The sequence below is a fragment of the Burkholderia sp. MSMB1835 genome (assembly GCF_001526365.1).
Classification (GTDB): Bacteria; Pseudomonadota; Gammaproteobacteria; order Burkholderiales; family Burkholderiaceae; genus Burkholderia.
Genome location: NZ_LOYP01000051.1, coordinates 1 through 57671, shown reverse-complemented (window position 1 = coordinate 57671; position 57671 = coordinate 1). Strand labels below are relative to the sequence as shown.

At 67.7% G+C, this 57671-nt stretch carries 53 protein-coding genes and 1 pseudogene (1 of these 54 running past the window's edge); 34 read left to right on the top strand and 20 right to left on the bottom strand.

What is annotated here, in order from left to right; translation table 11 throughout:
* Positions 1-894 carry the 3' portion of a methyl-accepting chemotaxis protein gene (locus WS96_RS23840; protein ID WP_059835857.1) on the top strand. It extends 513 nt beyond the left edge of the window, so only the last 894 of its 1407 coding nucleotides appear in the window; its start codon lies beyond the left edge, outside the window; the stop codon is at positions 892-894.
* A 386-nt stretch (positions 895-1280) separates the two neighbouring features.
* On the top strand, positions 1281-2549 hold the full coding sequence (locus WS96_RS23835; protein ID WP_082720333.1) for a lipoprotein-releasing ABC transporter permease subunit: 1269 nt from the start codon (positions 1281-1283) through the stop codon (positions 2547-2549).
* Between the two features lie 15 nt (positions 2550-2564).
* On the opposite strand, the gene WS96_RS23830 is transcribed toward WS96_RS23835, so the two are convergent.
* Positions 2565-3377 (bottom strand): hypothetical protein, encoded by an 813-nt coding sequence (locus WS96_RS23830; protein WP_059835855.1) that lies wholly within the window; start codon positions 3375-3377, stop codon positions 2565-2567.
* A 561-nt stretch (positions 3378-3938) separates the two neighbouring features.
* Here WS96_RS23830 and WS96_RS23825 point away from each other — a divergent pair.
* The 3 genes from WS96_RS23825 (at position 3939) to WS96_RS23815 (ending at position 8493) form a co-directional block, all read left to right on the top strand.
* Entirely contained in the window at positions 3939-5894 is a 1956-nt protein-coding gene (locus tag WS96_RS23825; RefSeq protein WP_059835853.1) for a Xaa-Pro dipeptidyl-peptidase, read from the top strand.
* 489 nt (positions 5895-6383) lie between these two features.
* Positions 6384-7346 (top strand): SAM-dependent methyltransferase, encoded by a 963-nt coding sequence (locus tag WS96_RS23820; protein WP_059781164.1) that lies wholly within the window; start codon positions 6384-6386, stop codon positions 7344-7346.
* 7 nt (positions 7347-7353) lie between these two features.
* Positions 7354-8493, top strand: coding sequence for a terpene synthase family protein (locus WS96_RS23815; RefSeq protein WP_156443687.1), 1140 nt, complete (start codon positions 7354-7356; stop codon positions 8491-8493).
* A gap of 37 nt (positions 8494-8530) precedes the next feature.
* Here WS96_RS23815 and WS96_RS23810 read toward each other — a convergent pair whose 3' ends face one another.
* Positions 8531-9460, bottom strand: coding sequence for a 2-hydroxyacid dehydrogenase (locus WS96_RS23810; protein WP_059835851.1), 930 nt, complete (start codon positions 9458-9460; stop codon positions 8531-8533).
* Between the two features lie 167 nt (positions 9461-9627).
* On the opposite strand from WS96_RS23810, the gene osmF reads away from it, so the two are divergent.
* The 6 genes from osmF to WS96_RS23780 all read left to right on the top strand — a co-directional run bounded on the left by osmF (position 9628) and on the right by WS96_RS23780 (position 14707).
* Positions 9628-10551, top strand: coding sequence for a glycine betaine ABC transporter substrate-binding protein OsmF (gene osmF, locus WS96_RS23805; RefSeq protein WP_034204206.1), 924 nt, complete (start codon positions 9628-9630; stop codon positions 10549-10551).
* On the top strand, positions 10548-11726 hold the full coding sequence (locus WS96_RS23800) for an ABC transporter permease (protein ID WP_059835849.1): 1179 nt from the start codon (positions 10548-10550) through the stop codon (positions 11724-11726). Before osmF ends, WS96_RS23800 begins: the two co-directional genes overlap by 4 nt.
* Positions 11723-12670 (top strand): ABC transporter ATP-binding protein, encoded by a 948-nt coding sequence (locus tag WS96_RS23795; protein ID WP_059835847.1) that lies wholly within the window; start codon positions 11723-11725, stop codon positions 12668-12670. The genes WS96_RS23800 and WS96_RS23795 overlap by 4 nt, the downstream gene beginning before the upstream one ends.
* Positions 12667-13434 carry an ABC transporter permease gene (locus WS96_RS23790; protein ID WP_059835845.1) on the top strand — a complete coding sequence of 256 codons (768 nt, stop codon included), beginning with the start codon at positions 12667-12669 and terminating at the stop codon, positions 13432-13434. The genes WS96_RS23795 and WS96_RS23790 overlap by 4 nt, the downstream gene beginning before the upstream one ends.
* A gap of 32 nt (positions 13435-13466) precedes the next feature.
* Entirely contained in the window at positions 13467-13862 is a 396-nt protein-coding gene (gene arr, locus WS96_RS23785) for an NAD(+)--rifampin ADP-ribosyltransferase (RefSeq protein WP_059835843.1), read from the top strand.
* 158 nt (positions 13863-14020) lie between these two features.
* The gene (locus tag WS96_RS23780; protein WP_059835841.1) at positions 14021-14707 is read left to right on the top strand and encodes a lytic transglycosylase domain-containing protein; all 687 of its coding nucleotides are present in this window, start codon (positions 14021-14023) and stop codon (positions 14705-14707) included.
* 48 nt (positions 14708-14755) lie between these two features.
* On the opposite strand, the gene WS96_RS23775 is transcribed toward WS96_RS23780, so the two are convergent.
* From WS96_RS23775 to WS96_RS23745, 7 genes are all read right to left on the bottom strand, one after another.
* A complete protein-coding gene (locus tag WS96_RS23775) occupies positions 14756-15082 on the bottom strand; it encodes a helix-turn-helix domain-containing protein (protein ID WP_059835839.1) in 327 nt (108 codons plus the stop codon).
* A gap of 155 nt (positions 15083-15237) precedes the next feature.
* Positions 15238-15678: a dihydroneopterin aldolase gene (locus WS96_RS23770; protein WP_059643814.1), complete on the bottom strand. Its 441-nt coding sequence runs from the start codon at positions 15676-15678 to the stop codon at positions 15238-15240.
* Positions 15675-16307: a sarcosine oxidase subunit gamma gene (locus WS96_RS23765; RefSeq protein ID WP_059835837.1), complete on the bottom strand. Its 633-nt coding sequence runs from the start codon at positions 16305-16307 to the stop codon at positions 15675-15677. Before WS96_RS23765 ends, WS96_RS23770 begins: the two co-directional genes overlap by 4 nt.
* The gene (locus WS96_RS23760; protein ID WP_059835835.1) at positions 16297-19308 is read right to left on the bottom strand and encodes a sarcosine oxidase subunit alpha family protein; all 3012 of its coding nucleotides are present in this window, start codon (positions 19306-19308) and stop codon (positions 16297-16299) included. Before WS96_RS23760 ends, WS96_RS23765 begins: the two co-directional genes overlap by 11 nt.
* Positions 19305-19619: a sarcosine oxidase subunit delta gene (locus WS96_RS23755; RefSeq protein ID WP_059502184.1), complete on the bottom strand. Its 315-nt coding sequence runs from the start codon at positions 19617-19619 to the stop codon at positions 19305-19307. Before WS96_RS23755 ends, WS96_RS23760 begins: the two co-directional genes overlap by 4 nt.
* A gap of 25 nt (positions 19620-19644) precedes the next feature.
* Entirely contained in the window at positions 19645-20889 is a 1245-nt protein-coding gene (locus WS96_RS23750) for a sarcosine oxidase subunit beta family protein (RefSeq protein ID WP_034204196.1), read from the bottom strand.
* A 14-nt stretch (positions 20890-20903) separates the two neighbouring features.
* Entirely contained in the window at positions 20904-22289 is a 1386-nt protein-coding gene (locus WS96_RS23745; RefSeq protein ID WP_059835833.1) for an L-serine ammonia-lyase, read from the bottom strand.
* 287 nt (positions 22290-22576) lie between these two features.
* On the opposite strand from WS96_RS23745, the gene WS96_RS23740 reads away from it, so the two are divergent.
* From WS96_RS23740 to denD, 8 genes are all read left to right on the top strand, one after another.
* On the top strand, positions 22577-23650 hold the full coding sequence (locus tag WS96_RS23740; RefSeq protein WP_059835940.1) for a GlxA family transcriptional regulator: 1074 nt from the start codon (positions 22577-22579) through the stop codon (positions 23648-23650).
* Positions 23651-23837: 187 nt separating this feature from the next.
* Positions 23838-24542: a FadR/GntR family transcriptional regulator gene (locus WS96_RS23735; protein WP_034204194.1), complete on the top strand. Its 705-nt coding sequence runs from the start codon at positions 23838-23840 to the stop codon at positions 24540-24542.
* Between the two features lie 52 nt (positions 24543-24594).
* Entirely contained in the window at positions 24595-25491 is an 897-nt protein-coding gene (gene ltnD, locus WS96_RS23730) for an L-threonate dehydrogenase (protein WP_373557917.1), read from the top strand.
* A 19-nt stretch (positions 25492-25510) separates the two neighbouring features.
* Positions 25511-26812, top strand: coding sequence for a 3-oxo-tetronate kinase (gene otnK, locus WS96_RS23725; RefSeq protein ID WP_059835829.1), 1302 nt, complete (start codon positions 25511-25513; stop codon positions 26810-26812).
* Positions 26809-27447: a 3-oxo-tetronate 4-phosphate decarboxylase gene (gene otnC, locus WS96_RS23720; protein WP_059835827.1), complete on the top strand. Its 639-nt coding sequence runs from the start codon at positions 26809-26811 to the stop codon at positions 27445-27447. The genes otnK and otnC overlap by 4 nt, the downstream gene beginning before the upstream one ends.
* Positions 27448-27568: 121 nt before the next feature.
* The gene (locus WS96_RS23715) at positions 27569-28894 is read left to right on the top strand and encodes an MFS transporter (RefSeq protein WP_059835825.1); all 1326 of its coding nucleotides are present in this window, start codon (positions 27569-27571) and stop codon (positions 28892-28894) included.
* Positions 28895-28969: 75 nt separating this feature from the next.
* Positions 28970-29746: a 2-oxo-tetronate isomerase gene (gene otnI, locus WS96_RS23710; protein ID WP_059835823.1), complete on the top strand. Its 777-nt coding sequence runs from the start codon at positions 28970-28972 to the stop codon at positions 29744-29746.
* A gap of 28 nt (positions 29747-29774) precedes the next feature.
* Positions 29775-30746, top strand: a complete 972-nt coding sequence (gene denD / locus WS96_RS23705) for a D-erythronate dehydrogenase (RefSeq protein ID WP_059835938.1) — start codon at positions 29775-29777, stop codon at positions 30744-30746.
* Positions 30747-30770: 24 nt separating this feature from the next.
* Here denD and WS96_RS23700 read toward each other — a convergent pair whose 3' ends face one another.
* The 3 genes from WS96_RS23700 to WS96_RS23690 form a co-directional block, all read right to left on the bottom strand.
* Positions 30771-31859: a lysylphosphatidylglycerol synthase domain-containing protein gene (locus tag WS96_RS23700; RefSeq protein ID WP_059835821.1), complete on the bottom strand. Its 1089-nt coding sequence runs from the start codon at positions 31857-31859 to the stop codon at positions 30771-30773.
* The gene (gene hpnI / locus WS96_RS23695) at positions 31856-33025 is read right to left on the bottom strand and encodes a bacteriohopanetetrol glucosamine biosynthesis glycosyltransferase HpnI (protein ID WP_059835819.1); all 1170 of its coding nucleotides are present in this window, start codon (positions 33023-33025) and stop codon (positions 31856-31858) included. The genes WS96_RS23700 and hpnI overlap by 4 nt, the downstream gene beginning before the upstream one ends.
* A gap of 62 nt (positions 33026-33087) precedes the next feature.
* Positions 33088-33438: a hypothetical protein gene (locus tag WS96_RS23690; protein WP_059781134.1), complete on the bottom strand. Its 351-nt coding sequence runs from the start codon at positions 33436-33438 to the stop codon at positions 33088-33090.
* Between the two features lie 294 nt (positions 33439-33732).
* Between WS96_RS23690 and WS96_RS23685 the strand changes: the two genes are divergently transcribed.
* The 3 genes from WS96_RS23685 (at position 33733) to WS96_RS23675 (ending at position 36399) form a co-directional block, all read left to right on the top strand.
* Positions 33733-34392, top strand: a complete 660-nt coding sequence (locus WS96_RS23685) for a response regulator (protein ID WP_059835817.1) — start codon at positions 33733-33735, stop codon at positions 34390-34392.
* On the top strand, positions 34389-35804 hold the full coding sequence (locus WS96_RS23680; protein WP_059835815.1) for an ATP-binding protein: 1416 nt from the start codon (positions 34389-34391) through the stop codon (positions 35802-35804). Before WS96_RS23685 ends, WS96_RS23680 begins: the two co-directional genes overlap by 4 nt.
* 67 nt (positions 35805-35871) lie before the next feature.
* Positions 35872-36399, top strand: coding sequence for a cytochrome b (locus WS96_RS23675; protein ID WP_059835813.1), 528 nt, complete (start codon positions 35872-35874; stop codon positions 36397-36399).
* Positions 36400-36576: 177 nt separating this feature from the next.
* Here the strand turns inward: WS96_RS23675 and WS96_RS23670 are convergent, their stop codons facing one another.
* Both WS96_RS23670 and WS96_RS23665 read right to left on the bottom strand, forming a co-directional pair.
* Entirely contained in the window at positions 36577-36852 is a 276-nt protein-coding gene (locus tag WS96_RS23670) for a DUF4148 domain-containing protein (protein ID WP_059835936.1), read from the bottom strand.
* A gap of 71 nt (positions 36853-36923) precedes the next feature.
* The gene (locus WS96_RS23665) at positions 36924-37268 is read right to left on the bottom strand and encodes a DUF4148 domain-containing protein (protein WP_059835811.1); all 345 of its coding nucleotides are present in this window, start codon (positions 37266-37268) and stop codon (positions 36924-36926) included.
* Between the two features lie 211 nt (positions 37269-37479).
* On the opposite strand from WS96_RS23665, the gene WS96_RS23660 reads away from it, so the two are divergent.
* The 3 genes from WS96_RS23660 to WS96_RS23650 all read left to right on the top strand — a co-directional run bounded on the left by WS96_RS23660 (position 37480) and on the right by WS96_RS23650 (position 39761).
* The gene (locus tag WS96_RS23660) at positions 37480-38169 is read left to right on the top strand and encodes an aspartyl/asparaginyl beta-hydroxylase domain-containing protein (protein ID WP_059835810.1); all 690 of its coding nucleotides are present in this window, start codon (positions 37480-37482) and stop codon (positions 38167-38169) included.
* A gap of 100 nt (positions 38170-38269) precedes the next feature.
* Positions 38270-38539, top strand: coding sequence for a MoaD/ThiS family protein (locus WS96_RS23655; protein ID WP_034204180.1), 270 nt, complete (start codon positions 38270-38272; stop codon positions 38537-38539).
* A 73-nt stretch (positions 38540-38612) separates the two neighbouring features.
* On the top strand, positions 38613-39761 hold the full coding sequence (locus tag WS96_RS23650) for a WD40/YVTN/BNR-like repeat-containing protein (protein ID WP_059835808.1): 1149 nt from the start codon (positions 38613-38615) through the stop codon (positions 39759-39761).
* Here the strand turns inward: WS96_RS23650 and WS96_RS23645 are convergent.
* The gene (locus tag WS96_RS23645; RefSeq protein WP_059835806.1) at positions 39748-40692 is read right to left on the bottom strand and encodes a LysR substrate-binding domain-containing protein; all 945 of its coding nucleotides are present in this window, start codon (positions 40690-40692) and stop codon (positions 39748-39750) included. The two genes, WS96_RS23650 and WS96_RS23645, sit on opposite strands and share 14 nt — an antisense overlap.
* A gap of 138 nt (positions 40693-40830) precedes the next feature.
* Between WS96_RS23645 and WS96_RS23640 the strand changes: the two genes are divergently transcribed.
* On the top strand, positions 40831-41256 hold the full coding sequence (locus WS96_RS23640; RefSeq protein WP_059835934.1) for a PACE efflux transporter: 426 nt from the start codon (positions 40831-40833) through the stop codon (positions 41254-41256).
* 47 nt (positions 41257-41303) lie between these two features.
* Here WS96_RS23640 and WS96_RS23635 read toward each other — a convergent pair whose 3' ends face one another.
* The 5 genes and pseudogenes from WS96_RS23635 to WS96_RS23615 form a co-directional block, all read right to left on the bottom strand.
* A complete protein-coding gene (locus tag WS96_RS23635) occupies positions 41304-41930 on the bottom strand; it encodes a trimeric intracellular cation channel family protein (protein WP_059835804.1) in 627 nt (208 codons plus the stop codon).
* Between the two features lie 291 nt (positions 41931-42221).
* Complete coding sequence (locus WS96_RS23630; protein WP_034204176.1) at positions 42222-43169, bottom strand: choline ABC transporter substrate-binding protein; 948 nt, start codon at positions 43167-43169, stop codon at positions 42222-42224.
* Between the two features lie 103 nt (positions 43170-43272).
* Entirely contained in the window at positions 43273-44271 is a 999-nt protein-coding gene (locus WS96_RS23625) for a GlxA family transcriptional regulator (protein WP_034204175.1), read from the bottom strand.
* 106 nt (positions 44272-44377) lie between these two features.
* On the bottom strand, positions 44378-45274 hold the full coding sequence (choW, locus tag WS96_RS23620; RefSeq protein WP_059781119.1) for a choline ABC transporter permease subunit: 897 nt from the start codon (positions 45272-45274) through the stop codon (positions 44378-44380).
* Positions 45267-46924 (bottom strand): annotated as a pseudogene (locus tag WS96_RS23615) (quaternary amine ABC transporter ATP-binding protein). Before WS96_RS23615 ends, choW begins: the two are co-directional and overlap by 8 nt.
* Positions 46925-47042: 118 nt before the next feature.
* Between WS96_RS23615 and WS96_RS23605 the strand changes: the two are divergent.
* The 8 genes from WS96_RS23605 to WS96_RS33840 form a co-directional block, all read left to right on the top strand.
* Complete coding sequence (locus WS96_RS23605; RefSeq protein ID WP_059835800.1) at positions 47043-49991, top strand: DUF2339 domain-containing protein; 2949 nt, start codon at positions 47043-47045, stop codon at positions 49989-49991.
* Complete coding sequence (locus WS96_RS23600) at positions 49988-51346, top strand: DUF3999 domain-containing protein (protein WP_059835798.1); 1359 nt, start codon at positions 49988-49990, stop codon at positions 51344-51346. The genes WS96_RS23605 and WS96_RS23600 overlap by 4 nt, the downstream gene beginning before the upstream one ends.
* A 201-nt stretch (positions 51347-51547) precedes the next feature.
* On the top strand, positions 51548-51853 hold the full coding sequence (locus WS96_RS23590; protein WP_034204170.1) for an NIPSNAP family protein: 306 nt from the start codon (positions 51548-51550) through the stop codon (positions 51851-51853).
* Between the two features lie 311 nt (positions 51854-52164).
* Positions 52165-52815, top strand: a complete 651-nt coding sequence (locus WS96_RS23585) for an NADPH-dependent FMN reductase (protein WP_059502143.1) — start codon at positions 52165-52167, stop codon at positions 52813-52815.
* Positions 52816-53052: 237 nt separating this feature from the next.
* Positions 53053-53271, top strand: a complete 219-nt coding sequence (locus WS96_RS23580; protein WP_006480563.1) for a hypothetical protein — start codon at positions 53053-53055, stop codon at positions 53269-53271.
* Between the two features lie 101 nt (positions 53272-53372).
* Positions 53373-54275, top strand: coding sequence for a hypothetical protein (locus WS96_RS23575; RefSeq protein ID WP_059835795.1), 903 nt, complete (start codon positions 53373-53375; stop codon positions 54273-54275).
* A gap of 321 nt (positions 54276-54596) precedes the next feature.
* On the top strand, positions 54597-54935 hold the full coding sequence (locus WS96_RS33845) for a hypothetical protein (protein WP_156443686.1): 339 nt from the start codon (positions 54597-54599) through the stop codon (positions 54933-54935).
* Positions 54936-55998: 1063 nt separating this feature from the next.
* Positions 55999-57671 (top strand): ESPR-type extended signal peptide-containing protein (locus WS96_RS33840; RefSeq protein ID WP_257128046.1); only part of this gene is annotated, 1673 nt, incomplete at its 3' end.

The window sequence follows — 57671 nt, the reverse complement described above, 5'->3', positions numbered from 1 at the left end:
GCGAAGACCGGGCAGGCGACGGCCCAGATCGAGACGACCCTCGCGCGGCTCGCCGAACAGACCGAACACCTGATCGCGGAAGGCACCGACAACGCCGCCCGCGCGCATCGCGTGCGCGAGGGCACGCGTACGATCGGCGAGGTCGTGCACGCGACCGGCCACGCGATCACCGAGCTCGCCGGCGAAGCCGAACAGATCGCGTCGCTGACGGACGAGATCGAGACGCAGTGCCACCGCCTCGACGAGCAGGTGGGCGAGATGGCGTCCGGCGTCGAGAACTCGGCCGACAACTTCTCGCAGGCCAAGGACCGGCTCGGCAATCTGCTCTCCGTTTCCGAGACGCTGATCGAACTCACGGCCGCGACCGGCATCGAATCGCCCGACACGCGCCTGATCGACACCGCGCGGCGCACGGCCGCCGCGATCGGCAAGCTGTTCGAGGACGCGGTCGCCCGCGGCGATATCGCGCTCGACGCGCTCTTCGATACGCATTACGAACCGATTCCAGGTACCGACCCGCAGCAGTTCATGACGCGCTTCACGGCGTTCACCGATCGCGTGCTGCCCGCCATCCAGGAGCCGGTGCTCGACATGGACGACCGCGTCGTCTATTGCGCGAGCTTCGACCGCCAGTGCTACCTGCCCACCCACAACCGGAAGTTTTCGCTGCCCCAGCGCGCGGACGCCGCCTGGAACGCGGCGAATTGCCGGAACCGCCGGATCTACACGGACCGGACGGCGCGCATGTCGGTATCGCACGACAAGCCGTTCCTGTTGCAGACCTATCGGCGCGACATGGGCAACGGCCAGTTCGCGCTGATGAAGGACGTGTCCGCGCCGATCGTCGTCGGCGGCCGGCCATGGGGTGTCCTGCGGATCGGCTACAGCGTCTGAATCGGCGCCGGGCCGCCTACTGCTTCCAGCCCCACCTCCAAGCGGCCGCGGATCGCTGCGCCCGTGATCGTCGACGATCCGCACCGTATAGCTGCCGGCCGTGCGCGGCTGCCAGAACGTATGGGCCGAACACGCCGGCCGTCCATGCATCGCCGAACGATCACCACGTGCTGGTCTTCCAGTACACGGGCACGCTCGACGGCCGGCCGGATGCTGGCCGCCAGTGTCGACTAGACCCGAAACGATGGAAACATCGGCGTGCCGGCGCGCCACGCCGACGACCGGCCGGTCGGGCGGATTTTCACGGGCTTCCAACCGCCGTCCGACCTCTGCACGCGCTCACGCCGCGTTCGCTAGAATGCGCGGCTCGGCAGGATCGAATCGAAATGAAAGGAAACCGCTTGAAACTCCCGTTCGAATGGCAGATCGGGCTGCGCTACGCGCGCGGCGGCCGGCGCTCGGCCGGCGACGGCTTCGTGTCGTTCATCGCCGGCGCCGCGATGGCCGGCATCGCGCTTGGCGTGGCCGCGCTGATCGTCGTGCTGTCGGTGATGAACGGCTTTCGCACCGAGGTGCGCGACCGGATGCTGGCGGTGCTCGCGCACGTGGAAATCTTCTCGCCGTCCGGCTCGATGCCCGACTGGCGGCTGACCGCGCACGAATCGTTACAGAACGGCGCGGTGCGTGCCGTCGCGCCCTATGTCGACGCGCAGGCGCTGCTGACGAACGCGGGCAACGTGACGGGCGTCGCGCTGCGCGGCATCGATCCCGTGCTCGAGCCGCGCGTGTCCGAGATCGCGCGCAAGCTGAAGACGGGGCGCCTCGACGCGCTCGTGCCGGGCGAGATGGGGATCGTGCTCGGCGCCGCGCTCGCCGACGCGCTCCACGCGAAGATCGGCGACCGCGTCACGTTCTTCGCACCGGGCAACACCGCGCGCCCGGGCGACGCGCTGCCGCGGTTCCGCCAGTTCAACGTGGTCGGCACGTTCGAATCGGGCCACTACCAGTACGACAGCGCGCTCGCGTACATCCACATCCGCGACGCGCAGCAACTGGCCAACGTGAGCGCGCCGACCGGCATCCGGCTGCGCGTCGACGATCTGCAGCGCGCGCCGGAGATCGCGCTCGCGCTGTCGCGCACGCTGTCGGGCAACCTGTACATCCGCGACTGGACGCGGCAGAACCGCACGTGGTTCGAAGCCGAGCGGCTGCAGAAACGGATGCTGTCGCTGATCCTGATGCTGATCGTCGCGGTCGCCGCGTTCAACCTCGTGTCGTCGCTCGTGATGACGGTCACGCAGAAGCAGAGCGACATCGCGATCCTGCGCACGCTGGGCGCGCCGCCCCGCTCGATCATGAAGATCTTCGCGATCCAGGGGATGACGATCGGCCTCGCCGGCACGCTGGCGGGCGTCGCGCTCGGCTGTGCGATCGCGGTGAGCATCCCGGTGGTGCTGCCGGCGATCGAGCAGTGGCTCGGCATCCGCTTCCTGACGCCGTCCGTGTATTTCCTCAGCGCGCTGCCGTCGAAGCTGTCGGCGATCGACGTGATCGAGATCGCGTCGGCCGCGTTCCTGATGTCGTGCGTCGCGACCCTGTACCCGAGCTGGCGCGCCGCGCGGGTGCGGCCGGCCGAGGCGCTGCGCGACGAGTAGGCGCGCGGCGCGGCATTACGCGATCTCGTGGAAGCCGACGCTGTTGCCGCCGTCCGGCGCGTAGTCGGCGAGCACGTCGAAGCCGACGTTGACGAGCTCCGTGCGCATGCCGTAGGACGTGTTGCCGGACGCGTCGACGAAAATCGCCGTGCCCGACGACAGCTGGCGCGCGGTGTTCAGCAGCGCCAGCGTGCCGCGCGCGCTGCCGGCCGAGGGCGCGATCTTCAGCAGCGCGCCGTCCTGCGTGATGAAGTGTCCGCCGGGCGGCACGGGCGGCGGGTTGTCCGCGACCGACCGGTTGAGCAGGCTCATGAAGTGAAAGCGCGCATCGGCGCCCCGGCTCGCCGCCGCGCGATCGGTGTCCGTGAACGTGTCGCCGCGCACGGCCGCGCCTTGCGCGGCGAGGTCGACGGCCTGCTCGTGAAAATCGCGCGTCGCGAGCACGAGGCTGGCGTTCGCGTTCAGCGTCGATTCGACCCACGCGCGGTCGCTGTCCGTCAGCGTCTCCGACACGACCTTGATCCGGCCGTTGTCGGTCATGAAGTCGAACTGCGCATCGGCCAGATCGGGGCGCTTCGTGACGATGTCCTGCAGGCTCGTCGCAAGCGCGTCGGTCACGCCGCGCAGCTTCATCGACAGGTCGCCCACCATCGACAACTGTTTCGTCATCGCCGCCTGCATCGCCTCCGGGTCGATCGCGCGGATGCTCATCGGCTCGTCTTGCGACGCGCCGGACGCGGTCGTGTCCGTTGTCTGGCGCCCATCGAGCGCCGCCTGCGCCATTTGCGCGAGCGTCAGGCCCCCCGCCGCCGTGACCGGAATCGTCATTGCCCTCTCTCTCGTTTTTCAGCAAGTTTTTCACTGTTTACGGAGGGATTTCGCGGAAGTTGAGGCCGCCTTCCGCGCGCGGACCGAAACTTTGTTTGACATGAACTAAAAAAGTTTGACACGGACATTTCACTGCGATAACTTTTGCGCAAGCTTCCGGAAAGCAATCCGGCCAGCGTGCGCGACTCGCGTCGCGCTTTCCTGCCGTTGCAGCACCGTCGTTCGCAACATTCCCGCCTCATCGCATCGTGCCGTTCCGTTTCATCCGAAACCTGAAGGAAGCCCGGGCATGCCCGCATTCGATTCGCACTCCTGTATTCACGGCGTTCGCAGCGAACCGCCGTACTGACGATTTCCGTTCGGGGCGATGCGCTCGCCTCGACGCCGGCCGGCTGCGCGTCGCCTGACGCGCGCCGGCATCGGGCGAGCGTCCCGTACGTCTCGCCCGTCGTTGTTCGATGGTGCAGTTCCGCTTCATCCGACGCAGCACCCGGCCAGGCCGCAGGGGGCGTATCGCGAGCCGGCCGGTTCCAGACAAACACAAGAGACGAGGTCGATTCAATGAACATTCATCGAACCGGAGTGCGGCGCGCATGGCTGCCCGCGCTCGTGGCGGCCGCAACGCTCGCCGCGTGCGGCGGCGACGACGGCAGCGTGGCGGGCGTGTCAGCGCTCGCGCAGGGCCAACGGGAGGGGGCCGCCGCCGCGGCCGATACGGCCGATACGCAATCGCTCGCGTCGCACTTTTCGCCGTCCGGCGTTCCCTACGCGAATCCCGCGAGCAACGGACGCTACAAGCCGGTGATCAGCAACGGCCAGGTGCAGCCGTCGCTGTCGGGCGGCACGATCGAGGAGCACGCGTGGGTCGACACACCGGTCGACTCCGACGGCGACGGCACGCGCGACCGCATCCACGTGCGCATCGTGCGGCCGTCCGAGACCGCGAACGGCGCGCGCACGCCCGTCATCGTGCTCGCGAGCCCGTATTACGCGGGGCTCGCCGACAGCCCCGACCACGACGTCGACGTCGAACTCGACGGCACGCCGCATCCGGCCGCGGCGGCCGGCGCCGCGGCCTCGGCGTCCACCCGCATCCTGGCCGCCGCGCCGCAATCGCGGATGCTGCAGCAGGTCGAGGCGGCCGCCGCCGGCCGCTCGTGGATCGAAAGCTACTTCGTGCCGCGCGGCTTCACGATCGTCTATGCGGATTCGCTCGGCACCGCCGGCTCGGACGGCTGCCCGACGATCCTGACACGCGACGAATCGGTCGCGATGGCGTCGGTGATCCGCTGGCTCGGCCGCGACGCGACCGCGAAGGACGCGAACGGCAAGACGGTCGTCGCGAACTGGTCGACCGGCCACGTCGGCATGTACGGCGTGTCGTACGACGGCACGCTGCCGAAGATGGTCGCGAGCCTGCGCACGCGCGGGCTCGACGCGATCGTGCCGATCGCCGGGCTGTCGAACATGTACGGCTACTACCGCTCGGGCGGGCTCGTGCGCGCGCCGGAAGGCTATCAGGGCGAGGATGTCGACGTGTACATCAAGGCGCTGCTGACGAACGCGCATCCGGAGCGCTGCACGCACCTGATCGACGAAGCGCTGCAGCAGGAAGATCGCAAGACCGGCGACTATTCGCCGTTCTGGGCCGCGCGCGACATTCCGACCGCGTTCGCGGTCGCACCGGCGCTCGTCGCGCAGGGGCTCACCGACGACAACGTGCGCGTCGACCAGTCGACGTCGTGGTATCTGGCGATGCGACGCCAGGGCGTGCCGACCCAGCTGTGGCTGCATCGCCTGAAACACACCGATCCGACCCGTGTGCCGGCGATGGCCGACGCCTGGACCGCGGAGGTGAACCGGTGGTTCACGCGCTACCTGATCGGCTATGACAACGGCGTCGAACGCGATCCGCGCGCGGTGATCGCGCAAGCGGACGGCACGCTGCTGAAGGAAGCCGACTGGGCCGCGCGGCATGCCACGCCGGTCACGTACTTCGCGGGCGGCGACGGCGCAACCACCGGCACGCTGCTGCGGCTGCCGAGCGGCGGCCCGCTCGCACGCTTCACCGACGATGCGCGCATTCCCGCGCTCACGCTGGCGAACACGCCGACGGGCGAAAACCGCAGCCGCTTCGAGACGGCCCCGCTGACGGCCGCGGCGCGCCTCTCCGGCGCCGCGACCGCGCGCGTCAGGCTGACCTTCACGGGTGTCGCGAACGTGACGGCACTGCTGGTCGACCGCGCACCGGACGGCACGGCGACGATCGTCACGCGTGCGTGGACGGACCCGCGCAACCGGTTGTCCGAGTGGGTGTCGCAACCCGTGCTGCCCGGCATGCCGTACGACCTGAAGCTGACGTTCATGCCGCGCGACTACAAGCTGGAAGCCGGCCACCGGCTGGGGCTCGTCGTCCTCTCCAGCGACTACGAGGCGACGCTGCGGCCGACGCCCGGCACGGGCCTGACGCTCGATCCGGCCGGCACGTCGGTGACGGTGCCGCTCGCGGCCTCCTGAGCCGCGGCGGCGGCAGTACCGCGTTGAACTGATCCGGGATGCCGGTACGCCGGCATCCCGGATCATGTCGTTCGTCCGGTCCGATTTTCTGTTTTCCCCAAAAAAGACGCGCCGGAATAATCATTCCGCATTTCATGAACCAAGCGGCGCTTTAAATCAAAAAACGAAACGAATTCCGTCGCTTGACATCGAAATTCGATCGACTAGATTTGAAAATCGATAATCCGGATATTCGTAACCGGTCGCCCCCGGGGATTCCCTTTACCTGCATACCGTCTACCGTTTCCAGCCCGACCGGCGATTGCCGGCGTCGCGGCCCATGGCGATCGTTTGTTTTTTTAATGGGGTGTCACTGATTCGCCGTATCGATCGAAGAAAGGGATGCGCCAGTTTCAATCACGCAATCGCAATTCAACCGCAACCGGACTGGCCGGACACGGTAGTCCGGCCACCACGTGCATGACGTCGCGCCAGCCTCGGAGAATGGCAATGAACACTATCAGCACGGAAACCGCCGTCGGGTCGGGATCGCCATTGAGTGGCCGCGCGGGCAAGCCATTCGCGTCGATACGAGGCCGGGAACGAAACGACTATGAGGCACGGGTCGCACTGGCCTACCAGGACGACCCGGAAAGCTGGAGCAGCGCGATCGGCGAGCGCCTGTGGTTCCAGTTCGGTATCTACGACCCTGCCCGATCGCCGGAACCGATCGACCTCGACGAATCCGGCCTCAGGTATTTCGAGCTGCAATTGAAGCTCGCCGGCCTGGACTCGCCCGGCCGCCCGCGCATCGACCGTGTACTCGATATCGGGTGCGGCTGGGGAACGGTGCTGCGGGATCTGTCCGAACGGTTTCCCGACTGTCGTCGCCTGGACGGCATCAACATCAGCGAACGCCAGCTCGCATACTGCGCCGAAGTCAATGCCGCGCGCGCCTTGTCCGACAGGATCAACCTGTTCCGGTGTAATGCGCTGGATATCGATTTGCTCCCGGATGTCGAGCACCTCTACGATCTTGCGATCATGCGCGGGGTGATTTCCCATTTCCCCTACGATCTTTTCGAAATCGTGATGGCCAAATTGCGGCAACGGCTGTCCGCGAACGGAACGGTCGTCATTTCGGACAACTTGTATAACGTCGACCTCCAGGCATACCGCTCCGATACGCCCGATCTGGTCGACAGGCTGGCATGCAAGTATCGCAAGACGCCGGCGTACCTGCGCCAGGTGTTCGAGCAAAGCGGCTTTCGCGTCCACGACATGAGAATCCTGCCGAACCGGATGGACGCGACACGATGGCTGCTGAGCGTGCAGGAGAACATCGAGCGCCATTTTCCGGGGGGTGCCGTCGGCGCGCTGGAAGAACTGCGCGTGATGTGCGAGAGCCTGGCCGTCGCCATCGTGAAGCGCCAGGTGTCGATCTACAGCTTCGTGCTCAAGCGCGATCGATGAAGGCCCCTTGCCGGCCGCCCGACCTCCAGCCCGAGAACCCGCCATGAAAGAGATTCCCAACTTCGTTCGCGATCTCCCCGGCCTGCCGAAGCCCGGGGAAAAGATCTTCCACCCGGACTTCCATCTGCAGTTGAAGCCCATGTGGCATCCGCTCCACGACGAGGCGGAACGCCGGATCGCGCTCACGGACAGCCCGTACATCCTCGCGTACTACGGCAGCCAGAAGGCCGTCGAACATTATCTGGCGCAAAGCATGCCGTCGTTCGGCGGCCTGTGCTATCCGCACACCCGGAACGACAGGATCTACGATCTGGAGCGGATGATGAGCATCACCACGCTGATCGACGACACCATCACCAACCCCGACATGCTGGACCAGGCGCACCGGCGTTCGACGTTGCGACAGCATTACTTCGACGCGATCGCCGGCGTCCGCCCGCCGGACAGCGCGCCGATCGCGCAGTTGCTGTATGAGGGGCTGCTGCCCATCAAGGAACAACTGGCGTCGAAACCCCGCGTCTGGCAACGGCTGGAGGAATCGCTTCGTACGTTGATCGTCAGGCAGACGGATCCGTTGGCATTGAAGATGGACGAGCTCACGTTCGACGCGTATCTGGAGATGCGGCGCATCGACAATTACGGGGAATGGGCGGCCCTCATGACCGAGTACGCGATCGACGTGGACATGACCGACCACCTGATCGCCGACCGGTCGCTGGCTGAAATGAGAACGGCCGCGATCGATTCGATTACGCTCGTCAACGACCCGTACTCGTTCCGCAAGGAGATTCACATCGCGGATTCGGTCAATTCCGTCTGGTTGCTGATGTACCGCGAAGGCCTGACGCTGCAGGACGCGTTGAACAAGCTCGCCACGCTGGTTGCCGAGAACGAGCGCAACCTGATCGCCGCGCGCGAGCGCGTCCTCGCCGGCCCGCTCGGACAGGACGCGGACGTGCGTGCATACGTGACCGAACTGGAGCATCTGGCGTCCGGCAATGCCGAATTCCACGCGATCAGCACGCGCTACCACGGCCGGGATTTCAAAGGAAAAAGGTTCATTTCGGGCGAGGTGACCATTCGGCCGCTACCGTCCACCGACGAAGTGGCGGCTGCGGACCTGGCAGGCGGCCGCCCCGCGAGCTGATCCGGCCTCGTTTCGCGCCGGCACCGCCGAGAGCCGCCTACACCGGCGTCAACACCGGCTGCCCGGCGAAATGCCGCGTCGCGTTGTCGAGAAACTGCCGCACCGAACGATCGAGCGCCTCGGGCGACCAGCCGCCCATGTGCGGCGTCAGCACGACGCTGTCGAGATCCGTCAGCGCACGCGGCGGCTCCGGTTCGCCTTCGTACACGTCGAGCGCCGCCCCCGCGATGCGTCGTTCGCGCAGCGCGTCCGCCAAAGCAGCGGTATCGACAACGCTGCCGCGCGACACGTTGACGAGAAAGCCGCCGGGGCCGAGCGCATCGAGCACGGTACGATCGATCAGGTGCCGCGTGCCCGCGCCGCCCGGCGTCGCGACGATCAGGAAATCGGCCCACTGCGCGAGTGCGTCGATCCGGTCGAAATAGCGGTATGGCCCCGGCTTCTCCGACCGGTTGTGATAGCCGATCTCGATGTCGAAGCCAGCCGCGCGGCGCGCGCATTTCTCGCCGATCTTGCCGAGCCCGACGATGCCGAGCTTCTTGCCCGACACGTTCGGCGGCATCGACAGCCCGTCGCGCCACACGCCCGCGCGGGTTTTCGCATCGAGCTGCACGACGTTGCGCACCGCCGCGAGCAGCAGCGCGAACGCGTGATCGGCGACGCAGTCGTCGTTGGTGCCGGCGCCCGTGACCACGACGATGCCGCGCGCCTTCGCGTGCGCGACATCGATGTGCTCGTAGCCCGCGCCGAGCGCGCTGACGAACGTGAGCTGCGGCAGCCGGTCGATCTCCGCGGCGGTCAATCCCGTGCTGCCGTTGGTCAGCACCGCGCGAATCGTGCTGCCGTGTGCGGCGATCGCGCGTTCGCGCTCGTCGGGCGTCGGGGCGTAGCGCACGTCGAACGACGCGGCGATCTCGCGATGCGCGTCGCCGCGCAACGCGATGAGGACCAGCAGCTCGGGCTTCATGTCAGCAAATGTCCGCAGGCGGGGAACGAATTTCAGTGTAACAAGCCCGTATGACGGGTGCGGGTTATCCCCACACCGGCTGTGGACACGCCGCCGCATGCGGTTTGCCAAAGCCGGCTCAGTCAAGTAACTTTCGGCGTACGCCCCCGTCCTGGAGATTGGCCCCGATGAAGCTCGCCCTGCCCGCCCGGATCCTGGGCCTCGCGTTCGCCGCCGCCATCGCGGCGCCCGGCGCGCACGCCGACACGCCCGTCGTGGTGTCGTCGAAGATCGACACCGAAGGCAACCTGCTCGGCAACCTCATTTCACAGGTGCTGAAGGCCCACGGCATTCCCGTCACCGAAAAGATCGCGCTCGGCACGACGCCGATCGTGCGCAAGGCGCTCACGAGCGGCGAGATCGACATCTACCCCGAATACACGGGTAACGCCGCGTTCTTCTTCAACAAGGCCGACGACCCGGTGTGGAAGAACGCGAGCCAGGGCTACGACACCGCGAAGCAACTCGACTACGCGGCGAACCATCTCGTGTGGCTCGCCCCGGCGCCCGCGAACAACACGTGGGGCGTCGCGCTGCTCGCGCCCGTCGCACAGTCGCAGCACCTGAAGACCTTCTCCGACTTCGGCAAGTGGGTGGCCGGCGGCGGCAAGGTGAAGCTCGCGGCATCGGCCGAATTCGTAAACAGCGCGTCCGCGCTGCCGTCGTTCGAGAAAGCGTACGGCTTCAAGCTGAAGCCCGAGCAGCTCGTCGTGCTGTCCGGCGGCGACACGGCCGCGACGATCAAGGCCGCCGCGAACCAGACCGACGGCGTGAACGCCGCGATGGTCTACGGCACCGACGGCGGCATCGCGTCGAGCGGCCTCGCGGTGCTCGACGACGACAAGCACGTGCAGCCCGTCTATGCGCCGGCGCCTGTGATCCGCGAAGCCGCACTGAAAGCGCATCCGCAAATCGCCGAGTATTTGAAGCCCGTGTTCGCGAGCCTCGACCTGAAGACGCTGCAATCGCTGAACGCGCGCATCCAGCTCAACGGCGAGCCGGCTGCCGGCGTCGCGAAAAGCTACCTGAAATCGAAGGGTTTCGTGAAATGACGGAGCGCGCGGCGGCGTCCGCGCGGCGCGTCACGCTCGACAAGGTCGGCATCCTGATCGGCGTACTGACGATCGTCGCCGTGTTCGGCCTGTCGTTCGCGGTGCTGCGGCCGAACCGGATCGCGGCCGGCACCGGGCTATCGGTGTTCGCCGCGCTGCCCGCGATGCAGGGCGCCGCGCTCGCCGCGCTATGGACCGCCGGCGCGCTGTGGACGATGACGGCGAGCCGTCCCGCGTGGCGGCTCGCGGCCGGCTGCGCGGGGCTCGCGACGCTCGCGTATGCGGTCGGCGCGGCCGCGACGCACGTCGTCGCGCCCGACGACATGCTGGCCCGCGTGTCGCCCGACGCCGGCGTCTGGCTGCTGCTGTTCGCGTGGGCGGTGCTCATCGCCGACGCGCTCGCCCGCCTCGCGTTCGGCCCGTGGCGGCGCCTCGTCGCGCTCGCCGTCGCGATAGCGGCGGTTTCCGTGCCGCTTGCGAGCGGCTGGTGGGACGGCCTCTCCGTGATGCGCGAATACGCGGTGCGCAGCGACGATTTCTGGCGCGAAGCGATCCGTCACGTGTCGCTCGCGGGCGGCTCCGTCGCCGCCGCGCTCGTCGCGGGCGTGCCGCTCGGCATCGCGTGCGCGCGCATCGCGGCGGTACGCACCGTCGCGATGCCCGTGCTCAATATCGTGCAGACGATTCCCAGCATCGCGATGTACGGGCTGATGATGGCGCCGCTCGGCCTGCTCGCCGCGCACGTGCCGCTCGCGGCCGCACTCGGCATCCGCGGCATCGGCGTCGCGCCGGCCGCGCTCGCGCTGTTCCTCTACTCGCTGCTGCCGATCGCATCGAGCGTCGTGGTCGGGCTCGGACAGGTGCCGCCGCACGTGACCGAAGCGGCGCGCGCGATGGGCATGACACGCGCGCAGCGGCTGCTGCGCGTCGATCTCGTGCTCGCGCTGCCGGTGATCCTGAGCGGCGTGCGCATCGTGCTCGTGCAGAACATCGGCCTGACCGCGGTGACCGCGCTGATCGGCGGCGGCGGATTCGGCACGTTCATCTTCCAGGGGATCGGGCAATCGGCCGCCGATCTCGTGCTGCTCGGCGCGATCCCGACGATCGCGCTCGCACTGGCGGCCGCCGTCGTGTTCGAAGCCGCGACGTCGCTCGCGAAGGGGCGTGCAGGATGATCGAGATCGAACGGATCGGCAAACGCTTCGGCGACGTGGTCGCCGTCGACGACGTATCGCTGACGATGCAGCGCGGCACGATCACCGCGCTCGTGGGCGCGTCGGGCAGCGGCAAGTCGACGCTCTTGCGCATGATCAACCGGCTGATCGCACCGACCAGCGGCACGATCCGCATCGACGGCGTCGATACGGCGACCGTCGCGCCGGAGCAACTGCGCCGCGGCATCGGCTACGCGATCCAGGGGCACGGGTTGTTTCCGCACTGGAGCGTCGCGCGCAACATCGCGACCGTGCCGCGCCTGCTCGGCTGGCCGGCCGCCCGCATCGACGCGCGCGTGAACGAACTGCTCGACCTGTTCCATCTCGCGCCGGCCGAATTCGCGGGCAAGCTGCCGCACGAACTGTCGGGCGGCCAGCAGCAGCGCGTCGGCGTTGCCCGCGCGCTCGCGGCCGAGCCCGCGATGCTGCTGATGGACGAACCGTTCGGCGCGCTCGATCCGATCATCCGCAACAAGGCGCAGGACGACCTGTTCGCGCTGCAGCGCCGCCTCGGCATCACGGTCGTGATCGTCACGCACGATATCGAGGAAGCGCTGAAGCTCGGCGACACGATCGCGGTGATGGACGGCGGCCGGCTGCTGCAGGTCGCGCCGCCCGCCGAAATTCTCGGCAAGCCGGCAGCGGGGGTCGTCGAGCAGCTCGTCGCGGGCGTCGACCGGCCGCTGCGCCTGCTCGCGCTGACGCCGATCGACGCCGTGGCCGAAGCCGGCCGCGCCGACGGCGAGCCGATCGCGGCGACGCGCACGCTGCGCGATGCGGTGTCCGAATTGTTGTGGCGCGGGGTCGACGCGCTGCCCGTCGACGATACGGGCAACGGCAACGCGCACGGCCCCCGCCGCATCACGCTCGACGCGATCCGCTCGCACGCGAGGCAGCCCGCATGACGACGCGCAGCAGCGTGCGGCCCAAGCGGTCTTCGCTTGCCGCGTACGTCGCCCGCGCGGCCGCGCTCGCGCTGCTGCTCGTGCTGCTGTTGCGCCCCGCGTGGCTGCACGGCCTGTTCGCGCCGTTCGCGGACAACGGCGCGCCGGTGATCTACGATCGCGCGAGCCTGCTCGATCTCACGCTCGCGCATCTCGGCACGGTCGCGCTGTCGAGCCTGATCGGCACGATCGTCGCGGTCGCGGCCGGCATCGCGGTCACGCGGCGGTTCGGCGCGGATTTCCTGCCAGTCGCGCGCAGCGTCGTCGACATCGGCCAGACCTTCCCGCCGGTCGCCGTGCTCGCGCTTGCTGTGCCGGCAGTCGGCTTCGGATTGAAGCCCGTGCTGATCGCGCTCGTGCTGTACGGGCTCCTGCCGATTTTCGAAAGCACGATCGCGGGGCTCGAGGACGTGCCGCGCGACGTCGTCGACGCCGCGCGCGGGATGGGCATGAGCGGCTGGCAGCAACTGGTGTCCGTCGAGCTGCCGCTCGCGTTCCCGGTGATCGTTAACGGCGTGCGCCTTGCGGTCGTGATCAATCTCGGCACCGCGACGATCGGCTCGACGGTCGCCGCGCGCGGGCTCGGCGACGTGATCATCGCGGGCCTGCAGACGTCGAACACCGCGTTCGTGCTGCAAGGCGGCGTGATCGTCGGCTTGCTCGCGGTACTCGTCAGCGACGCGATCGGCGCGATCGCGCGGGTGGCGAGCGCGCGGCGCGCTTAACATCGGTCACGCAATTTTTCGAAGGAGCCACCATGTCAGTCCTGGACGCCGGCCCGTTTTTTCATGGCACGAAAGCGAATTTGCGGATCGGCGATTTGCTGACGGCGGGTTTCAGATCGAATTATCGGGACGACGTCGTCATGAATCACGTTTATTTCACGGCCCTGCCCAAAGGCGCGGGCCTGGCTGCGGAAATGGCCAAAGGCGAGGGCCGACCGCGCGTCTACATCGTCGAGCCCACCGGGGAATTCGAAAACGACCCGAACGTCACGGACAAGAAATTCCCGGGCAATCCGACGCGATCGTATCGAAGCACCCTGCCGTTGAAAATCGTCGGCGAACTCGATAGCTGGGAACCCTACGATCCCGAGTTCATCCGGCAACTCAGAAGCCGCATCGAAACCGGCATCGGCGAGATCATCAACTAGCGTTTCGTCCGGACTCCGATGCGTGTCCGCGCAACGATCGGCGCGTCGATCGTTGTGGACGTCACAAGCCTACACATCGCTTTCATTCGAGCGAGCGCTCGACCGTCTTCCGCGATTGGCCGATATACTATGCGCCTCCCATTTCCCCGCACTCGACCATGCGACGACGGTTCTTCTGGCTGATCGTGCTTTCGCTCGGCATTGCGCAACAGGTCGCGGCGCAGCAGGCGCCCGCATTGCCCGCCTCCGCGCCCGACGTACCGGCATCGGCGCCGACTGTCGCGTCCGCGCCGCTCGCGAACGCCAACGATCAGCCGAACGAAGCAAACCGCCGCATCACGTCCTACCTGACGAAGAAATTCGGCGTCGCAAGAGAAAAGGCTGCGAAGCTCGCCGATATCGTGAGCGTGACTGCGACGAAATATTCGCTGCCGCCGGCACTCGTTTACGCAATCATTTCGATCGAATCGCGCTTCCAGGAAAAGGCGCGCGGCCAGCACGGCGCGACCGGGTTGATGCAGGTCGTGCCGTCCGCGCACCGAGGCATGCTGCGCAACGTGAAGGATCTCACCGAGCCTAATGCGAACGTCGATGCCGGCTCGCGCATTCTGTCAGGCTACGTGAAAGCGGCCGGCGGCAACGTGCAGGCCGGGCTGAAGAGCTACAGCGGCGGATCCAGTGCGTACGCGGCGAAGGTGATGCAGCGGGTCGATTCGTTCCGGTTCGTGCTCGAACCCGAGGACGACGCGAAAAGCGCGAATACCGCGAACGACGGGAAGGCGCACATGGTGCCGGTCAGCGATCCGTCCGGCCCGGCGCCTGGCGCGAACCGCAACGCGAAGTAAGTGCGGCAGGCCGATACCGGCAAAATTCAACGTTGATCTCGGGCGCAGTCACGCGCCCTCATGAGACTCCGGGGTAGCGGCGCGCGCCGTCGCGTGATCGCGCACTGCGTTGCGCGCCACCTGAACGTCTCGTTTAGGCACGACGAGCAAATTCAGGCCAAAACCGTCCAGCACCTTGAACAGCTTGTCGAGACTCACCGCGCGCCCGTTCTCGAGGCGCGACAGTACGTCCTTGGAGACGCCGAGCATGTCGGCCGCATCGTCGATCCGCATCTGGGTCTGCGCGCGCCGGTTGCGCACGAGCGCCCCCAATGCAGCGAGATCGAGCGCAAGCGGGTCGGGCTTTGCAATAGGTCGCGGTAGCGTGCGGGCCATAATTCCGGGATTTCAGGAACAAAGCGAGCGGCAGCCAATAACCGCCGATTGTTCGCATATTTCAGGAACTATAAACGAGTTCGGCGGCACATCCGTGCCGCCGCGCTGCCGGGTTCGCCGAATCACCTCCCTCGTGCCTCGATCCGGCCCCCTAATCACAACTGCCCCGCCGCCCCCGTCCACCGCAGGTAATCGCCACGCGTCCAGTCGAGCGACACGCCCACGCGTTTCGTGCCGGGCCGGATCTTCGGCTTGTACACCGACAGCGTCAGCGATTCCAGCGCCGGCCATTCGCGAAACGACAGCACCGCGAGATCGGCGACGAGCGTCTCCAGCAGCCGCGTATGCGGCTTGTGCGACAGGAACGACGCGACGCGCGCGCAATAGCCGTCGTAATCGATCCACTCGCCCTGCTCGCTCGGCTCGCAGCGATACCCGAGCCGCGCATCGATCACGATCGGCTGCGGCGCTTCATGCTCGTGCGCGTGGATGCCGATTCGCGCGGGCACCTTCAGTTCGTCGACGAACACGCTCCAGCCGCGCCCGCGCAGGCGCGGCGCGTCGATCGCCACGAACGGTTCGTCGAACGGCTTCATGATGCGAGCGGCGCCGCGGCGTCGAGCATGATGCGCACGAAATAGTCGGCGAAGCTGCGACGCACGACGATCTCGAACGACGCGTCGCCGGTCGGGATCAGCGTGATCGGCGACTTGAAGTAGTGCGACTGCGCGCACTGGCCCGGCTTGAACACGCGCGGATGCAGATCGAGCGGGCAGCCGCGCGCGATCACGTCGCGCACGCGTTCGCCGCTGACCTCGACGACCGTGTAGCCGCTGCCGACGTCGACGGCCGCCGCATACGCGCCCTGCACGGCCTCCGCCAGCTTCGCTTCGAGCACGCCGGCCTGAACCGGCCCGTTCGACCGCACGAGCCATTCGTCGGGGCCGAGCCACAGCACGTCGTACTCGGCGCCGCGTGCCACCGTGTTCGGCTCCGCAGGCGGCCGGCAGCCGACCACACGCTCGAACGCGGCGACGAATGCCGGGTCGCTCAACTCGCCGCGCATGTTGACGAGATCGAGGAACGGCCGCTCGCGCAGCGCGAACTTCTTCGATGCGCGCGCCTGGTGCGCCTTCAGCACGTCGGCCGCGCCGACGAACGGCGACTCGAGCGTCACGCCGCCCGCACCCGCCACCTGCGTCTGGTTTCTCGTTTCATTCCACATGCTGACGCACCCCTTCGGTATCGTAGAAAACCGGGCTCGAGATCTTCGCGGTGACACGCTTGCCGTTGGCCAGCGGAATCACGACGCTCTCGCCCATCTTGTTCAGGCCGCCCTTCACCACCGCGAGCGCGATCGAGCGCTTCAGGATCGGGCTGTAGTAGCTCGACGTCACGTGGCCGATCATCGGCGTCGGATCGACCGCCGACACCTGCGTGTCCTTCGCGATGATCTGCGCGCCTTCCGGCAGCACGAACTGTTCGTCCTCGGTCAGCAGGCCGACGAACTGCTTGCGGCCTTCCTTCGCGGTATCCGAGCGCGTCAGCGAGCGCTTGCCGAGGAAGTCCTTCGACTTCGCGACGAGCCCGCCCATCCCGAGGTCGTACGGCGTGATCGAGCCGTCGGTATCCTGGCCGACGATGATGTAGCCCTTCTCCGCGCGCAGCACGTGCATCGTCTCGGTGCCGTACGGCGTGATGTCGAACTCGGCGCCGGCCGCCATCAGCGCTTCCCATACCGCGCGGCCCGCATTCGCCGGCACGTTCACTTCGTAGGCCAGCTCGCCCGAGAAGCTGATCCGCATCACGCGCGCCTTCGCGCCGGCGACGGTGCCGTTGCGGTAGCTCATGAACGGGAACGCTTCGTTGCCGAAGTCGATGTCCTGGCACACCTTCTGCACGACCTTGCGGCTCTTCGGGCCGACCACCGCGAACGTCGCCCAGTGATCGGTGACGGACGCGAGCCGCACCTTCATGTCGGGCCATTCGGTCTGCAGCCAGCGCTCGAGCCACGTCAGCACGCGCGCCGCGCCGCCGGTGGTGGTCGTCATCATGAAATGCTGGTCGGCGAGGCGCACGGTCACGCCGTCGTCGAACACCATCCCGTTTTCGTCGAGCATCAACCCGTAGCGGCATTTGCCGATTTCGAGCTTGTTCCACGGGTTCGTGTACATCCAGTTCAGCAGCTTCACCGCGTCCGGACCCTGGATGTCGATCTTGCCGAGCGTCGACGCGTCGAGAATACCGACGCCGTTACGCACCGCGAGGCATTCGCGCTTCACGGCCGCATGCAGGTCCTCGCCGTTCTTCGGGAAATACCACGGCCGCTTCCAGTTGCCGACGTCCTCGAACATCGCGCCGTGCTCGACGTGCCATTCGTGCACGGCCGTCTTGCGGATCGGGTCGAGGAAATCGCCCGTCTCGCGGCCCGCGAACGTGCCGAACGACACGGGCGTGTAGTTCGGGCGGAACGTCGTCGTGCCCGTTTCCGGAATCGTCTTGCCGAGCGCGCCCGCGAGGATCGCCATCCCGTTGATGTTGCCGAGCTTGCCCTGGTCGGTGCCGAAGCCCATCGCCGTATAGCGCTTCACGTGCTCGACCGACTCGAACCCTTCGCGCGCGGCGAGCAGGATGTCGGCGGCCGCCACGTCGTTCTGGAAGTCGACGAACTGCTTCGGGCCGCGCGCGGCCGCCTCGCGGCTGCCGACGAGCCACAACGGCTGCAGCGCGCCCTCGACGGCTTCGGCGACCTGCGGCACGGCCGGGCGCTGCGCGGCCGTGAAGCCGGCGGCCTTCGCCGCTTCCACGCCCGCATCGACCGCGAGCCGCAGCGCACGGGCCAGCCCGAATTCGCCGGCCGCCGCACCGATGCTCGCTTCCGCCTGCACGGGCTTGCCCGGCAGGAAGCACGCCTTCTCGTCGTTCCAGCACGCCTTGCCGCCCGATTGCGCGAACAGGTGCAGCACCGGGCTGAAGCCGCCCGACATCGCGACGAGGTCGCACGGCAGCGTCTGCAGCTTGCCGCCGGTCTGGCCGTTCGAGTAGGACGCGACGTCGACCGACGATACGCGCCACTTGCCCGATGCGGCCGTGACGACCGCGCCGCTCATCACCGTCACGCCCTGCCGCTTGGCCGCGGCCGGCAGCGCGCCGTTCGACGACGCGCGCGAATCGACGACCGTCACCTTCGCCCCGCACGCCTTCAGGTCGAGCGCGCTCTGGTATGCACGGTCGTTGTTCGTGAACACGACCACGTTACGGCCCGGCAGCACGCCGAAGCGATGCACGTAGGTGGACACCGCGCCCGCCAGCATCACGCCCGGCAGGTCGTTGTTGCCGAATACGATCGGCCGCTCGTGCGCGCCGGTCGCGAGGATCACGCGCTTCGCGCGGACCTTCCACAGCAGCTCGCGCGTGCCCTTGCGCATCGACACCGGCAGGTGATCGGTCAGGCGCTGCGTGACCGTCACGAGGTTGTGGTCCTGATAGCCGAACGCGGTGCTGCGGGACAGGATCGTCACGTCGGGCAGCTTGCGCAGCTCGGCCTCGATCTTCTCGACCCATTGGAGCGCGGGTTTCGCGTCGATCTCCGCGCGGCACGACAGCAGGCTGCCGCCGAGTTCGCGCTGGTCGTCGACGAGGATCACGCGCGCGCCGGCCGTGGCGGCCGCATGCGCGGCGGCGAGGCCCGACGGGCCACCGCCGACCACGAGCACGTCGCAGTGCGCGTAGCACTTGTCGTAGCGATCGGCGTCGAGCACCTCGGGCGCCTTGCCGAGGCCGGCCGCTTCGCGGATCTTCTCTTCGTACTTCGGCCACATGTTGCGCGGCCACATGAACGTCTTGTAGTAGAACCCGGCCGGCATGAAGCGCGAGAACTTCTGGTTGATCGCGTACTTGTCGTTCTCGAGCGTCGGCTCGGCGTTCACGCTCGTCGCGACGAGCCCCTGGTACAGCTCGATCTCGGTCGCGCGTGCGTTCGGCACGGTATACGGGCCGGTTTCGAGCTGCACGACGGCATTCGGTTCCGCCACGTCCGCCGTCACGATCCCGCGCGGACGGTGATACTTGAAACTGCGCGCGACGAAATGCACGCCGTTCGCGAGCAGCGCGGACGCGAGCGTGTCGCCCTGGAAGCCCTGGTACGTGCGGCCGTTGAACGTGAACGTCAACGGAATCGCGCGATTGATCCGGCCACCGGTGCCGAGGCGGTCTTTCTGGCTCATTTGCTCGTGCCCTCTTCGTTTGCGTTGCCGGCGGCCGCGCCACTGATGGCAGCCCCGCCGAACTTTTCGTAGCCCTTGATATCGTAGGTCACCGTGTCGCGCGTGACCTTGAACCAGCGGCGGCAACCCTGCGTGTGCAGCCATTGCTCCTTGTGCAGCCCGCGCTTGTTCTCGCGCATGAACACGTATTCGCCCCATTCGCGGTCGGTCATGGTCTCGTTCGCCACCGGGCGCACGATGTCGGCTTCGCCGCCGCACGTGAATTCGGATTCGGCGCGCGGCCCGCACCACGGACATTCGATCAGCAACATGTTTGTTTCTCCTTCAGTGCGGGGGTTAGTGCGCGACGGCGGCGGCGCCGTGCTCGTCGATCAGGTGGCCCGTGTAGAAGCGGTCGAGCGCGAACGGTGCGTTCAGCGGATGCGGTTCGTCGCGGGCGATCGTGTGCGCGAACACCCAGCCCGAACCGGGCGTCGCCTTGAAGCCGCCGGTACCCCAGCCGCAGTTGAAATACAGGCCCTTCACGTCGGTCTTGGTGATGATCGGGCACGCGTCCGGCGACACGTCGACGATGCCGCCCCACTGGCGGTTCATCCGCACGCGCGAGAACACCGGGAACATCTCGATGATCGCCTGCAGCGTGCTTTCGATGATGTGGAAGCTGCCGCGCTGGCCGAAGCCCGTGTACTGGTCGATACCGGCGCCGATCACGAGGTCGCCCTTGTCGGACTGGCTGATGTACGCGTGCACCGCGTTGGACATGATCACCGAGTTCACCACCGGCTTGATCGGCTCGGACACCAGCGCCTGCAGCGGATGGCTTTCGATCGGCAGGCGGATGCCGGCCATGTCGGCGAGCGTCGTCGTGTTGCCGGCAGCCACCACCGCGACCTTCTTCGCCTTGATGAACCCCTTCACCGTGTCGACACCGACCACCGCGCCGCCTTCGCGGCGAATGCCCGTCACCTGGCAGTTCTGGATGATGTCGACGCCGGCGCGGTCCGCGCCGCGCGCGAAGCCCCAGGCCACCGCGTCGTGACGCGCGACGCCCGCGCGGCGCTGGATCGATGCGCCGAGCACCGGGTAGCGGCTGTTCAGGTTGATCGTCGGCTCGATTTCCTTGATCTGCGCGGGCGTCAGGAATTCGGCGTCGACGCCGTTCAGCCGGTTCGCGTTCACGCGGCGCTCGGTGTCGCGCACGTCCTGCAGCGTATGCGCGAGGTTCATCACGCCGCGCTGGCTGAACATCACGTTGTAGTTCAGATCCTGCGACAGCCCTTCCCACAGCTTCATCGCCTTCTCGTACAGCGCGGCCGATTCGTCCCACAGGTAGTTCGAGCGCACGATCGTCGTGTTGCGCGCGGTGTTGCCGCCGCCGATCCAGCCCTTCTCCAGGATCGCGACATTCGTGATCCCGTGCTCCTTCGCGAGGTAGTACGCGGTCGCGAGGCCGTGGCCGCCGCCGCCGACGATCACGACGTCGTATTCCTTCTTCGGCTCCGGGCTCTTCCACTGCTTCTCCCAGTTCTCGTGATACGAGAGGCCGTTGCGGAACAGGCTGAATATCGAGTAGCGGCTCATGTTTGGATCCTTCGTTAGCATTCGATGACGTTCACGGCGAGGCCGCCGCGCGACGTTTCCTTGTATTTCGTCTTCATGTCGGCGCCGGTTTCGCGCATCGTCTTGATCACGGAATCGAGCGACACGTAGTGCTGGCCGTTGCCCTTGAGCGCCATGCGCGACGCGTTCAGCGCCTTGATCGCGCCCATCGCGTTGCGCTCGATGCACGGGATCTGCACGAGCCCGCCCACCGGATCGCAGGTCATCCCGAGGTTGTGCTCCATGCCGATCTCGGCCGCGTTCTCGACCTGGTCGGGCGTGCCGCCCATCACGGCGGCGAGCGCGGCGGCGGCCATCGAGCACGCGACGCCCACTTCGCCCTGGCAACCGACTTCCGCGCCGGAGATCGACGCGGTTTCCTTGTAGATGATCCCGATCGCCGCGGCCGTCAGCAGGAATTCGACGATGCCGGCTTCGTTCGAGCCCGGCACGAACTTCACGTAGTAGTGCAGCACCGCGGGGATCACGCCGGCCGCGCCGTTGGTCGGCGCGGTGACGACCCGGCCGCCGGCCGCGTTCTCTTCGTTCACGGCCATCGCATACAGGTTGACCCAGTCGAGCATCGACAGCGGGTCGCGCAGCGACTCTTCCGAACGCGCGCGCAGGCGGCCGTTCAGTTCGGCCGCGCGGCGCTTCACGCGCATCGGGCCTGGCAGGTCGCCCTCGACCTTGCAGCCGCGCTCGACGCACGCGGCCATCGTGCGCCAGATCGCCATCAGCCCGGCGCGCACCTCGTCGGCCGGACGCAGCGCGGATTCGTTGCGCAGCATCAGCTCGGCGATCGAGAGCCCATGTTCGCGGCACTGGCGCATCAGGTCGTCGCCGGTGCGGAACGGATACGGCACGTCGACCGCCGCGCGCACGCCGTTCACGCGATCGCCGTCGCGATTCACGACGAAGCCGCCGCCGACCGAGTAATACTCTTTCTCGACGAGCAACTGGCCGTGTTCGTCGAATGCCTGGAAGCGCATCCCGTTCGGGTGCACGATGCCGGTGCCGCTCATCAGCTTGCGATAGAAGCCGATGTGTTCCTTCTCGTCGAAACGGACCGTCTGCTTGCCGAGCAGCGTCAGCGACTTCTCCGCGCGGATCGCGGCGAGCCGCGGCTCGATCAGGTCGGGATCGATCGTGTCGGGCAGGTGGCCCTCGAGGCCGAGCAGCACGGCCTTGTCGGTGCCGTGGCCCTTGCCGGTCGCGCCGAGCGAGCCGTACAGCTCGACCCGCACGCGGCGCACGAAGCCGAGCAGGTTCGCGTCCTCGACGTGCGACGCGAAGCGGCACGCGGCGATCATCGGTCCGACCGTATGCGAACTGGACGGGCCGATGCCGATCTTGAACAGGTCGAACACGCTGACGTTCATCTGGCTTCCTTTGGGTTGCATGCGTGAAATGTCGTTGGGCCTCAGTACATCAGGGCGTAAAATCGGCCGATAGAACAAAAACGGCATCGGCGTGGGATAGCGCCGCCAAGCGCCGCGCCGGCCGCCCGGAAAGTGCGTTTTGGCGATGGTTCGCGACGAAAAACCACAAGTCCGGCCGCGGCCGATCGGCGACGCTGGCTGCATCCGTGCCGCCCTCCGGCAGCCGTAGCCCGCAAACAGAGTGAAACGAGTGAGACCGCCTTCCCGGCGTGACGAGATTGGCCGCGATGACCCCCGACGTACCCGCTTCCCCCCTCGCAGAACCCGCGCCGCGGCGCCTCCGCTTCGGCATCGTGCTGCTGCCGAACTTCACGCTGACGGCCTTCTCGGGCTTCGTCGACATGCTGCGGCTGTCGGCCGACGACGGCGACTACAGCAAGCCCGTGCGCTGCGCATGGAGCGTGATCGGCGAGACGCTCGCGCCGGTGCGCGCGAGCTGCGGGATCCAGATCACGCCGTGGGAGACGTTCGACGCGGCCGAGCCGTTCGACTATGTGGTGGTGGTCGGCGGGCTGCTGCATTCGGGGCCGCAGGCCGGCCCTGAAACGCTCGACTTCATCCGCCGCGCGGCGACGGGCGGCGCGACGGTCGTCGGCATCTGCACCGGCGTGTTCACGCTGATGCGCGCCGGCGTGCTCGACGGCTATCGCACCTGCGTGAGCTGGTTCCATTACTGGGATTTCATCGAGCGCTTTCCGTCCGCCGATCCCGACCTGCTGATCGCCGACCGGCTGTTCGTGATCGACCGACGCCGGATCACGTGCTCGGGCGGCCGCGCGTCGATCGACGTCGCCGCCGCGATCCTGCTGCGCCATTTCGATCACGCGACCGTGCAGAAGGCGCTGCGCATCCTGCTCGTCGGCGAGATGCAGAAAGGCAACGCGCCGCAGCCGCATCCGCCGGGCCTCGAACCGGCGACGCATCCGAAGGTCAAGCGCGCGATTCTCCTGATGGAACAGCACGTGGGGCGTGCGCTGCCGCTCGAGGAACTGGCGTGCAAGCTCGACCTGTCGACGCGGCAGCTCGAGCGGCTCTTCAAGGCCGAGACCGGCAAGAGCCCGCAGGCCTTCGCGAAACAGGTGCGGCTGCGCACGGCCGCCTGGCTGCTGACGAGCTCGGACCGCACCGTCGCCGATATCGCGTCGAGTTGCGGATTCGCCGATGCGTCGCACCTCGGGCGCGAATTCCGCAAGCAGTTCGGCGTGCCGCCGGCGACGTATCGCGAGCGCGGCGGCGACGTGGCCGAAGTCGATGCGACACCCGATGCGTCGGTCGACGCCGTCGAGGACCTCGCCGACTGACGGGCCGGCGCATCCGCCCCTTCCCGGTCGACTGCACAACCGCGCACGTTCGCGTCGGTTTCGGTGCGATTGGAACCGGTTCCAGTCAATTTAGCCGACGTTGCCCGCGATAGACGAGGGTTATCCCGGATGCTTCTCGGCGCTCAAATTTGTATGATGACCACATCACCTTACAAACCTGAGCATCATGTTCGAGAAAATTCCGGCCCGCGCGATGAGCGACCATGTCGCGCAGCAACTGCTCAAGCAGATCGAAGTGGGCAGTTTCTCGGCCACCGGCAAGCTGCCGACCGAAGCCGTGCTCGCGCAGGAATTCGGCGTGAGCCGCACCGTGATCCGCGAGGCGATCTCGCGGCTGAAGAACGAAGGCGTGGTCGAGCCGCGCCAGGGCAGCGGCGTGTTCGTGAACCAGCACGGCGCGATCCGGCCGCTGCGCATCGACTATGCGGAAGCCGTCGAGGCGAGCTCGCTGCCGCACCTGCTCGCGGTGCGTCGCGCGATCGAGGCCGAAGTCGCGGCCGAAGCCGCGCTGCACCACACCGACGACGACATGGCCGACATCGACGACGCGCTGCGCAAGATCGACGCAGCGGTGGCCGAAGGGCGCGACGGCGTCGCGGAAGACGTCGCGTTCCATCGCACGATCGCGGCCGTCACCGGCAACCCGTATTTCCTGAAGACGCTGCAATTCCTGAACCAGTACCTCGAAGCCGGCGTGAAGGTCACGCGGGGCAACGAAGCGACGCGCGACGATTTCTCGCGGCAGGTGCGCGACGAGCACGCGGCGATCGCCGACGCGATCCGCGCGCGCGACCCGATGGCCGCCCGCAACGCGGCGCGCACGCACATGTACAACGCCGCTCGCCGCCTCGCGGAAGCCGGCATCTGCTGAAACCGGCGGCGCCCGCCGCCGCTGTCCGGAACCTCTCCCGAATCGATCAAGGTTGACCATGTCAAGAAATGTTGGAGTCATCGGCCTCGGCGCGATGGGCCTCGGCGTCGCACGCTCGCTGCTGCGCGCCGGCCTGCGCGTCCATGCATGCGACGTGCGCGACACCGTGCTGCAGGCATTCGCCGCCGAAGGCGGCATCGCGTGCGCGACGCCGGCCGAACTCGGTGCGCAGTGCGACGTCGTCGTCACGCTCGTCGTCAATGCCGCGCAGACGGAAACGGTGCTGTTCGGCGAACACGGTGCGGTCTCGGCGATGAAGCCCGGCGGCGTCGTGATCGCGAGCGCGACCGTCGCGCCCGAATTCGCGGTCGCGCTCGGCGCGCGCATCGAGGCGGCCGGCCTGCAGATGCTCGACGCGCCCGTGTCGGGCGGCGCCGCGCGCGCGGCCTCCGGCGAGATGACGATGATGACGTCCGGCCCGGCCGCCGCGTATGCGGGCTGCGAGGACGTGCTCGCGGCGATCGCCGGCAAGGTGTACCGCCTCGGCGACGCACACGGCATCGGCTCGAAAGTGAAGATCATCAATCAATTGCTGGCCGGCGTGCATATCGCGGCGGCGGCCGAAGCGATGGCGCTCGGCCTGCGCGAAGGCGTCGATGCCGACGCGCTGTACGACGTGATCACGCACAGCGCCGGCAATTCGTGGATGTTCGAGAACCGCGTGCCGCACATCCTGAACGGCGACTACACGCCGCTGTCGGCGGTCGACATCTTCGTGAAGGATCTCGGCCTCGTGCTCGATACCGCGCGCCGCAGCAAATTCCCGCTGCCGCTGTCGGCCACCGCGCACCAGATGTTCATGAGCGCGTCGAGCGCCGGCCACGGCGGCGAGGACGATTCCGCCGTGATCAAGACGTTCCCCGGCATCACGCTGCCGCCCGCCCGCTGATTCGAACGACGTTCCCGCCATGACCGCTTCCGCTTCCCGTCCCCTGCTCGGCTGCATCGCCGACGATTTCACCGGCGCGACCGATCTCGCGAACATGCTCGTCAAGAGCGGCATGCGCACCGTACAGACGATCGGCGTGCCCGCCGACGGCGCGGCCGTCGACACGATCGTCGACGCCGACGCGATCGTCGTCGCGCTGAAGTCGCGCACGATTCCCGCCGCCGACGCCGTCGCGCAATCCCTCGCCGCGTACGAATGGTTGCGCGCGCAAGGATGCCGCCAGTTCCTCTTCAAGTACTGCTCGACGTTCGATTCGACCGCCGCGGGCAACATCGGGCCGGTGGCCGACGCGCTGCTCGATGCGGCCGGCGGCGACTTCACGATCGCGTGCCCGGCGTTCCCCGAGAACGGCCGCACGATCTATCGCGGCCACCTGTTCGTCGGCGACGTGCTGCTGAACGAATCGGGGATGGAGCATCATCCGCTCACGCCGATGAAGGATGCGAACCTCGTACGCGTGCTGCAGCAGCAGACGAAGTCGCCGGTCGGCCTGATCCGCTACGACACGATCGCGCTCGGCGCGGCCGCCGTGCGCACGCGGATCGACCAGCTGCGCGCGGAAGGGATGCGTTTCGCGATCGCCGACGCGCTGTCGGACCGCGACCTCTACGTCCTCGGCGAAGCGTGCGCGGGCCTGCCGCTCGTCACCGGCGGCTCGGGCATCGCGCTCGGCCTGCCCGCGAATTTCCGCCGCGCGGAGCAATTGCCCGAGCGCGACAACGCGGCGTCGCTGCCGCGCATCGACGGCCTGTCGGCCGTGCTCGCCGGCAGCGCGTCGAAGGCGACCAACGCACAGGTCGCCGCGTGGCGCGCGACGCGACCGGCCTTCCGCATCGATCCGCTCGCGGCCTCGCGCGGCGAGCCGGTCGTCGAGCAGGCGCTCGCGTTTGCGCGCTCGCACCTGCCGCACCCCGTGCTGATTTATGCAACGGCCACGCCCGACGAAGTAAAAGCCGTGCAGCAGGCGCTCGGCGTCGACGCGGCCGGCCATCTCGTCGAAAGCACGCTCGCGGCGATTGCCCGCGGGCTGCGCGAACTCGGCGTGCGCAAGTTCGTCGTCGCCGGCGGCGAGACGTCCGGCGCGGTCGTGCAGGCGCTCGACGTGAAGTCGCTGCAGATCGGCGCGCAGATCGACCCGGGCGTGCCGGCCACGGCCACCATCGACGCGCAGCCGCTCGGCCTCGCGCTGAAATCCGGCAACTTCGGCGCGACGGACTTTTTCGACAAGGCGCTGCGCGCGCTGGACGGAGCCGCACGATGAGCGACGAAGCGAAACTGCGCGAAGAGATCTGCGTGGTCGGCGCGAGCCTGTATGCGCGCGGCCATGCGGTCGGCAGCGCCGGCAACATCAGCGCGCGTCTCGCGGACGGCTGGCTGATCACGCCGACCGACGCGTGCCTCGGCCGGCTCGACCCGAACGACATCGCGAAGGTCGGCGCCGACGGCCGGCCCGTATCGGGCGGCAAGCCGTCGAAGACGCTCGCGCTGCATCGCGGCATCTACGCGCGCAACGCGGACGCGCATGGCGTCGTCCACACGCATTCGACGCATCTCGTCGCGTTGACGCTCGCGGGCGTGTGGCGCGACACCGACGTGCTGCCGCCGATCACGCCGTACTACGTGATGAAGGTCGGCCACATCCCGCTGATCCGTTACCGCCGCCCCGGCGACCCGGCCGTCGCGGCGGAAGTCGCGGCGCTGGCCGACCAGGTGCGCGGCGTGCTGCTCGATCGCCTCGGCCCCGTGATGTGGGGGCCGTCGGTGTCGCACGCGTCGTATGCGCTCGAGGAGCTCGAGGAAACGGCGCGGCTGTGGCTGATGACGCAGCCGAAACCGGAATCGCTGTCCGACGCCGCGCTCGACGAATTGCGCCGCACCTTCGGCGCGCGCTGGTGACGCGCCGCGCACCCGATACCGATTCACCTGCCCGCAGTGTGCGCGGGCCCTTCCGTCAGCACACACATACGAACCGGCAGCCTACGCGCCGCCGGCACACGACGTCCTTGGAGACACGACGATGACTGCTCTCGACGCGGCCGCAAGCCGCTCGCCCGCCGCGGCCGCCCAATCGGGCGAACTCGACCGCACCTACAGGAAAGTGTTCTGGCGCATCGTGCCGTTCCTGATGCTCTGCTACGTGGTCGCGTATCTCGACCGCGTGAACGTCGGCTTTGCCAAGCTGCAGATGTCGCAGGATCTCGCGTTCAGCGAAACCGTGTTCGGGCTCGGCGCGGGGATTTTCTTCCTCGGCTACTTTCTGTTCGAACTGCCGAGCAACATGCTGATGCACCGCCTCGGCGCGCGCATCTGGATCGCGCGGATCATGATCACGTGGGGCGTGCTGTCCGCGCTGTTCGCGTTCGTGAAGACGCCGACGCAGTTCTACGTCCTGCGTTTCCTGCTTGGCCTCGCGGAAGCCGGCTTCTATCCGGGCGTGATCCTGTACCTCACGTACTGGTTCCCGTCCCATCGCCGCGCGAAGATCATCGCGGTGTTCATGTCGGCGATTCCGGTGTCGGGCATCTTCGGCAACCCGCTGTCGGGCTGGATCATGGAGCGCTTCCACGGCGGCTCGGGCTTCCACGGCTGGCAATGGATGTTCATGATCGAAGCCGTGCCGGCGGTGCTCGTCGGCATCGCGACGATCCTCTATCTCGACAACGGCATCCGCAGCGCGAAATGGCTCGACGAGCGCGAGAAGCAGCTGCTCGAAGACGAAATCGCCGCGCAGCCGCAGGAACGGCAGCAGCACGGCCATTCGCTGAAGGCCGTGTTCTCGGACCCGCGCATGTGGTGGATGTCGCTGATCTACTTCGCGTTCGTCACCGGCCAGTACGGGCTCACGTTCTGGATGCCGACGCTCGTGAAATCGACCGGCATCACCGATACGCTGCAGATCGGCCTGCTGTCGGCGATTCCGTTCGTCGTCGCGATCGTCGTGATGAACCTGTTCGGCCACAGCGCGGACAAGCGCCGCGAACGCCGCTGGCACCTGATCGTGCCGGCGCTGATGGGCGCGCTCGGGTTTGCGGTCGCCGCGTCGTACTCGCACAATACGGCCGTGTCGATCGTGTTCCTGTCGCTCGCGGCAGGCGGCGTGCTGACCTGCGCCCCGCTGTTCTGGTCGCTCCCGACCGCGTTCCTCGCAGGCTCCGCGGCCGCGGCCGGGATCGCGATCATCAACTCGGTCGGCAACCTCGCCGGTTTCGCGAGCCCGTACGTGATCGGCTACCTGAAGGACGTCACGCACAGCACGTCGTCCGGCATGTACGTGCTGGCCGCGATGCTCGTGATCGGTGCGATCGCCGTGTGGCTCACGCCCGCGAAACTCGTGAACCGCTGATCCGTCGCCGGCCGATTCATCATTCGACGCGGGGCGCACGGCGCCCCGCGCCATTCATTCACAGGACGCTCCGTCATGCCACGCTTCGCCGCCAACCTCTCGATGATGTACACCGAGCATGCGTTTCTCGAACGCTTCGCCGCTGCCGCCCACGACGGCTTCAAGGCCGTCGAGTACCTGTTCCCGTACGACTTCGCCGCCGAGGACATCCGCGCGCGTCTCGACGCGCACGGCCTCGAACAGGCGCTGTTCAACGCGCCGCCGGGCGACTGGGCCGCGGGCGAACGCGGCATCGCGTCGCTGCCGGGCCGCGAGGACGAGTTCCGCCGCGGCATCGACCAGGCGCTCGACTATGCACGCACGATCGGCAACAAGAAGCTGCACGTGATGGCCGGCATGGTGCCGCCGGGCGCCGATCGCGCGCGCCATCGCGACACCTATCTGTCGAACCTGCGGCATGCGGCGCAAGCGGGCGCCGCGCACGGCATCACGATCCTGATCGAGCCGATCAACCCGCGCGACATGCCCGGCTATTTCCTGAATCGCCAGGACGACGCGCAGGCGATCTGCGCGGAAGTCGGCGCGCCGAACCTGAAGGTGCAGTTCGACTGCTATCACTGCCAGATCGTCGAAGGCGATCTCGCGATGAAGCTCGAGCGCGATTTCGCGGGCATCGGCCATATCCAGATCGCGGGCGTGCCGGAACGCCACGAGCCGGACGTCGGCGAACTCAACTACCCGTACCTGTTCGCGCTGATCGACGCGCTCGGCTACGACGGCTGGATCGGCTGCGAATATCGGCCGAAGGCCGGCACGTCCGACGGCCTCGGCTGGCTCGGGCCGTACCTGTGATTCCCGTATTCCCCAGAGGATGAAGAACATGAAAGTACTGATCACCGGCGGCGCCGGCTTTCTCGGCCAGCGCCTTGCACGCAAGCTGCTCGAGCGCGGCGAACTGACCGGCCCCGACGGCCGTGTCGAGACAATCGACGAGCTGGTGCTGCTCGACGTCGTCCAGGGCGGCGATTTCGGCGATGCGCGCGTGACGTCGATCGTCGGCGACATCGCCGATCGCGCGGTGCTCGAACGCGCGATCGACACGCGCACGGGTGCGATCTTCCACCTCGCGGCGATCGTCAGCGGGCAAGCCGAAGCCGATTTCGATCTCGGCATGCGGATCAACCTCGACGCATCGCGCACGCTGCTCGAAGTGTGCCGCGCGCGCGGCCACCGGCCGCGGGTGGTGTTCACGAGCTCCGTCGCGGTGTACGGCGGCGCGCTGCCCGACGTCGTGCAGGACGACACCGCGCTGAACCCGCAATCGTCGTACGGCGCCGAGAAGGCGATCGCCGAACTGCTGCTGTGCGACTACGCGCGCCGTGGCTTCGTCGACGGCCGCGTGCTGCGGCTGCCGACCATCAGCGTGCGGCCCGGCCGCCCGAACGCGGCCGCGTCGTCGTTCGCGAGCGGCATCATCCGCGAGCCGCTGAACGGCGAGGAAAGCGTATGCCCGGTGCCCGGCTCGACGCGGCTGTGGCTGCTGTCGCCGCGCGGCGCGATCGACGCGCTCGTCGCCGGTTGCGAGATCGATGCCGCGAAGCTCGGCAACAAGCGCGTGATCAATCTGCCGGGGCTGTCGGTGTCGGTCGACGAGATGATCGCGGCGCTGCGCGAAGTCGCGGGTGACGCGGTCGTCAAGCTGATCCGCCATGTGCCCGACGAACGCGTCGAGAAGATCGTCGGCAGTTGGCCGGGCCGCTGGGATACGTCGCGTGCGGAAGCGCTCGGGCTGAAGGGCGACACGTCGTTCGCGGACGTGATCCGCAGCCATCTCGCCGACGAGCGGCGCTGAATCCGGCTGCGTCGCGCCGGGCCGTCAGCGCGGCCCGGCGGATTCCCCGGCACGCAACGGCGCGCGCCGCGTTCCACCCGGCCGGTTCGCCGAAGCCGCCGCCCACTGCCACACGAGCAGCCCCGGCAGATAGAACAGCAGGTCGCGCACGCGGCGCGCACCGGCCAGCGCGAGACAGGTCGGCGGGTCGAACCCGAGCAGCCCGCCGATCAGCACGAACCCGCCCTCCTGCACCCCCAGGCCGCCCGGCATCAGGAACGCGATGCTGCTCACGAGCTGGATCAGCGCCTCGATCGCCAGTGCCTGCGCAAAGCTCGGATCGGCGCCGAGGAAGACCAGCGCCAGCCAGATTTCCAGCGCATAGCCCGCGAACTGCAGCGTCTGCCAGATCCCGAGATAGCGCACGACCACGCCCGTCTTTCTCCAGATCATCCGGATCGACTGGTCGGTGCGTGCCGATTCGCCGACCAGGGCCACCACCTTGCCGCTCGTGACGCGGTTGAGCACGCGCATCGCGCGTTCGAACGGCCGCGCGTGCTGCACCAGCGCGAACAGCAGCAGCACCGGCACCAGCGCGGCCATGCCGATCGCGAGGTTGGCCGCCACCCGCGCCGCATCGGACGACACGCGTTCGAGCACATAGCCGATCGCGACCAGCGCGAAGATCAGCTGGCTGATCAGCGTGAGCTGCATGTCGGCGACGAGGCTGGCCACGGCGGTCGCCGGACGCACGCCCGCCTGCCGCAGCAATCCGAACGACACGATCTCGCCGCCGATGCGCGCGACCGGCAGCAACCCGTTGATCGATTCGCGGATCCACACGAGTTTCAGCATCGTCGGCAACGACGGCCGGCGCGGACCGCGGATCAGCATCCGCCAGTCCCACGCGTTCGCGAGCATCGGCAGGATGTGCGCGAGCGCGGCGACCAGCAGCCCGGCGCCGGCGGTCCGCAGCCGATGCAGGATGTCTTGCGGATGCTCGCGCCAGACCAGCCACACCGCGAGCGCCAGCCCGCCGAGCGCGATCGCGCGCCCGGCATGGCGAAGCCGTGCATCGCCGCGCAGGGCGACCCGGCCGGCCGCCGCGGCGTCGAGGTGCGGCTCCGTCGTCATGACTCACCCGCCGGCGACAGCAGGCCTTGCCGGTCGACGCGAAAGCGCGTGCCGCGCCACACGACGTGCGACGAGAAGAAGCTCGATACGAACACCACGAACTGCAGGAGATCGACGAACGGCAGCCAGAATGCGCGGCGCAGGCTGGCGCCGGTCGCGCGGCTCGTTCTCAGCATCAACCAGGCGCGCGACGCCAGCGCCGCAACCGCGAGCGCACACGCGGCGGCCGTGCCGCCGGAGCACAGCACCGCCAGCAGCGCCAGCGGCACCGGATGCATCAGTACCGATCCGAGATGACCGAGCCGGTCCGCCGCGCGGATCGTGCAGCTCCAGCGCAATTCGTGTGCGTACAACCGCGCGAACGTCTCTTCGACACACGCATGCCCGACGACGAACGGCGGAATGACGACCTGCGCGCCCGCTTGCCGCACCGCTTCGCCGAGTGCGTGATCTTCCGCCAGATGATGCGCAAAGCGCGTCAGCCCGCCGATGCGTTCGAGCGTCGCGCGCGTGATGGCGATCGTCTGGCCGAAGCAGGGCCGCGCGCGCCCGATGAAGAGCCCGGTGATCACGCCCGGCAGGAAATGGTAGTTCGTCATCGCCGCGGCGACCCCCGGCCAGAATCCCGGCGCTGCGACGCCGCGATACACGCTCGTCACGATGCCGACATCCGGCTGCTGTAGCGCACCGACGACGGCGCGCAGATAATCGCGTTCGACCAGCACGTCGCTGTCGGCGAGACAGAGCACCGAATGCTCCGCGTGTTCGAGCATGTTCACGAGATTGGCGATCTTGCGGTTCGGCCCGTACAGCCGCGCATCGGCGACGACCTTGACGTTCGCGCCCGGATACCGCGCGCGCAACGTCTCGACCGCCGCGAGTGCCGCGTCGCCCGCATCGTGCACGCCGAACAGGTGCTGCACCGGCCCCGGATAATCCTGCACGAAGTAGCTTTCGAGATGCTGTACGAGATCCCATTCGTCGCCGTGCAGCGGCTGCGCGACGGTGACGCCCGGATACGTGCGCGGCGGCGCCATCGCCCGGGAAAAGAACCGGCCGACCAGCACGCCCGCCGTGAGCGTGTACGCGACGCCCAGCACCACGGCGAGCCCGCAGACGATCGACATCGCGCCGGCCAGCGCGCGCAACACATGCAACACAACCATGCTTTCCCCCGGTGATGACCCGTACGGCCGCAATGGCAGCGAACGGCGGCGCACACGCGGGCTCACCCATGCACGCCGCCGTACCGGTTCCCGTTGAGCCGGATATGAAGAACGACCAGCCGACGGTACGCGCAATCGGATGACACGACTACCGTGCGGCGATCGATTCCGGTCACACGCACGCAACCGCATGCCAGCGCAGCCTTGAACGCCGCGTCGGCAAGCTTACGGGCCGACAGGATCGCGGCGGCGACGGCAACGACGGTCCAGACGCGGAACGTCATCGTGGTGAAAAATGCTTCGGGTACGCGCCATGCAAGCAACGAAACCAGCACGAAGCATTGAATGAACATGGCGGCGAGTGCGGCGATCAGCAGGTGGGCGCGCCAGCGCTCGATCGTCGAGGATGCCATCAGGATCGAACCTCCCGTACGGGCGACGCGCATCGAACGGATATCGGTCGAAAGGGGCGCGGGTTGGCGCCCGGGTGCGGGCGGCTCGCGCCGGACGCGCCCGAGCGATTCGGGATCGGGGGAAGCGGAACGCCGCCCCGGAAATGTCGTCGCCGATGGTAACGGGATTGCCGGCGCCAAACCTTAAGCGTTCTTCAGAATCGGCCGACATTTGCGGCAGCGCAATTACAATCCGTTTCACGGTGCGCAGAGTCATGCTCGTACAATCGCAGACGCCTGCACCCCGAATCGACCATGCGACTCCTCCTTGTTGAAGACGACGACCTGATCGGCAGCGGCCTGGAGACCAGCCTGAGCCAGGCCGGCTTTCACGTCGACTGGTTGCGCGACGGTCATGCGGCCGCAGCCGCGCTCGCGACGACGCGCTTCGCACTCGTCGTACTCGATCTCGGGCTGCCCGGCAAATCGGGCACGGAACTGCTGCACGCGCTGCGCGATGCCGGCGATACGGTCCCCGTGCTGGTGCTGACCGCACGCGGCACCGTGGCGGACCGTGTGCGCGGCCTCGACGACGGCGCGGACGACTATCTCGCGAAACCGTTCGAATTGTCCGAAGTGCTCGCCCGCTGCCGCGCGCTCGTGCGGCGCTCGCAGGGCCGTGCCGGCGATGAGATCGTCTGGCGCGACATCACGATCGACCTGACCGCGCATACCGTGACGCGCCATGCGGCGCGCATCGCGCTCACGTCGCGCGAGTGGGCGATCCTCGTTCAGCTCGTCACGCACCCGGGCATCCCGCAGTCGCGCGCGCGTCTCGAGGACGGCCTGTACGGCTGGCAGGAAGGCATCGAAAGCAATGCGATCGAGGTCCATGTGTCGAACCTGCGCAAGAAGCTCGGCTCGGAATTGATCCGTACCGTCCGCGGTATCGGCTACGTGGTCGAACTTCCATGATCGCCGGCTCGATACGACGCCGCGTGTCGCTGATGGCGATCGGTTGCGTGACCGTCGTCTGGCTCGTCGCCGTGTTCGGCAGCTTCCGGCACGCGACGCGCGAGATCGGCGAATGGCAAGACGCGCGCCTCGTCGAATACGCGTCGCTGCTCGTCGATCTGTCGGCGGCCGACCTCGGCCGTCTCGCGCGCTTCCCGCCCGACGCCCGCGTCGAACTGGCCCGCGGCGATGCGAAATCCGGCCCCGATGCCGACGGCGATCGCCTGCCGCGCGACGTGCTGTTCGAGGTGCGCGACGCGCAGGGCAACGTCGTCGCGTCGAGCCTGCCGGCCGACGCCGCCGGTTTGCCGGACCCGCCCGGCGCGTCCGCCAAACCCGAAACGATCGTCATTCGCGACGTGCGATGGCGCACGCACGCGCTGCGCGCGTCCGCGTCGGGGCGCCGGGTGCGCGTGATGGAGATGTCGAATACGCGCAGCGATCTGGCGACCGGCATCGCACGCGGCATCGTCGAGCCGCTCGTCATCGCGCTGCCGGTGCTGGCGCTGCTGCTGTGGGTGATGATCGGGCGCAGTCTCGCACCGCTGAAGACGCTGTCCACGCTGATCGGCGCACGCGATGCACGATCGCTCGAACCGCTCGGCATCGCGACCGTGCCGGACGAAGTGCGCACGCTGGTCGACTCGATCGATCGCCTGCTCGCGAGGCTGCGGCAATCGATCGTCCGGGAGCGCGCGTTCACGTCCGACGCCGCGCACGAACTGAAGACGCCGCTCGCCGCGATCAAGGTGCAGGCCCAGGTGGCCATCGCGACCGACGATCCCGCGCACAAGCAACTGGCGATGCAGCGCGTCGTGCAGGGCGTCGACCGCAGTGCGCGGCTCGCCGAGCAATTGCTGCTGCTCGCACGGCTCGACGAGTACGAACGCATTCCGGCGCGTATGCTCGTCGTGCGCGAACTCGTCGATGCCGCTGTCGACCGCCATCTGTCGAAAGCCGCGGACAAGGCCATCGACATCGCGTGTGGCGACCTGTCCGCGCGGACGATCGACGCCGATCCGATCCTGATCGGCATCCTGCTCGACAATCTCGTCGACAACGCGATCAAGTACGGCCGCCCTGGCGGACGCATCGAGCTCGGCGTACACGACGACGGCCCGCAGCAATGCATCGTCGTGCGCGATGACGGGCCGGGCGTCGCGCCCGGCGAGCGCGAACGGCTCGGCGACCGGTTCTATCGCGGCAGCGGCACGCCGTCGCCCGGCAGCGGGCTCGGACTGTCGATCGTGATCCGCATCGCGCAATACTTCGGCGGCACCGTCCGGTTCGAATCCGGCATCGGCGGCCACGGCCTCGGCGTGGCGATCACGCTGCCGTCGGCGGATGCGGGCCGACCGGCGCCGCGTGCTTAACGTTTCGTTAAGGATTCGGCCGTAGAATCCGCCGCACGCTGCCCCGCCATGCCCGTCAGGAGCCTTCATGTCCACACCCACTCGTTACGACGCCGTTGCCCGTTTTCTTCACTGGTTGATCGTGGCGCTGGTCGTCGCGCAATACGCGATCGGCTGGACGATGCCCAACGGGCATCGCGACACGCAGCCGGTCGGCCTGATCGCCGCGCACCTGATCGTCGGCACGGCGCTGCTCGCGGCGATGGCATGCCGCGTGCTGTGGCGTGCGACGCATCGCCCGCCTGCCAGCGAGCTGTCGCCCGCGATGCGCGCGCTGTCCGGCATCACGCACGGCGCACTCTACCTGCTGCTGATCGCGGTGCCGCTGCTGGGCTGGATCAACGCGTCGTCACGCGCGTGGGCCGTGACGCTCGTCGGCATCCTTCCGTTGCCGGCGCTGTCGGCGGCCGGCTCGGGGTTCGGTCACGCGATGGGCGACGTGCACGGCATTCTCGCGTGGGTCCTGTTCGCCGGCATCTGCGTGCACGTGGCGGCCGCGCTGATGCACCGCTTCGTGCTGCGCGACCAGGTCGTGCAGCGCATGATGCCGTGGTGATCGATCGCGCCGCTGGTCGGAACCGGTTGACGAGTTGATCGCGACGCCGCGCAAAGCGGCGCGCCACGACCGGCGTCTCAGCCGGCGCCCTTCGGGCACGTCGCGCGGCGCGAAGCGCGTGCGATTTGCCGTCCCGCGAACACGGCGGCCAGCCGTGACACACGATCATGTCGGCACCTAGTCGCCGGTTTGCGCCGGCATACCGGCGTCCGGTGCGTGCGCAACCGACGCCGCCATGCGCGCCCGTTCCTGCTCGGCGAGCTTCGCTTCCGCGGCCTGGATGTCGGCCGGATACTCGCCGTCGTCGCCCTTCGCCGGGTCGTACCCGGCCGCTTCCAGACGCATCAACTCCTCGCGAACCTGCGCACGCGTGAGCGGCGCGGCCGATTGTGCGAATGCCGCCTGACCGGCGACTGCGCCGACCATAATCAGGACTGCGATATAAGTTTTCATCATGAACTCCTTCAATGTGACGTATCGATCGACCACGGGATACGCGTGACCTGCGGACGCGGGCGGCTGGATCAGCTTCCGAAATAGATCGCGCAGAAGCTCGCGGGGCCGACGCAGGCGGCGGCGCCTCGATGGGGCGACATCGCCGCCGGCTTGCCCGCTTCGGACGACATGGCCGGATCGCCGCCGACTGCCGTGCTGGCCTGCCGCTGCGGCAACTGATCGGCCTGACGCTGGAACAGCGGGCTCACATCCGGATACGACGTATCGGTCACGAAGCGCAACCCGTTGTTGTCGGCGTCGATCAGTTCCTGCCGGACCTGCTCGCGCGTGAGCGCCTGTGCCGACGCTTGCGTCGCGACACCTGCGAGAGACATCGCCGCCATCGTGGCGGCCACCAGCCAGTGCTTGTTCATGTTCCACTCCTTCGGAAGTCAACGAGACGACGTGCTACACCCGTATGACGACGGAGGAGGCGTGTTTATTCCCGGCCCGTCGGGCCGCCCTCGCCGGACCTTCATCGAACTGTCATTCATTCGTCAGCCGGCGTAACCTGACGTAACGCAGCGCCCGTCGTGCTTCGGGCAGACTGACCACCACTTCATCCGGACCGCTCATCGATCGACCATGTCCGCCGCTTACGACCATGCAGCCGCGCTGCTGCGCAGGCTGTACGACCGCCATATCGACAGCGGCGCGGTGCTCGACACGGCCGCATTCCCGGATGCCGAGCGATTCGTGCGCGCGTGGCACGCGATCCGCGCGGAGGCGCTCGACGTCGCACGCGACATGCCGCGCATCCCGCGCTTTCACGACATCATGCGCGAGCAGTACGACATCTCGGCCAACGACGCACGCGACTGGCGCATGTTCATCATGCAGGCGTACGGCCAGCCGTTTGCGCGCAACCTGTCGCGCTGCCCGACCGTCGCGGCGCTCGTCGCGGCGTCGCCGGACGTGCTGTCCGCGTCGCTGTCGTTCCTCGCGCCCGGCAAGCACATCCCGCCGCATCGCGGGCCGTTTCGCGGCATCCTGCGCGGATATCTCGTGCTGTCGATGCCCAGGCGCGCGGACGGCACGCCGGCTGCCGTGCTGAAGGTCGACGGCCGCGAATACCGGCTCGACGAAGGCCGCTTCCTGCTGTGGGACGACACGTTCACGCACGAGGTATGGAACGACAGCGATGCGGTGCGGATCGTGCTGCTGCTCGATATCCGTCGGCGCGGGATGCCGCGCTGGCTCACGTGGCTGTCGAATGCGGTGATCGGCGTCGTGCGGCTCGGGATCCGGATCAGGGGGCGGTCGATTCCGGTCTAGCCGCCGCGCCCGCACGGCAGCGCCGTTTCCCCCTTTCGGCGGCCGCCGGATCGCCTAAACTACAAGCCACCCTTTCGTGCGGCTCCTGCCAGCTACCGCCATGGCGCATCTCTTCTTCGCCGCATCGATCCAGCGGCATGTCGAAACGCCCGAGCGCGACATCGACGCGCACACGGTCGGCGAAGCATTCGACACCATTTTCAGCGAGCAACCGCGGTTGCGCGGCTACATCGTCGACGATCAGGGCGCGCTGCGAAAGCACCTGTCGGTGTTCATCGACGGCCAGCCGATCCGCGACCGGCAGCGCCTGTCCGACGCGCTCGAGGCCGCCAGCCGCGTATATGTCGTGCAGGCGCTGACCGGCGGATAAAGGGACCGATGCACCGCCGCATTCCCCCATACCAAGCGCCGTCGCGCCAAGGCGGACCATCCGGAGACATCGCATGAACGATCGACTGCTCGTCGCCACCCGCAAGGGCCTGTTCGTCCTGCAACCCGACGGTCACGACGGCTGGACGCTCGGCGAACCGCATTTCATCGGCGAGCCCGTCAGCATGGCGCTCGCCGACCCGCGCGACGGCACGCTGTATGCGGCGCTCAATCTCGGCCATTTCGGCGTGAAGCTGCACCGGCTGCGCGCAGGCGCCACCGACTGGGAGGAATGTGCGGCCCCGGTTTATCCGCCGCAGCCCGCCGACGCGTCGGCCGCCCGCACCGACCCGCACACGGGCAGCGGCGACGCCGACGACGAGCCGGCGGGGCCGCCGCAGCCGCCGTGGACGCTTCAGCAGATCTGGTCGCTCGAAGCCGGCGGCACCGACGAGCCCGGCGTACTGTGGGCCGGCACGATTCCCGGCGGCCTGTTCCGCTCCGACGACCACGGCGATTCATGGGTACTCAACCGCGCGCTGTGGGATCGCCCCGAACGCGCCGAATGGGGCGGCGGCGGGTACGACGCGCCGGGCATCCATTCGGTGATGGTCGACCCGCGCGACAGCCGACACGTCGCCGTCGGCATCTCGTGCGGCGGCGTCTGGCAGACCGCCGACGGCGGCGCGACGTGGCGCGTGACCGCGGAAGGCATGGAAGCCGACTACATGCCGCCCGAGCGACGCGGCGAGCCGAACATGCAGGATCCGCACCGCGTCGTGCAGTGCGCGGCGAATCCGGACGTGCTGTGGACGCAGCATCACTGCGCGATCTTCCGCTCGACCGACGGCGGCGAACACTGGCGCCGCATCGAAGCGCAACCGTCGAGCTTCGGTTTCGCGGTGGCCGTGCATCCGCACGAACCGGATACCGCGTGGTTCGTGCCGGCCGTGAAGGACGCATGCCGGATTCCGGTGAACGGCCGGTTCGTCGTCACGCGCACGCGCGACGGCGGCCGCAGTTTCGAGAGCCTGTCGAATGGGTTGCCGGCATCGCCCGCGTACGACCTCGTGTACCGGCATGGGCTCGCGGTGGACGATTCCGGCACGCGCCTCGCGATGGCCTCGACGACGGGCGCGTTATGGACGTCCGTCGATGGCGGCGACCATTGGCGACAGGTATCGGCGCATTTGCCGCCGGTGTATAGCGTCAGGTTCGGGTAGCGGCGCGAGACGCGTCGGGCGCCATCCGCGCCACCGCATCGCGCGTCCGTGCGATTTCCGCTTCGAGCCAGTCGAGAAACCGCCTGACCTGCGGCTCGCGCTCGCGCCCCGGCCGGCACAGCGCGACGAAGCGCGCACCGTCGAGCCGCACCGCGGGCTCGATCGGCATCAACGCACCGCGCTCGACATGCTCGGCGGCCAGCACCGAACTGAGCAGCGCGATACCCTGCCCGTGCAGCACGGCCTGCAATGCGTAATGCTCGTCGTCGTAATGGCGAAACACCGCGCGTTCGAGCCACGCCTGCCGGCCTGCCGCACGACACCACGACGTCCAATCGACCGACACGGGCAGCGGCGTATCCCACACGGTCTCGATCAGGTCGAGCGGCTCGTCGGTGCGATCCGCATCGAAGCCGGCGGCCGCATACGCGCCGAAATACTCGTCGATCAACGCAATCTCGTGCAACGCGGGAAACTGGCGCGACGTCGCGCGAATCGCGAGATCGATCCGCGCATCGCGTTCGAGATCGACGAGCGCGTTGCCCGTTTCGACCTTGATGTGCAGGTGCGGATCGACGCGGCGAAACGCACCGAGACGGGGAATCAGCCACATCGCCGCAAAGGCCGGCGTGGTGGTCAGCACGAGCGGGCGCTCGTCGGCCGCATCCGGACGCACGGCGTCGAGCCCGCGGCTCAATGCCAGCAACGCATCGTGACTCGCGCGGAACAGCCGCTCGCCTTCTTCGGTCAACCGCACGCCGCCCGCGCCGCGCTCGAACAGCAGCACGCCGACGCGGCTCTCCAGCGACTTGATCTGGTGCGACACGGCAGCCGGCGTCACGGACAGCTCGTCCGCGGCGGCCTTGAACGTGCCCAGCCGTGCCGACGATTCGAATACACGCAAAGCGGTCAGGGGGATTTTCGAGAACACGGAGCCTCGCGGGCCGGATACGGCCGGGTTGAATTCGATTCAATCGGGGTGAGATTAGGTGAATTGAAGCGGGTGCGCAACGCGGCTAGCCTTGCGGGACGTCGCGGCATGGCGCCGCCGTCGAACCGGAGGAACCCCGTGCAAGGCCTACCGCGCAGGATCACGCAGGCGGTGCTCTACGAAGCGATCGCCATTTCCTGCATTTCGCCCGCGATTGCGGCAATCTTCGAGCAGGACCTCGTCTATTCGGGCGCACTGTCGGCGACGATGTCGGCGATCGCGATGCTGTGGAACATGATCTTCAACGCGCTGTTCGAACGCTGGGAAGCGTCGCGGCGGCAACCGGCGCGTACGCTCGGGCGGCGGATCCTGCACGCCATCGGATTCGAAGGCGGGCTGATCTTCATCCTCGTGCCGGTCGTGTCGTGGTGGCTCGACATCTCGTGGCTCGATGCGTTCGTCGTCGATATCGGGCTGTTCGCGTTCTTCTTCTGCTACGCGTTCGTGTTCCAGTGGGCGTTCGATCGCGTGTTCGACGCGCCGGCGGCGACGAAGGGGTCGTGAACGGGCGCTTGGGTCCTGCTCGCGCTAATCGCGGGCTTGCGCCGGCCCTACGCCCCCGCGGCAATTTTCGGCAACTGCCAGCCGAAGCGCACCGCCGCGATCCGCAGCGCAAAGCACGCGACGCCGCCGAGCACGGCCGCGACGACGGGCGGGCAACCGAGTCGCCGGCACGACACGACGACGACCGCGCCGAGCAGCGCCGCGCTCGCATAGATATCCGCGACCAGCACGACCGGTATCCGCGCGAGCAGCAGATCGCGCACGACGCCGCCTCCGCAGCCGGTCACCGCGCCCATCAGCGTCGCAATGAACGGGTGGACGCGGAATTCGAGCGCCTTCACCGCGCCCGCGACCGCGAACAATGCGAGGCCGGCCGCATCGAGCGTCGTCAGCAGCGACGGCGAGAACGACGCGACCCGTGCATGAAACACGAACGCGAACAGTCCGGCGGCAAACGCGAGCGCCGGATAACGCCAGTCGCTCACGGCGCTCGGCGGGCGGGCGCCGATCAGCAGGTCGCGAATCACGCCGCCGCCGAGCGCGACGACGAGCGACAGCACCATCACCCCGAACAGATCGAGTCCCGCGCCGATCGCCGCATTGGCGCCTTCGATCGCGAACACCGCCGTGCCCGCGAGATCGGCGGCGAGCACGACTTGTCCGATGCGCTTCATGCTAATGAACGGCCGAAGTAGCGGATCGTCCGGTTGCAGCCTGCGTCGACCGAAGCGGTCGCGCCGTTCGGCCGCGTGCCGGCTGCATGTAGCCGCCGGGATGCATCGAGCGGGTTGCGGGTCATTGCCGTCTCCTGAGCGCGGATCGAGCAGTCTAGCGCATCGCCCGCCGGCCGTCGGCGCGCGTGCGGCACACGGCAAAAAGCCGGCGCAAGCAGGTCGCCCTGCCTGCGCCGGCTCGACATTCGCGTCAGGCTTCGGGCCGAAGCCGCAAAGCCCGACGCATCGCGCTCAATGCACGCCGAGGTAGGCCTTCACCGCCGGCAGGCCCGGCTTGCCGTCGATCGTCGTCACGCCGGCCAGCCACTTGTCGAGCGATTGCGGATTCGCCTTCAGCCATTCGGCGGCGGCCTTGTTCGGATCCTGCTTGTTCATGATCGGCACCATCACGTGGTTCTCGATCGACGTCGTGAACTGCAGGTTCGACACGAACTTTGCGACGTTCGGGCAGCGCTGCGCATAGTCGGGCGGCGTCGCCGTCAGCACCTTCGCTTCGCCGTAGTTCGGGCCGAACACGTCGTCGCCGCCGGTCAGGTAGTCGATCTTCATCTGCACGTTCATCGGATGCGGTTCCCAGCCGAGGAACACGATCCACTGCTTGTCGCGGATCGCGCGGTTCACCTCGACCAGCATCCCGGCCTCGCTCGACTCGACCAGCTTGAACTTGCCGAGGCCGAACTGGTTGCCGTCGATCATCTTCTTGATCAGCGCGTTGCCGTCGTTGCCCGGCTCGATCCCGTAGATCTTGCCGTTGAGCTTGTCCGCGAATTTCTGGATGTCCGCGAACGACTTCAGGCCGCCCTGATACACGTAATCGGGCACCGCGAGCGTGTATTTCGCGCCGGTCAGGTTGGGCGTCGCGAGCACCTTGATCGTGCCGGCCTTCGTGAACGGCTGGATGATCGGATCCATCGTCGGCGACCAGTAGCCGAGGAACACGTCGATCTGCTTGCTCTTGATCCCCGCGAACGTGATCGGCACCGACGCGATCGTCTTCGTCGGGGTGTAGCCGAGCCCCTGCAGCATCGTCGACGCGAGGCCCGTGGTCGCCGCGATGTCGGACCAGCCGACATCGGCGAAGCGCACGTTCTTGCAAACGGGCGGATCGGCCGCATAAACGGCCGACATCGGCGCGGTTATCCCGATCCCGCACACCGCTGCGATCAATAGGCGCTTCATCTTGCTTCTCCTCAAAGTGATGTCGTTTGCTTGAATGCGGGATCGTTTGTTGAAGCCGCACGCCGCGATCCCGGCGACGTCGCGGACCGATTGATCGCTCCGTTCAGCGCCCCGGCAGCCGGCGCTCGTAGCTCGGCGCATGGCCGAACTGCGCGCGGTATGCCTTGCTGAAATGACACGGCGAGTGAAAGCCGCAGACCGTCGTCACGCGCGCGATCGATGCGTCGGTCGTACGCAGCAGGTCGCGTGCGCGTTTCAGGCGCAACGTCAGGTAATAGTGGGTCGGCGATACGTTCAGATACACCTTGAACATGCGCTGCAGATGCCGCTGCGACAGCCGCACGAGCCGCGCGAGCTCCTCGAGCGACAGCGGCTCCTCGATGTTCGCCTCCATCAGCCGCACGACCTCGATCAGCTCCGCGCGCGAGAAACCGACCCGCGCATCGACCGGAATCGGCTGCGTATCGGTCGAACTGCGGATGCGCTCCAGGATGAACTGCTCGGATACCTGCGCGGCCAGCTGCTGGCCGAACCGCATGCCGACGAGGTTCAGCATCAGATCGAGCGGCGCGGTGCCGCCGGTGCAGGTCAGCCGGTCGCGATCGACGACGAACAATTCGTCGGCGAATCCGACCTGCGGAAATTCGGAATGCAGCGCGGACAGGTTCTCCCAGTGCACGGTGCAACGATAGCCGTCGAGCAGCCCGCTCGCCATCAGCGCGTAGGCGCCGGTGCAGATGCCGCCGAGCGGCAGCCCGCGTGCGGCAAGCGCCGCGAGCGTATCGCGCGCGCGCTCGTCCACCATGTCGCGGATGCGGATGCCGCCGCACACGATCATCACGTCGGGCAGGTCATCGTAGTCGAGCGCCTGCGTGGGCCGCACCGCGATGCCGTTGCTGGCATGCGCGGGCGCGCCGTCGAGCGAGTAGATCGACCACTTGTAGTGTTCCGCCCGCCCGACGTAGTTCGCCATCCGAAGCACTTCGACCGCGCTCGAGAACGCGATCATCGAGAAGTTCGGCAGCGTCAGGAAGCCGAAATGGGCGAGGGACGAAACCGGTGAAACGCAGGCGGCGGGCGCGACAGCGACGGCGGACGTCACATCGGTCTCCTGGCGAGGAGGTTGCAGGGAGCCAGCCCCGCGGCGCAAGCCGCGGGAGCCGTGTTCGACGAGGGGGAGCGGCCGGAGCGTGCCCGGCCGCCGGAGATCAGGCCTGCGCGGGCTCGGCCTTCACGCGAAAGAGCTGCTTGAGGCCCGAGAACAGCGGCGCCTTCACGGTGCCCGGCGCGCGGCCGAAGCTCTCGGTGATGCGGTCGAGAATGATCGCGAGCAGCACGACCGACAGACCGCTTTCGAAACCGAGGCCGATGTCGAGACGCTGGATACTCGCGAGCACGTCGTTGCCGAGGCCGCCCGCGCCGACCATCGACGCGATGATCACCATCGACAGCGCCATCATGATCGTCTGGTTCACGCCCTGCATGATCGACGGCAGCGCGTTCGGGAACTGCACCTTGTACAGCAGTTGCCACGGCGTGCAGCCGAACGCCTGGCCGGCTTCGACGATCTCGCGGTTCACGTGGCGGATGCCGAGGCTCGTGAGACGCACCGCGGGCGGCATCGCGAAGATCACCGTCGACAGGATCCCCGGCACGCGGCCGAGACCGAACAGCATCGCGGCCGGAATCAGGTAGACGAACGCGGGCATCGTCTGCATCAGGTCGAGGATCGGGCGCACGATCGCGGCGACCCACTTGCTCTTCGCGGCCCAGATGCCGAGCGGGATGCCAAGCACGAGGCTGATGATCGTCGACGACAGCGTGAGGCCGAGCGTGATGACCGTCTGATCCCAGAAGCCGGTCGCGAAGATCAGCAGCAGCGACGCGGTGGTGAACAGCGCGAAGCGCCAGCCCACCCGCCACAGCCCGACGCCGATGAAGATCGCCATCATCAGCCACATCGGGATCGCCTGCAGGCCATGCTCGACGAATGCCGCGAGCCCTTCGATCGCTCGACCGATCGCGTCGAACGTCTTCGCGTCGTGGTCGAGCAGGTAGTGAACGGACTGGTCGACCCAGGTACCGAGCGGAATCATTTCAGACATGGGAACCTCGCGAACGCGTGATGGCCTTCAGGATGAGCGCACGATCGACCGAGCCGCAGTAACAGCCGTCGTCGTCGACGACGGGCAGTGCATTCGGGCTCGCGACCACGCGCGCGACGACGTGTTCGAGCGACGCATCGCGCCGGATGCTTTCGATCGGCCGCACGGACGGCGTGTCCTGACCGAGCGCCTCGCGCGTGACGAAGCCGCGAATCTTGCGTTCGGCATCGAGCACGAACGCGTAGTCGGCGCTGCCGTTCAGCGAAGCCGCGACGTTCGCGGCATCGCACTTCGATACGAGCGGCACGGCGCCCGTCTGCATCAGGTCGCCGGCGGTGAGGTAGCGGCTGGTGTCGATGCCGTCGAAGAACGCGCGCACGTAATCGTCGGCCGGGTTCGCGATGATGTCCTGCGGCGTGCCGACCTGCACGAGGCGGCCGCCTTCCATGATCGCGATGCGGTTGCCGATGCGCAGCGCTTCCTCGAGATCGTGCGATACGAACATGATCGTGCGGCGCTGGTCCTTCTGCAGTTGCAGCAGCACGTCCTGCATTTCGCGGCGCTTGAGCGGATCGAGCGCGGAGAACGCCTCGTCCATGATCATCAGCGACGGGTTCACGGCCAGCGCGCGGGCAAGGCCGACGCGCTGCTGCATGCCGCCCGACAGCTCGGACGGCAGCTTGTGCGAAAACGGTGCGAGGCCGACCTGCTCGAGCACTTCCATCGCACGGCGCTCGCGCTCCTTCTTGCCCATGCCCGCGACTTCCAGCCCGAACGCGGCATTCGACACCACGGTGCGATGCGGCATCAGCGCGAACGACTGGAACACCATGCTCATGTCCTTGCGGCGCAGCGCGGTCAGCGCCGAGCGGCGCGCCGACGCGACGTCGAGCCCGTCGATCAGCACCTTGCCGGCGCTCGGATCGACCAGCCGGTTCACGAGGCGGATCAGCGTGGACTTGCCGGAACCGGACAGGCCCATCAGCACGAAAATTTCGCCTTCCTGCACATCGAAGGAGACGTTGTGCACGCCGACGACCTGACCGGTGCGCTTGAGCACATCGTCCTTCGTCGCGCCGGCGGCGAGCATGTCGAGCGCCTGCTGCGGATTACTTCCAAACACCTTGCACAGACCTTCGACCACAACCTTGGGGGCATCCATCGAAACCTTCTCCTCGTGTAGCGGGGACTCGCGCTTGTCATAGCGTGCCTACATAGTTGCCAGAAAAAACCCCGGCCTGCCGACGAATTACGACAAACGCTTGCGCAAATACGACACGGCCGCCAGCCCCGTCCGGCGGGCCGCGCGGCCGATTGCGGCGGCGCAATACGCGCACGGCCTGCTGCGACGGGCATCGCCCTTCGGACTTGTGCGCAGCAGCGCGGCGAACGGCACATGGGATTTTGCGCCAGGCCGCATTCGGCACGCGTCGCTTTCCGACAAGTTGACGTCCGTTCCGACGCGCCTCTACTCAGACGAAAACGCGCACCGCATGCGCCGATAAAAAGCATGACCGTGCAAAAAGCCGTTTGGCGACACCGAACGGCGCACGCCGCGATACCGCGCCAACCACGGAAATCCGGGCAGGCACGCTGTGATACATTCGCCGCAAACACGCCGATCGCGACGTTGCCGCGGGCCTTCCGCACGAGGGCGCCAGCCGCACGGCGCGCACATGCCGGTTCGCCTGCCGGCCGTGCTGAAACCGCCTCGATCCGGCGCGATTCCGGTCGAAGGACGATAACGATAGTGAGAGGGAGCAAGGCGTTGAACTGGGCATTCGCCGTAATCGGTTTCGTCGTGGGCGGCATCGCCGCCTTGATCGGGGATTTCCCGGCCGCGAGCGGCGCGCTGCTCGGGGCCGCCGCCGGGTTCTGGGTCGGGCACGTGCTGCGGCAACGCAAGCTGCAGAGCCGGCGCACCGTGCCCGACGCATGGGCCGCCGCCGCGCCGCCTCCCACCCCGTTACCGCTCGCCGATCGCGTCGCGCGCCTCGAAGCCACCGTCGACACGCTCACGCGCGAACTCGACGCGCTGCGCGCTCAGCTGGCGGGCGCGCAGGCCGGCGCGGCGACATCCGGCGGCATCGCGCCGACGGCTTCGGCCGACGCCGCCTCCGCGCCGCTGCCGACGCCCTTCCCGACACCGCCCGCGCCGCGACCGGCCGCCGCACGCGCGGACACGCCGGCCTCCTCTTCGACGCCGGCGCCCACTACACCGCCCGCGCCGGCCACCGCGGCACGCGCCGCAGCGGCGTCCGCTCGCGCCGACACCCCCGCCGGCGCGCCTGCCGCTCCGCCCGCGCCGCGCGCACCCGGCATCGCCGAACGCGCGTTCGGCGCCGCGCGCGACTGGCTGCTCGGCGGCAACACGGTCGTGCGTGTCGGGATCGTCGTGCTGTTCTTCGGCGTCGCGTTCCTGCTCAAGTACGCGGCCGACAACGACATGCTGCCGATCGAATTCCGTCTCGCGGGCACGGCGCTCGCGGCGGCCGCGCTGCTCGCGATCGGCTGGCGCGTGCGTGCGCGCCGCGCCGCATACGGCCTCGTGCTGCAAGGCGGCGGCATCGGCATCCTGTACCTGACGATCTTCGCCGCGACCAGGCTCGATGCGTTGCTGCCCGTCGGCGCCGCGTTCCCGCTGATGGTCGCGGTCTGTGCGCTGAGTGCATTCCTCGCAGTGCGGCAGAACGCGCTGCCGCTCGCGTTCATGGGCAGTGCGGGCGGCTTCCTCGCGCCGATCCTGCTGTCGACCGGCCAGGGCAATCACGTCGCGCTGTTCAGCTACTACGCACTGCTGAACGCAGGCATCTTCGCGATCGCGTGGTTCAAGGCCTGGCGCCCGCTGAACCTGCTCGGCTTCGTGTTCACGTTCACGATCGGCTCCGCGTGGGGCGTGACGGCCTATCGCCCCACGCTGTTCGCGAGCACCGAGCCGTTCCTCGTCCTGTTCTTCCTGATGTATGTCGGCATCGCGCTACTGTATGCGGTGAAACGCGAACTCGCGCTGCGACACTATGTGGACGGCACGCTCGTGTTCGGCACGCCGATCGTCGCGACCGCGCTGCAGGCGTCGCTCGTGAAAGGCATGCCGTTCGGGCTCGCATGGAGCGCGGTCGCGCTATCGGCGTTCTACGTCGCGGTGGCCGCCTGGCTCGCGCGGCGCCGCGATCGCCTCGGGCTGCTGTTCGAATCGATGCTCGCGCTCGCGGCGATCTTCGCGACGCTCGCGGTGCCGCTCGCGTTCTCGGGGCCGACGACCAGCGCCGCGTGGGCCATCGAAGGCGCGGCCGTCGTGTGGCTCGGCGTGCGCCAGAAACGCCTGCTGCCGTTCGGCTTCGGGCTGCTGATGCAGGTCGCCGCGGCCGGCGCGTTCTTCACGAGCCTGCTTGGCCCGGCCGACACGGCCGCGCTGCCGGTGCTCAACAGCCCGTATATCGCGATGCTGCTGATCGCGCTCGCCGGCCTGTTCACCGGCTGGTGGCTGCACGGACGCGGCGAAGCGCGCGCCTGGCACGCATGGATGCCCGAGATCGGTGTCGCGGCCGCCGCGTGGGGACTGCTGTGGTGGGTCAGCGGCGGGCTGCACGAGATCCTCGTCCATGCGAGCCGACACGTCGACCTGCATGTCGAGCGCTTCGTCGTCGATACGACCGCGCTGTTCGCGGCCGGCACCGCATGGCTCGCGCACGCCGCGCGCCGGCGGCTCGCGTGGCCGCTCGCCGAATGGCCCGCCCTCGCGCTCGCGCCGGTGCTGGCGCTGCTCGCGCTGCGTGCGTTCGATGCGCACGAAGCGCCGCTGTCGGGCATGGGCGCGTTCGCGTGGCCCGTGGTCGTCGGCGCGGGACTTGCGCTGCTGTGGCGCCAGTCGCGCGGCACGACCGGCGCCGCCGACACGCGCGGTGCGACGCCCTCCGTTGCAGCGCGCCTGCTCGCGCCGCTGCATACGCTGACGTTCTGGACCCTGGGCGGGCTGCTGTCGCTCGAAGGTTTCTGGCGCCTGCGCGCGTTCGTCCCGGAAGGCGCATGGAGCTGGAGCGCATGGGCATACGGCTTCGGCGCGCTGCTCCTGCTCGTGTCGGGCCCGGGCTCGCGCCTGCGCTGGCCCGTCGCGGCGTTCCCGCGCGCCTATCAGGTGTGGGGGGCCGCGCCGCTCGCCGCGCTGCTGTGGCTGTGGAGCCTCGCCACCACGGTGAGCGACGGCGACGCGGCGCCGCTCTTCTGGCTGCCGCTGCTCAATCCGCTCGACGTCGCCCAGGGTCTCGTCTTCGTCGCGTTCGCCGCGTGGCTGCGTCGCCTGAAAGCGCTCGGCATCGCGTGGCATCCGCGCGTCGTCGGCTATCTGGCGATCGCGACCGTGTTCCTGTGGTTCAACGTGCTGATGCTGCGCACGCTGCATCACTGGGCCGGCGTGCCGTACGCATTCGGCGCGATGGCCGAATCGACGCTCGTGCAGGCGTCGGTGTCCGTGTACTGGACGGTCTGCGCGCTCGCCATCACGATCTGGGCCACGCGCCGCGGGCTGCGACCGCTGTGGTTCGTCGGCGCCGCGCTGCTCGCGCTCACGGTCGTCAAGCTGTTCCTGTTCGACCTGTCGCACGTCACCGGCATCGAGCGCATCGTGTCGTTCATCGGCATCGGCGTGCTGCTGCTGTTGATCGGCTATTTCTCGCCGCTGCCGCCGAAGGCCGCCGCGCAACAGGACGGCCGACCATGAAGCGACGCGCCGCCCTGCTCGGGCTGAGCCTGCTCGCGTCGTTCGCGGCGGCCGACGGCGCACCGAACGCCGGACGCGCCATGCAGCGCTTCGCGCTCGACCTCGACGGCAGCGCCGCGTATTACCAGCTCACCGTGCCTCAGCCCGTGTATGCGGCGAGCCGGCGCGACGATCTCGGCGACGTGCGCGTCTTCAACGGCGCGGGCGAGCCGGTGCCGTACTCGCTCGACGCACCCGTCGCGGCCGCGCCCGCCGTGCCGCCGTCCCGCACGCCGGTGCATTGGTTCTCGCTGCCGCCCACGCGCGCCGAACACGGCAACGCGCCGCCCGGCGTGACGGTCGGCCCGGACGGCGCGCTGCGCGCGGCCGTCGCGACGCCTTCGCGCACCCGGCACGGCGCGGATCTCGTCGATCTGTCGCATGCCGACGGCAGCGTCGACGCGCTGCTCGTACACGTGGGCGACGACAGCTACCAGGGACGTGTGTCCGTCGAAGCCAGCGACGACCTTCGCACCTGGCGGCCGCTCGGCAGCACGCAGTTGCTGAAGGTCGGCCGCGGCAACGACATGCTGGTGCAGGAGCGCATCGCGCTCGACGGCGCGGCGCCGCGCTACCTTCGGCTGGACTGGCCCGACGGCGCACCGTCGATCGCATCGGTCGACGTCGAGACGCATCCGCGCGACGCACGCGGCGTCGACACGGCGTCCGTGCCGCGCCAGTGGCGCGACGCCGTGCGGATACGCGCCGGCGCTGCGCCGGGCGAGTATCTGTTCGACACCGACGGCGCGTATCCGGTCGACCGCGTGCGCATCGACCTGCCGCAGCCGAACACCGTCGCGCGCGCGACGCTGCAGAGCCGCGCCGATGCGCAGGGGCCGTGGCGCGACGTCGCGGCCGCCGTGCTGTTCCGGCTGCAGGGCAAGGGCGGCGAGCAGCGCAATCCGCCGCTCGCGTTCGTCGCGAACACGGATCGCGCATGGCGAATCGTCGTCGACATGCGCAACGGCGGGCTCGGCGGCGGCCAGCCGGCCGTCGCGCTCGGCTGGCATCCGGCCGCGCTGACCTTCGTCGCGCGCGGCACGCCGCCGTTTACGCTCGGCGTCGGCGACGCGTCGCTCGTCTCGTCGGCCGTGAGCCGCGACGCACTGCTGGTCGGCATGGTGCCGGAAGTGCGGCCCGCCCGCGTCGGCGCGGCGCTGCCGGCATCGGCGGTCGTGCCGGCGGCGGCGGCCGATGCGGATGCCGGGCGCCGCTACGTGCTGTGGGGCGCGCTGATCGTCGCGGTCGGCGTGCTCGGCGCGATCGCATCGCGTCTCGCGAAAGGCGGCGGCGAGACGCGCAGCCGCGACGAGTAGATCCCGCGGTAACGCGGCTGGCGGAGGTAGCGCATCTCGTGCGCGTCGCGGCGAGCGCAGCGAAGCATCGATCGTTGCCCGCGCAAGCAGCGCGTCGTGCGATGAAAGCGCGTGATGATGCGCGTATCCGGCACGCCCGCCGTTGACACATGCCGCCCCGCGCTCCAGACTCGCCGCTCCGTCACCACGCCGCGAGCGCCCATGATCACCTGCTTCCTTCGCTACGTCGTCGATCCGTACAAACTCGACGAATTCGAAACCTACGGCAAGATGTGGATTCCGCTCGTCGAGCAGTTCGGCGGCACGCATCACGGCTACTTCCTGCCGTCCGAAGGCGCGAGCAACATCGCGCTCGCGATGTTCTCGTTCCCGAGCCTCGCCGAATACGAGCGCTACCGCGAACGCTCGAAGGACGATCCCGCCTGCCAGGCCGCGTTCCGCTACGCGGAGGAAACCCGGTGCATCGTCAGCTACGAGCGCAGCTTCTTCCGGCCGGTGTTCGAGTAACGGGCCGCGCCCCTGCGCATCGCACCCCGTTTTCCGGCCGAGAACGAAAAAAGGCCCCGCCAGCATCCGCGCGGCGGGGCCAACCCATGTCAGTAGAGACATCATGGAGGAGACGAGCCCATCTTATCGAGCGTGGCGCACCGTCCCAACCAAGCATTTCTGCTATCGATCTGCGGGGCCGCGCACACGCTTGCCGTCGCCGCGCGGCATATCGATAGAACGAAAAGTCGTTTTCAGAGTGGCGACGGGGTCGTTACCATCTGGTTTTAAGCCTGTGCTTAGCCGGGCAAGCCATTCCCGAGGAGCGCCCCTTGACTGCATTCGATCAACACCGCCGCCCGTTCGTCGTCGGCATCGGCGGGACCACCCGAGCCGCGTCGTCCACCGAACGCGCGCTGTCGTTCGCACTGCGCGGTGCGCAAGCCGCCGGCGCGCGCACGCGCCTCTTCGACGGCCCGTTCCTGCATACGCTGCCGCACTACGCGCCCGAACACAAAACGCTGACCGACGCGCAGCGCGAGCTGATCGACGCCGTGCGTCAGGCCGACGCGATCATCATCGCCACGCCCGGCTATCACGGCGGCGTGTCCGGTCTCGTGAAGAACGCGCTCGACACGCTCGAGGAGCTGCGCGCGGACGACCGCCCGTATCTCGACGGCCGTGCGGTCGGTTTGATCGTCACCGCGTACGGCTGGCAGGCGGCCGGCACCGTACTGACGTCGCTGCGCTCGATCGTCCATGCGCTGCGCGGCTGGCCGACGCCATTCGGCGCCACCGTCAACACGCTGGAAACCCGCTTCGAAAGCGCCGATAGCTGCTCGGATCCGAAGGTCGTCGCGCAACTCGAGACGGTCGGTGCGCAAGCCGCCGAATTCGCGCTCGCGTTCGCGTCGCATCGTGCGGCCTCGCATGCGGCATCGGTCGATGCGCTCGCACCCGTGCTGAAAGTCGCCAACCAGTAACCTCCGCATTCCGCCGCGCGCCCTCGTTCGACAGGATTCGACGAGGGCGTGCGCCGCCTCTTCCGACGCGTGGCGAGGTGCCGGGGCGCGCCGCCACGCCTCCCGAAAGCACGATTCCCGCGCACCGCCCCGATAACGATTCAGCCCCGCGCGTCATTTGCATTGGCCGAAAGATTGGTTCACGCAGGCGGCCCGTTTTCGTACGCTGAAAGCCCGAACTTTTTTACGCGCCACCCCATGAACCGTACGATCCGCTACAAGGGCTACGAAGTCGCTCCCGCTGCCGCCCGGTTGCCGAACGGGCTGTTCGCCGCCAACCTGACGATCGAACGCGCAAGCGGCGGGCCGTCGCCGCGCTCCGTGTCGTTCGACGCAATCGATTTCTTCTTCGAGGAAGAACACGCCCTCGCCTACGCGTCACGCTGGGGCCGCCTCTGGGTCGACACGAACGCGTGAGCGCGACGCACGCGGGGCCGGCGTGCCCATGGCCGCTCGAAAATACGCGATGACGGAAGCTGTGCAAGAATCTTTCGATCCGTAATCGCATAACAATAGCCATGACCGACACGCTGCAGGAAGAGCATGCAGCCGCAGATCACGCGATGCGCAACTGGACCTTCGAGAGGCAAGGCCCGGTCCGAATCGGTTCCGATGCGCACAAGCAGATGTTCTGTCGGATGCTGCTCGACACACACAACCCGTACAAGCCGGCCGTGATCGACTGGCCGGCGCTCCAGCCGGCCGAACTCCGGCGGCTCACGTCGCTGCCGATCTGGGACATCGCCGTGCAAACCGAAGGCCGCGCGTCGATCCGCGTGGCGACCTACGCCGCGACGGTCGACGATCCGCTGCTGCGCCGCGCGCTCGAGATGGACGGCGGCGAGGAAGCTCGCCATAAAGTCGTGCTATCGAAGCTCGTCGAAGCTTACGGCATCCGGCTCGCGCCAGAGCCGCCCTACCCGGCGCCGACCGATCCCGAATGGTCGTGGATGGTCACGGGCTTCAGCGAGTGCATCGACAGCTTCTTCGCGTTCGGCCTGTTCCGTTCCGCGCAGCGCTCCGGCTATTTCCCGCCCGAACTCGTCGAAACCTTCGAACCGGTGATCCAGGAAGAAGGCCGCCACATCCTGTTCTTCGTGAACTGGTTCGCGTGGCACTGGCGCAACCTGCCGTGGTGGCGCCGGCCGTGGTTCTTCGTACGCGTCGCGGCCGTCTGGGTGCACCTGATCCGCGAGCGCATCGGCATTGCGCGCGGCATCGACGCCGATGGCGTCGCGCACGACGCGAACTTCCCGGCAACGAGCACCGCCGACATCGGCGATGCGCTGAACCCGCGCGAGCTGATCGAGCTGTGTCTCGCGGAGAACGACCGTCGGATGGCCGGTTACGACGAGCGCCTGCTGCGCCCGATGTTCGTGCCGCGGATGGCGCGGCTCGCGCTGCGGTTCATGAAGAAGTAAGACCGTGGGATTGCCGGTTGCCGGATCCGGCAATCGGCAATCGTCTCGTCCGCGGAACACCGTCACTGGCACGCTCGAGGTTCGCAAAGGCTGTCCTGCGGGTGGCACTCGCTATCGGCACGACCGAATCGCTTTTCAGGCACTGCGTTTTCTTGACATGCGTCGTCACGCTAACGTACGTTATGTTCCGCGATGACAGGCCGGCTCTGGCCGTACCGGGAATGTCACCGCACGCGTCGCGACAGGGCTGACGGTTCGTGAGTCACGCCGTGGCACGGCCGGATCGTATGGTTTCCCACACACAACTACTCAGGATTCCAAATGAAATCGATTACCCATGCCTTGGCCGGAATCTTCCTTGCCAGCGCAGCCGGTGCCGCATTCGCCGCCGGCTCCTCCATCTCCTTGCAATGCAGCTCGCCCTCCGGTGGCCAATGTACCGCCACCGGCACGACAACGCCGCTGAACATCCCGTCGACGAACCTTGTCTTCATGTGGCAAGGCCGCAATATCACGATGACTCCGATCGATGCGCATACGGTCAACGTTCAGTGTCTGACCAACCAGGCTGGATTGCTGACCGCGCTGGCCGGATCGAGTGCGACGCAGGGGCCGTCCGCCACCGTGGCCATCGACTGTACGCCCGCGGCGAGACCGTGACGGCGGCCACACTCGTTCGGCACGTCGGCATGTAAGCGCAAGGATCGCCCGTGCTTCCGGAACGGGGGCACGGAATCGAACCCGCGTGGTTCCGCCTCGGCCAGCAGGTGTCCTGCTTGCGGGCGTCGATGCCTCGAGCGCGTAGTCACTCAATCGCACGGCTCATGCCCTCGCACCAACCTGCATCCACCTCCCGGATGTCGCGTCCCCGACACAGTTGTACCCGCCCCTTTTAGTCCGGCACACGGGCAAATTGTCGCCCCCCTGATCTGACAATTGGGGAGCCCTCGCCGACGCGCCCGGGACGACGCGTTCAACAATCTGTCGATGTCCGACAGGAAACCGCCACGGGCTGCCTTCCGGTGATTGTTTAGCGCCTCTCTTTCCGCCTCCACGCCGATCCTGTCAATAGGACAAATCCGAAATAAGAATGCTTGAGCGCCGGTCAATTGACCGTAGCACTTTTTTACAAATTCGGCGACCGCGCCTGCCCGGAACGCCCGTCAGACGGGCGCTGGCGTTGGCCAGAATGCGCAATTCAGCACAGCCGGCGATGCAATTTTTCTATTTAAATTTATTTAAAGATAATCCATCAAAGCAAAAATAAATTTTTACAGAATATAATTTAATAAATTAACTTAATTCAAGAAGCATCAACCCTCGACCACCAAATTTACATTACAGAATTGAAAGAATTTGCCACCCCGCAAACGTTTGCTATTTCATTTGTCTTACTTTTGAGACGTTTGCTTGGAGCGCCCACTCCACAAAAATATCTTAAATCATTGATTTTTATAGCGAATTTCGCCTTGGCCCGAAGAAACTCAAACCCTACACGACACATTCTTACATCCTTCAAAACCATTCTTCGTTGACGCATCAAAACATGACCCATTAACCATCTTTTAACTTTCAAAACCCTCTATTTATCACTCTTTATCAATCTATAAAAACCACCTCCAATAAACTCCGCCCATCAATTTTGAGATTCGCGCGAGCGCACGGAGTAATCCTCTAACGAAAGAGACCGGTGTGTGGCGTGCACATTTGGAGGTAGCAGGACATGAACCGCACATACCGCTCGATCTGGAACGAAGCCCTTGGCGCCTGGGTCGCGGCATCGGAACACGATTCGGCACGGGGCAAGCCGAACAAGTCGGCCGTCGTGAAGGCCGTTGCAGCCGCCGTGCTCGTCGCTGGGGCGGGCGTCGCGCATGCGCAGTATGTGGCAGGCAATAGCGGGGGCGGCGTCTCCGCAACGGGCGCACAGTCGATCGCGATCGGCGGCAACAACGGGAGCACGACGACGGCCAGCGGTTCGACGTCGATTGCAATCGGCGCGAACGCAACGGCGTCGGGCAACTATTCGCAGGCTTTCGGCCAGGCCACGACGGCGACCGGCGCAAGCGCGATCGGCATCGGCTCGGGCGCGAAGGCGCTGAATACGGGTGCGACGGCCGTTGGCAACGACTCCACGGCGTCGGGCAGCAGCTCGATTGCAATCGGCGGCGGCAACAGTTCAGGCTCGGGCGGTGCCGTTGCAGCCGGCACCAACGCTATTGCTTTGGGCCGCTTCTCCAACGTCAACTCGGCAACGACGTCGGGTATCGCGATCGGCTCGAACGCGGCCGTGACGTCGGCAGGCACCAACGGCACGGCACTCGGTTCGGCGGCCACCGCGGCCGGCTCCGGCGCATCCGCCATCGGCAATGCCGCGACGGCAACCGGCACCAACGCCCTGGCACTCGGCGGCACGGCCAACTACGCGTCCAGCGTCGCGATCGGTGCAGGCAGCGTGACCGGCGCTGCGGCACCGAGCGGGACGGGTTACCTGACCGGCAGCACCGCACCGCTGTCGGAAGTGTCCGTCGGCAGTTCGACGGCACTGCGCCGTATCACCAACGTCGCCGACGGCTCGGCACCGCAGGACGCGGTCACCGTCGCCCAGCTCAGCACCGGCATGAGCACGACCACGAGCGCGATCGGCAGCCTGTCGACTTCGACGTCGACCGGCCTTTCGTCGGCTAACAGCTCGATTTCGTCCCTCTCGACCTCGACCTCGACTGGCATCAATTCGCTGTCCACCGGCATCAGTTCGGCAAACAGCTCGGTCACTTCGCTTTCGTCGTCCACGTCGACCGGTCTGTCGTCGGCCAACAGCTCCATCACGTCTCTGTCGACCTCGACTTCGACCGGCATCAACTCGCTGTCCACCGGCATCAGTTCGGCAAATAGCTCGGTCACGTCCCTTTCGTCGTCCACGTCGACCGGTCTGTCGTCGGCCAACAGCTCCATCACGTCTCTGTCGACCTCGACTTCGACCGGCATCAACTCGCTGTCCACCGGCATCAGTTCGGCAAACAGCTCGGTCACGTCCCTTTCGTCGTCCACGTCGACCGGCCTGTCGTCGGCCAACAGCTCCATCACGTCTCTGTCGACCTCGACTTCGACCGGCATCAACTCGCTGTCCACCGGCATCAGCTCGGCTAACAGCTCGGTCACATCCCTTTCGTCGTCCACATCGACCGGCCTGTCGTCGGCCAACAGCTCCATCACGTCTCTGTCGACCTCGACTTCGACCGGCATCAACTCGCTGTCCACCGGCATCAGCTCGGCTAACAGCTCGGTCACATCCCTTTCGTCGTCCACATCGACCGGCCTGTCGTCGGCCAACAGCTCCATCACGTCTCTGTCGACCTCGACTTCGACCGGCATCAACTCGCTGTCCACCGGCAT

Bases quoted from the DNA above. Each gene is read 5' to 3' on its own strand.
- WS96_RS23835 (WP_082720333.1), top strand. From the start codon at position 1,281: ATGAAAGGAAACCGCTTGAAACTCCCGTTCGAATGGCAGATCGGGCTG.
- WS96_RS23830 (WP_059835855.1), bottom strand. From the start codon at position 3,377: ATGACGATTCCGGTCACGGCGGCGGGGGGCCTGACGCTCGCGCAAATG.
- WS96_RS23825 (WP_059835853.1), top strand. From the start codon at position 3,939: ATGAACATTCATCGAACCGGAGTGCGGCGCGCATGGCTGCCCGCGCTC.
- WS96_RS23820 (WP_059781164.1), top strand. From the start codon at position 6,384: ATGAACACTATCAGCACGGAAACCGCCGTCGGGTCGGGATCGCCATTG.
- WS96_RS23810 (WP_059835851.1), bottom strand. From the start codon at position 9,460: ATGAAGCCCGAGCTGCTGGTCCTCATCGCGTTGCGCGGCGACGCGCAT.
- osmF (WP_034204206.1), top strand. From the start codon at position 9,628: ATGAAGCTCGCCCTGCCCGCCCGGATCCTGGGCCTCGCGTTCGCCGCC.
- WS96_RS23800 (WP_059835849.1), top strand. From the start codon at position 10,548: ATGACGGAGCGCGCGGCGGCGTCCGCGCGGCGCGTCACGCTCGACAAG.
- WS96_RS23795 (WP_059835847.1), top strand. From the start codon at position 11,723: ATGATCGAGATCGAACGGATCGGCAAACGCTTCGGCGACGTGGTCGCC.
- WS96_RS23790 (WP_059835845.1), top strand. From the start codon at position 12,667: ATGACGACGCGCAGCAGCGTGCGGCCCAAGCGGTCTTCGCTTGCCGCG.
- arr (WP_059835843.1), top strand. From the start codon at position 13,467: ATGTCAGTCCTGGACGCCGGCCCGTTTTTTCATGGCACGAAAGCGAAT.
- WS96_RS23780 (WP_059835841.1), top strand. From the start codon at position 14,021: ATGCGACGACGGTTCTTCTGGCTGATCGTGCTTTCGCTCGGCATTGCG.
- WS96_RS23775 (WP_059835839.1), bottom strand. From the start codon at position 15,082: ATGGCCCGCACGCTACCGCGACCTATTGCAAAGCCCGACCCGCTTGCG.
- WS96_RS23770 (WP_059643814.1), bottom strand. From the start codon at position 15,678: ATGAAGCCGTTCGACGAACCGTTCGTGGCGATCGACGCGCCGCGCCTG.
- WS96_RS23765 (WP_059835837.1), bottom strand. From the start codon at position 16,307: ATGTGGAATGAAACGAGAAACCAGACGCAGGTGGCGGGTGCGGGCGGC.
- WS96_RS23760 (WP_059835835.1), bottom strand. From the start codon at position 19,308: ATGAGCCAGAAAGACCGCCTCGGCACCGGTGGCCGGATCAATCGCGCG.
- WS96_RS23755 (WP_059502184.1), bottom strand. From the start codon at position 19,619: ATGTTGCTGATCGAATGTCCGTGGTGCGGGCCGCGCGCCGAATCCGAA.
- WS96_RS23750 (WP_034204196.1), bottom strand. From the start codon at position 20,889: ATGAGCCGCTACTCGATATTCAGCCTGTTCCGCAACGGCCTCTCGTAT.
- WS96_RS23745 (WP_059835833.1), bottom strand. From the start codon at position 22,289: ATGAACGTCAGCGTGTTCGACCTGTTCAAGATCGGCATCGGCCCGTCC.
- WS96_RS23740 (WP_059835940.1), top strand. From the start codon at position 22,577: ATGACCCCCGACGTACCCGCTTCCCCCCTCGCAGAACCCGCGCCGCGG.
- WS96_RS23735 (WP_034204194.1), top strand. From the start codon at position 23,838: ATGTTCGAGAAAATTCCGGCCCGCGCGATGAGCGACCATGTCGCGCAG.
- otnK (WP_059835829.1), top strand. From the start codon at position 25,511: ATGACCGCTTCCGCTTCCCGTCCCCTGCTCGGCTGCATCGCCGACGAT.
- otnC (WP_059835827.1), top strand. From the start codon at position 26,809: ATGAGCGACGAAGCGAAACTGCGCGAAGAGATCTGCGTGGTCGGCGCG.
- WS96_RS23715 (WP_059835825.1), top strand. From the start codon at position 27,569: ATGACTGCTCTCGACGCGGCCGCAAGCCGCTCGCCCGCCGCGGCCGCC.
- otnI (WP_059835823.1), top strand. From the start codon at position 28,970: ATGCCACGCTTCGCCGCCAACCTCTCGATGATGTACACCGAGCATGCG.
- denD (WP_059835938.1), top strand. From the start codon at position 29,775: ATGAAAGTACTGATCACCGGCGGCGCCGGCTTTCTCGGCCAGCGCCTT.
- WS96_RS23700 (WP_059835821.1), bottom strand. From the start codon at position 31,859: ATGACGACGGAGCCGCACCTCGACGCCGCGGCGGCCGGCCGGGTCGCC.
- hpnI (WP_059835819.1), bottom strand. From the start codon at position 33,025: ATGGTTGTGTTGCATGTGTTGCGCGCGCTGGCCGGCGCGATGTCGATC.
- WS96_RS23690 (WP_059781134.1), bottom strand. From the start codon at position 33,438: ATGGCATCCTCGACGATCGAGCGCTGGCGCGCCCACCTGCTGATCGCC.
- WS96_RS23685 (WP_059835817.1), top strand. From the start codon at position 33,733: ATGCGACTCCTCCTTGTTGAAGACGACGACCTGATCGGCAGCGGCCTG.
- WS96_RS23680 (WP_059835815.1), top strand. From the start codon at position 34,389: ATGATCGCCGGCTCGATACGACGCCGCGTGTCGCTGATGGCGATCGGT.
- WS96_RS23675 (WP_059835813.1), top strand. From the start codon at position 35,872: ATGTCCACACCCACTCGTTACGACGCCGTTGCCCGTTTTCTTCACTGG.
- WS96_RS23670 (WP_059835936.1), bottom strand. From the start codon at position 36,852: ATGAAAACTTATATCGCAGTCCTGATTATGGTCGGCGCAGTCGCCGGT.
- WS96_RS23665 (WP_059835811.1), bottom strand. From the start codon at position 37,268: ATGAACAAGCACTGGCTGGTGGCCGCCACGATGGCGGCGATGTCTCTC.
- WS96_RS23660 (WP_059835810.1), top strand. From the start codon at position 37,480: ATGTCCGCCGCTTACGACCATGCAGCCGCGCTGCTGCGCAGGCTGTAC.
- WS96_RS23655 (WP_034204180.1), top strand. From the start codon at position 38,270: ATGGCGCATCTCTTCTTCGCCGCATCGATCCAGCGGCATGTCGAAACG.
- WS96_RS23650 (WP_059835808.1), top strand. From the start codon at position 38,613: ATGAACGATCGACTGCTCGTCGCCACCCGCAAGGGCCTGTTCGTCCTG.
- WS96_RS23635 (WP_059835804.1), bottom strand. From the start codon at position 41,930: ATGAAGCGCATCGGACAAGTCGTGCTCGCCGCCGATCTCGCGGGCACG.
- WS96_RS23630 (WP_034204176.1), bottom strand. From the start codon at position 43,169: ATGAAGCGCCTATTGATCGCAGCGGTGTGCGGGATCGGGATAACCGCG.
- choW (WP_059781119.1), bottom strand. From the start codon at position 45,274: ATGTCTGAAATGATTCCGCTCGGTACCTGGGTCGACCAGTCCGTTCAC.
- WS96_RS23600 (WP_059835798.1), top strand. From the start codon at position 49,988: ATGAAGCGACGCGCCGCCCTGCTCGGGCTGAGCCTGCTCGCGTCGTTC.
- WS96_RS23590 (WP_034204170.1), top strand. From the start codon at position 51,548: ATGATCACCTGCTTCCTTCGCTACGTCGTCGATCCGTACAAACTCGAC.
- WS96_RS23580 (WP_006480563.1), top strand. From the start codon at position 53,053: ATGAACCGTACGATCCGCTACAAGGGCTACGAAGTCGCTCCCGCTGCC.
- WS96_RS23575 (WP_059835795.1), top strand. From the start codon at position 53,373: ATGACCGACACGCTGCAGGAAGAGCATGCAGCCGCAGATCACGCGATG.
- WS96_RS33845 (WP_156443686.1), top strand. From the start codon at position 54,597: ATGAAATCGATTACCCATGCCTTGGCCGGAATCTTCCTTGCCAGCGCA.